We start from the raw sequence: 56,480 nt of genomic DNA, 5'->3' as shown, positions 1-56,480 counted from the left end.
ACGAGACGCGGCCGAAGGGCTGCAATCCGCCGACGGCGCGCAGTATGATCTTCGTGACGAGTGACGGAGAGCGGTCGATGAACACGCATCTCGGCGCCTGCGTCGAGTTTGGGCCCGAGGATGTCGAGGCAGACGTCGTCGCCTCGTCGAAGGTCACCTATTTCGAAGGATATCTGTGGGACCCGCCGCGTGCGAAGCAGGCCATCCTCGATTGCGCGCGCATCGCTCATGAGAACGGGCGCGAGATGTCGATGACGCTCTCGGATAGCTTCTGCGTTGATCGATACCGCGCGGAATTTCTCGATCTCATGCGCTCGGGAACGGTCGATGTCGTCTTTTCGAACACGCAGGAGGCACTCGCGCTGTACGAGACGGACGATTTCGACCTGGCGCTGGATCGGCTGGCCCGGGACAGCAAGCTGGCGGCGGTCACCATGAGCGAGAAGGGTGCCGTGATCGTGAAGGGTGCAGAGAGAATTCGGGTCGACGCGCTGCATATCGAGGAGCTTGTTGACACCACCGGTGCAGGCGATCTCTTCGCTGCCGGCTTCCTCTACGGCTACACGCAGGGACGCTCGCTGTACGATTGCGGACGTCTTGGGTGCTTTGCCGCCGGTGTCGTCATTCAGCAGATCGGCCCGCGGCCGCTGATTTCGCTTGAGCAGGCCGGCCGGGAACTCGCGCTCATTTGAAGGCTTCACCCGGATAGGCGCCCCAGATTTCCCCCTGCGAGACCCAGCCCTCGACGCCGTTTGCCTCGGCATGGCACCAGTTGCCATTGCACTCGTCCAGCGTCAGAACGACGCCTGGTTCCAGTTTTGCGACGACGGCTGCGGTCGGCAGCGAATCGCGCCGCAGGTTTACATAGACGTTGTCGCCACGCATCCATGGTGCGGCAATTGCCGTTCGCTCACCCGAAAGCAACGACTGGTTCACCCAGCCCTCGGTACCGTCGGCATCGCGTATGCGCCGCCAGTTGTCGTATTCCTGGATGATTTCGACGGGTAGCCCGGACTTGAGATACAGCCAGGAGACGGCGTAGTCGGTGCTCGGTCCGATACGCAAATTGACGCGCTTGGCCTTGAGGCTGACGAAACGTGGTAGGGGGAGTCCGCTCAAGCCTTTCGATACTTGGGCTCCGGCGGCGGCGGGCGCCCCGAAGGTTGCCGCGAGGACGAGACTTGTCGCGAGACCGATTCGAAGCACAAGTTCACGCATGATCGTTCCATAATCCAAAGAGGTCAGGATTTCTCCGGCGGGCTTGCGCCGCTGCGGCGGCTCTGCGACGAAAACCCGTGTCCGCCGTTGCGAGTTTTGTTTGTCTTCGCTGGCGGGTTTGGTAGAAATTGCCCTGAATGGTGGGATTATCATCGCACTTGGTTAATGACCTCTGAACAAGGTATCGAACGTTCCCATGACGAATAAGAAAAAACCGAAGGTCTACATAACCCGGAAACTGCCGGACGCCGTGGAAACCCGGATGCGTGAACTCTTCGATGCCGAGCTCAATATAGACGACAGGCCCCGCACCCAGCCCGAGCTGGTGGCCGCGATGCAGACGGCCGATGTCCTCGTGCCGACTGTCACCGATCGGATCGATGCCGCCCTCATCGAGCAGGCCGGCCCTCAGATGAAGCTGATTGCAAGTTTCTCGAACGGTACCGACCATATCGACGTCGATGCCGCGGCCCGAAGGGGCATCACGGTCACCAATACACCGAACGTGCTGACCGAAGACACCGCCGACATGACCATGGCCCTCATTCTGGCCGTGCCGCGCAGGCTCGTCGAAGGCGCGCGTATCCTGATCGAGAATCCCGGGGAGTGGGCGGGATGGTCGCCGACCTGGATGCTCGGACGCCGGATATGGGGCAAGCGGATCGGCATCATTGGCATGGGGCGTATCGGCACCGCTGTCGCCCGGCGCGCCAAGGCCTTCGGCCTGTCGATCCATTATCATAACCGCAAGCGCGTAAACCCGGCGACCGAGGAGGCTCTTGAGGCGACCTATTGGGACAGTCTCGACCAGATGCTCGCCCGGGTGGATATAGTTTCGGTCAATTGCCCCTCGACGCCTGCGACCTTCCATCTCCTGTCTGCGCGCCGGCTCGCGTTGATGCAGCCGACCAGCTACATCGTCAACACCGCTCGCGGGGACATCATAGACGAGTCGGCGCTGATCCAGTGCCTGCGCGAGGGCAAGATCGCTGGCGCAGGGCTCGACGTTTTCGAGAACGAACCGGCGATAAATCCAAAGCTGGTGAAGCTCGCATCCGAAGGCAAGGTCGTGCTTCTCCCGCATACGGGCTCCGCGACGATAGAGGGCCGCATCGACATGGGCGACAAGGTCATCATCAACATTCGCACCTTCTTCGACGGACACCGCCCACCGAACCGGGTGCTGCCAGGTCGCGCGTAGAGTTACGAGAGCATCTTGCGCATCTCGAAAGAGGTCGTTCGATCGAAGCCCGGATGTCGGTTCTCGGCAGTTTTCACAAAACCGGACGCTGCAAAATAGCTCTGGTTTCGGGTGAGTTCGACCCGTACCTCCAGCCGCAGGGTGTGCAGACCTTCCGCACGTGCGACCTCCTCCGCCAGGCGCAGAAGGTTAGCTCCAACACCCCTACCCTGCATGGAGGGCAGGACGGCGAGTTTCCCGACATAGAGCGTCTCCGGCGGCTCCGCCCGTAAGAAGATGCAGCCGACGATACGCTTGTCCTCGAACGCCACATAGGCCATTTCGCTCCCGCTCTTTTCCTGCAGAATCTGCGGCGTCAGGCGTGTCGCGGAGGAAGGCGGGTCAATAACGCCTTCCATGTAGGCAAAGGCCGAGAGGATGACCTTCAGCAGTTCGTCATACCGTTCGAAGCTGTCATCAACGCGCGCGATTTTGATTGCCATTGCCGCCCCTCTGCGAACAGGATCAGCCACCCGATGGCGCGCGCCGCCTGTAGCGAACCGTGTCAAAGCGCCCGGCAAGAGCATCGTACAGCAGGAGCCGGCCGACGAGCGGTTCGCCGATTCCGGTGATGAGCTTGATTGCTTCCATCGACATGAGCGTGCCGACGACGCCGGTGAGAGCGCCTATGATTCCGGCCTCCGCGCACGAAGGGATAAGGCCCGGCGGCGGCGCGGAGGGGAATAGATCGCGGTAGGTTGGATTGGCGCGACCGTTAGGGTCGGTTTCGTAGGGTTTCAGGACTGTCAGAGATCCGTCGAAGCGCCCGACAGCTCCGGTAATGAGCGGCACACGCGCGCGCTCGGCTGCGTCGGCGGCCGCATAGCGTGTGTCGAAATTGTCGGAGCCGTCGATCAGGAGGTCGAAGCGCCCAAGGTGATACTCCGCCATTTCAGCCGAAAATCGCTCCTCGTAGGAAAGGACCGTCACGTGTGGATTGAGCCGGGCAATTGCATCTGCGGCGCTCCGGGTCTTCATCTCGCCGAGGGTGCCGCTGTCGTGGATCACCTGCCGTTGCAGGTTGGAGAGCGAGACGCGGTCGTCGTCGACAATGCCGATCGTGCCGACACCGGCTGCCGCCAGATACTGGAGAACGGGTGAGCCGAGTCCACCGGCACCGATCACCATCACGCGTGCCCTTTTGAGCTTCTGCTGCCCAGCTCCGCCCACTTCGGAGAGCAGGATGTGGCGCTTGTAGCGGGATATCTCTTCGGAACTCAGTTCTTCCATGGGGGGATGATGGCACGCTTTACGTGACGGAGAAAGTGTCTGCATCAGCCGCTGAGATGGCCGTCGCTGACGGTGACGAACCGGGCCCGATCACCGAGTGCGGAAAACATCGACTTGTCCGTTCCCGTCATGAATGCCTGACCACCGAGCGCGTCGATACGGTCGAAAAGCGCGGCGCGTCGGCCCTCATCGAGATGGGCGGCGATCTCGTCGAGGAGGAGGACCGGTGCATGGCCGGTCATATTGGCCACGAGCAGTGCGTGGGCCAGCACCAGGCCGACCAGTAGCGCCTTCTGTTCTCCCGTCGAGCAGCGCTCGGCCTCCATGTCCTTCTCACGGTGGCGCACGAGAAGATCACTGCGGTGAGGACCTTCGAGCGTTCGTCCGGCCGCCGCGTCGCGGTAGCGCCCCTCCTCCAGCATTGCGGCATAGCGGTCTTCGAGATCGATCGCCGGAGCGACAAGTTCGCCGTCCAGGAAGCCGGAGAGCGCGAGGCTGGCGGAAGGAAAGGGCGAGGAGAGATCCTGGGCGTCAACGAGGGCGGTGAGCAAACCCAGCATCTCCTGGCGCGCGAGCGCCATGGCCACTCCGAGGGACGCCATTTGCTGCTCGACACCACCGAGCCAGGCAGGATCGAAGCGACCCTCGGCGAGAAGTCGGTTGCGCCCGCGCATCGCCCGCTCGAAGTCACTCGCGCGTCGGCCGTGGGCGGGATCGAGCGACAGGACCAGGCGGTCGAGAAAGCGCCGGCGATCGGCCGACGGCCCCGTGAAGAGGCCGTCCATCGCGGGTGTCAGCCAGAGCACGCGGAGATGATCGGTGAGTTCATCGACGGATTTCGCGGATGTGCCGTTGATGCGCAAGCGCCGCACCAGGCCTTCGTCCCCACCGTCCGTTCCTGTACCGATCTCGACATCGCCCTCCATTCCCTCGATGTCGGCGAAGACGGTAAAGCCGCCGGCGGCACCAACGCGCGCGACATCTGCCAAGGCAGCGCGACGAAGCCCCCTGCCGGGAGACAGAAAGGAGACCGCTTCCATGAGATTGGTTTTTCCGGCGCCGTTCTCGCCGGTGAGGACGACGTGGCGGCTATCGAGTGTCAGCGACGCCCGCCCATAGTTGCGGAAGTCGGTAAGCTTCAGCTCTCGGAGAAAGACTCGATGCGTCATCGTGACCGGATTCAGTGTTCTCCTCGACCTAGGCCGAATGCCCGGTGAAGGCAAGGACGCGCGTTGATTTTCTGCCCTGCACAAGCGGGGAGACGGCGCGACGATCTGCCGGTAGCGGCCCACGTCTCGTCCAGTATATTATGAAACGAAGATGAATATGCAGCCTGAAGACGTGGAAGCGTAGCCGATGATGCCGGATCGTGACGAACTGACACCCGAGGAGGCGCGCCAGGATCACTGGGAAATGCTGCGCTTCCTCGCATTCAATGCCGCCTTCGGCGCCCTTCTGGGGGTCGGCGTCACCGCTCTTCTGGTATGGCTCGATATCGGTGGGCTCGGTACACGGATCGTTCATGCGCAAAATCCGATTCTGCCGGCAGTTCTCATCGGCGCGCCTTTGGCGTTGACCTTCGCCGCAGCCGTGACCGCGTCCGCGATCATGCTGATGCCTTACAAGAAGAAGAAACAGCGTTAGTTCGAGCCGGAGGAATTGACTCGCGGCCCCGATTTTCCGCATGAACGCACGAGACCAGTCCGAGGTGGAGAGTGCTATGTCTGAGGAAGAAAACCGCGTTACTCGCCTCGAGGAAATGCTTGCCCATCAGGGACGGGTGATCGAGGAGCTTTCCGAGCAGCTTGCCAGCCAGTGGAAGGTCGTGGAGCAGACCCGTGCCAAGCTCGACAGGCTGACCGAGCGTTTTCTGGCGCTGGAAGAACAATCGCTCGACGCGCCGGCGATCACCAAGCCACCGCATTACTGATCGCGGACAGGTTATCCCCGACCCCGGATACCGTCCAGAATCGTCTTCACGACCTCTGCCGCCTCATCCTCGCGAATCTCGAGGTGGTTGGTCAGCAGCCTTGTCCAGGCAAAGCCCGAGAGCATCTCCGCCGCCACTTCCGGGTTCACCTCTGCTCTGATATTTTCGCGCGCCTGAGCCGCCCGGATTTGCGCTCCCAGATGCTTACGGCGCTCCGCGAGGTAGGCCGCCAGGGCCTCGCACGCGGCCTGGTCGGTCTGTGCTTCGGCGATCACGGAACGGAAAATGGCACCACTTCCGCCCCGGCGCCAGAAAGCCAGCAGTTCTGTCAGGAATCGGGTGAGGTCGCGTTGCAGGTCACCCGTATCAGTGTGCAGGTGGGGACTCTTCTGGCGGTGATAGGCGTCGAGGAGAAGTGCCGCCTTGTTCGGCCACCACCGATAGATCGTCGGCTTGCCCGCCTTTGCGCGCTTGGCGACCGCCTCGATGGAGAATGAGCCTGGTCCGTGTTCCGCGAGTATCTCTGTTGCGGCCTGGAGGATTGCCTCCTGGCTCGCCGGGTTGCGTTGTGCGCCGATTGAGGTGCGGCGTTGGCTGAGATCTTGATCGTCGTTCATCGCTGTCGCCATTTCCATGCCCGACGATAGCACAAAAAGGTACTTGAACGAAACGGCCCGTTTCTATATAGAACGAAACGTTCCGTTCATATGGAGTTCTCCCATGGCGCATATCGATTCCGTCCGGGCCGGCAGGATGCCGGTTCCCTCGAAGTTCCGCCTCGCAATGGTCATGTTGGCTGCCGTCTATCCGTTCGTAACGGCCTTGCTCTACATCGTGTTGCCACTGACGGAGAGCTGGCCTCTCTGGCAACGTACTCTGGTGATTGCCCCGGTGATGGTCTTCTCGATCATCTATGGTATCGCGCCCGCGATCCATCGGCATCTGGGGTGGTTTGTCGTCCGATCGCCACGTCCCTAGATGACCGGCCTACTTCGCGAATGAAAAGGCCGGGAGACGCATCCCCCGGCCTTTCCAATGTCTGCATACCTTTCGTGCTCAGTCGCTGAGCGTATCGAAGAAGTCCTTCATCCGCGCAAAGAAACCGCTGGACTGCGGATTGTTCTCCTTCGACGAGATTTGCTCAAACTCCTGCAACAGCTCGCGCTGGCGCTTGGTGAGCTTTTGCGGCGTCTCGATCTGGATCTGGATGTAGAGATCACCGGTCTGGGATGATCTCAGCACCGGCATTCCTTTCGCCTTCAGACGGAACTGCTTGCCGGCCTGCGTGCCTTCTGGAACCGTCACGCGCGATTTCGTTCCGTCGAGTGTCACCACGTCGAACGTGCCGCCGAGTGCAGCGGTAGTCATTGAGATTGGAACCGAGCAGTAGAGATCGGCACCGTCGCGCTGGAAGAATTCGTGCGGCTTGACCGAGAGGAAAATGTAGAGGTCTCCCGCAGGGCCGCCACGCAGTCCCGCTTCGCCCTCACCTTGCAGGCGAATACGCGTTCCGTCTTCGATGCCCGCAGGAATGTTGACGGAGAGCGAACGCTCTTCCGTGACCCGGCCTTGTCCGTGACATTTTGTGCAGGGGTCGGAAATCGTCTGACCGCGACCATGACAGGTCGGGCAGGTTCGTTCGATGGAGAAGAAGCCCTGGGCGGCCCGGATCCGGCCGCTGCCCTGACACGTCGCGCAGGTCGCCGGCTTCGTTCCCGGTTTGGCCCCGGTTCCCGTGCAGACGTCGCAAGTGATCGAGGTCGGCACGCGGATCTGCGCCGTTTTGCCGGTGAAGGCCTCCTCAAGCGTGATTTCCATGTTGTAGCGCAGATCTGCACCGCGTTCGCGGCCGCCACTGGAGCGGGCTCGTCCGCCACGGCCCCCGCCCATCATCTCTCCGAAGATGTCTTCGAAAATGTCGGAGAAGCCGCCGCCGGCAAAGCCGCCGCCCTGGAATCCGCCGCCACCCATGCCGCCCTGCTCGAAGGCGGCGTGGCCGAAGCGATCATAGGCCGCGCGCTTTTGCGGGTCCTTCAGCGTCTCGTAGGCTTCGTTGATCTCCTTGAACTTCCGCTCGGCATCCTGGTCGTCCGGATTCTTGTCCGGATGATACTTCATCGCCAGCTTGCGAAAGGCACTCTTCAGTTCCTTCTCATCTGCGGTGCGGCTGACCCCGAGGGTTTCGTAGTAATCTGCTTTTGCCATGGTCTTACAAAGCTCTCAAAGCCTTCTCCACACTCGTGTGGCTGCCGGTATTCCTTCGTATCAGCTTCTCGCAGGTCCGCATATCCTGACGGAAATCCGCCGCCGCGGACACGGCATCCTGCAAAAGAATACGTCGGCCTTCCCCCTGGTTGGCGAGGCCCTCGGCGGCCGAGACGGCCGCAAACGCCAGCGAGTGCGCAGCCATGTCGCAGGCGGTCGTCTCCTGCCCTTGCTCACGGCGTTGCAGGGCCGCTTCGATAAGCTGGCCCAGTTCACCGGCGGTTTGCGCCAGCGCATTGCTGTCGCGCCGGCCGAGCGCGCGCAAGACGCCGGCTTCCGCGGAACTCACCTTGCGGAAGACGTCCTCCGGGCGGGTGGCGGTTTCGGCGCTTGCGGTTGGGGCCGTCGCGCAGAGGATCAACGAAAATGCGGCTGGCCCGAAGGCCAGCCTCTGGAGTGTCCGACGCTTTTTCGGCCCGCGCATCAGGCGGACTTCTTCGCGTCTTCGTCCTTGACTTCTTCATAGTCGGCATCGACGACATCATCGTCGCCCTTGGCCGATGCTCCACCCTCGCCGGCTTCCGCCTGCTGGGCTTCGTAGATCGCCTGACCGAGCTTCATGGAAACCTCCATGAGCGACTGGGTCTTGGCCTGGATGTCGTCGGCGTTCGGCTCGGACGCCTCGACGGAGGTCTTGAGGGCGGCGACGGCATCCTCGATGGCCTTGCGATCACTCTCCGAGACCTTGTCACCATATTCCTTAAGCGACTTCTCCGTGGAGTGGATCAGGCTCTCGGCATGGTTCTTGGCTTCGACAGCTGCACGACGCTTCTTGTCTTCTTCGGCATGAGCCTCGGCATCCTTGACCATCTTCTCGATGTCGGTATCGGAAAGACCACCCGAAGCCTGGATACGGATCTGCTGTTCCTTGCCGGTACCCTTGTCCTTTGCAGAAACCTGCACGATGCCGTTGGCGTCGATGTCGAAGGTCACCTCGATCTGCGGAACGCCGCGCGGTGCCGGAGGCAGGCCGACGAGGTCGAACTGGCCGAGCAGCTTGTTGTCCGCCGCCATTTCGCGCTCGCCCTGCGAAACGCGGATGGTAACTGCCTGCTGATTGTCTTCAGCCGTCGAGAAGACCTGGCTCTTCTTGGTCGGGATCGTCGTGTTGCGGTCGATCAGACGGGTGAAGACGCCGCCGAGCGTTTCGATGCCGAGCGACAGCGGGGTCACGTCGAGCAGCAGCACGTCCTTGACGTCACCCTGCAGCACGCCGGCCTGGATGGCGGCACCCATGGCGACCACTTCATCCGGGTTCACACCCTTGTGCGGCTCCTTGCCGAACAGCTGCTTTACGGTTTCCTGAACCTTCGGCATACGGCTCATGCCGCCGACCAGAACCACTTCGTCGATTTCGCTGGCGGAAACGCCGGCGTCCTTCAATGCCGCCTTGCACGGCGCGACGGTGCGCTGGACGAGATCGTCGACCAGGCTTTCGAACTTGGCGCGCGTGAGCTTCATCGTCAGGTGCTTCGGACCGGACGCGTCCGCCGTGATGAACGGCAGGTTGATTTCGGTCTGCTGCGCCGAGGAAAGCTCGATCTTCGCCTTTTCGGCAGCTTCCTTCAGACGCTGCAGGGCAAGCTTGTCGTTCTTCAGGTCGATGCCGTTGTCCTTCTTGAACTCGTTGGCGAGATACTCGACCAGACGCATGTCAAAGTCTTCACCGCCGAGGAAGGTGTCGCCGTTGGTCGACTTCACTTCGAAGACGCCGTCGCCGATTTCCAGGATCGAAATATCGAAGGTACCGCCGCCAAGGTCGTAGACGGCAATCGTCTTGCCTTCCCTCTTGTCGAGGCCATAGGCCAATGCAGCTGCGGTCGGCTCGTTGATGATGCGCAGGACTTCGAGACCCGCGATTCGGCCGGCATCCTTGGTCGCCTGGCGCTGGGCGTCGTTGAAGTAGGCGGGAACGGTGATGACGGCCTTTTCGACCTTCTCGCCGAGATAGGATTCGGCGGTTTCCTTCATCTTCTGAAGGACCATGGCAGAGATCTGAGACGGGGAATAACCCTTGCCGTTCGCCTCGACCCACGCGTCGCCGTTATCGCCCTTGACGATATGGAACGGGACGAGACCCTTGTCCTTCTCGACGGTCGGATCCTCGTAGCGGCGGCCGATCAGGCGCTTCACTGCAAAAAGCGTGTTGGTCGGATTGGTCACGGCCTGGCGCTTTGCCGGCTGACCTACCAGACGCTCGCCATCATCGGTAAATGCCACCATCGACGGCGTGGTGCGCGCGCCTTCGGAATTCTCGATAACTTTGGCGTCCTTGCCGTCCATCACGGCGACGCAGGAATTGGTCGTTCCAAGGTCGATACCGATTACTTTTGCCATGTCATTCTCTCCTTGAAGCAAGCTGTCGGAACCCCGAACAGGCATTCCCCTGACAGCCCCTCGACGTGGATGGTCCTAAAATCGCAGTCTCGTCTGCGGTTATGTCGCGTATATAAGAAGCGGTTTTTCGGACTGCAAGGCTCCAAATCCGCTGTAATCCAGTAAAAAGAAGAGATTGGGCGTCACCGGGCAGGGTGCTTTCGCCGGCCTTCGACATGGCGGATGTCAGCCGCCGAGGGTCGGGATGCGGCTTGCCGATTACTGTCCCATGATGATGTCGAGAAGCGTCGTTCGTCGGGCGGCCTGCGGCGGCGTTGCCTCCCCGCTGCCTACTTCGCCGGGTGGAATCGGCGCCTGTGGTATCCCCGGGGCATCGCCATCCGCCGAGGCAGGCGAGACGGGGACTGCGGGATAGCGTTCCTCGGCGGGTGAGAAGACTTCCGAAATGATCGAGCCGATGGAAAGCCGTTCCGGCTGCTGTTGCATGTCTTGCGGATCGTAGGGTGCGCCGCCGAGGGGCATCGGCGTCAGGCCCGAATGAGCGGCCGTCATGAATTCGTGCCATGCTTTCGCCGGCAGACCGCCACCGGTCACCTTCTTCATCGACGTGCCGTCGTCGTTGCCAAACCAGACGCCCGTTGTCAGGTTGCTCGTGTAGCCGACAAAAAGCGCATCTCGGAACGATTGCGTCGTTCCGGTCTTGCCGGCGGCCGGCCAGCCTTTCAGGCGTGCGTTCTTGCCCGTGCCTTCCTCGATGACATGCGTCAGCATCATGTTCATTGCAGCGACGATCTGCTCGCTCAGAACCTGTGGAGGATTGGCATAGTCATTTTCATAGAGGACCTTGCCGTCGGGTTTCGTGATGCGGCGAACGACGTGCGGGGTTGCCTTGTAGCCACCGTTCATGAAGGGGGCATAGGCTGACGTAAGTTCGAGCAACGACACCTCCGAGGTCCCGAGCGCGATCGATGCGTTCGCCTGCAACTCGGATTCGATGCCGAGGCGGTGAGCGACCTTGACCACATGTTCGGGACCCACCTCCATGACGAGTTCGGCGGCGATGGTATTCAGGGAGTTGGCGAGCGCGCTCGTCAAGGTGACGGGGCCGCGATGCTTTTCGTCATAGTTTTCCGGTGTCCATTTGCCGATCCGGATCGGTGCGTCGTTACGGACAGACTCCGGCCGCAGTCCGATTTCAAGTGCGGAGACATAGACGAACGGCTTGAAAGCGGACCCCGGCTGACGCTTTGCCTTGACGGCGCGGTTGAACTGGCTCTCGGCGTAGTCCCTGCCACCGACGAGTGCGCGGATCGCTCCGGTGCCGTCGATCGAAACCAGGGCCGCCTGGGAAGCCTTCGACTTTTCGCCGTCTCGAGCGAGCGTGTCGACGAGCGCCGCTTCCGCCTTCTTCTCGAGCGACATGTCGATCGTCGTCTCGACCACCAGATCGTCCTCTACCGTTCCGACCAGCGTGCGCACGTCGTCCATCACCATGTCGGCCACGTACTGACCGGCACCGGACCAGTAACGCTTCGCGCGGGTAGGTGGCTGCGACATGGCCGTCTTGATCTCGTCGTCGTTGATGAAACCGGCCTCGCGCATTGCGCCGAGAACGACCTGGGCACGAGCCTCTGCGGCTTCTGGGTCGCGCGCGGGCGACAGCCGGGACGGAGCCTTCAGCAATCCTGCCAGCAGCGCAGCCTCGCCAAGGTTCACGTCGCGTGCCGACTTGTTGAAATAGCGCCGCGACGCGGCCTCGACGCCGTAGGCATTGGAACCGAAGTAGACGCGGTTCAGGTACATCGCGAGGATCTGGTCCTTGGTGTACGTGTGCTCGAGCCAGAAGGCGAGCAGCACTTCCTGCACCTTCCGCTCGATCGTCCGTTCCGGCGAGAGGAAAAGGTTCTTGGCAAGCTGCTGCGTCAGCGTGGACCCACCCTGTGTCCCGCGACCGGGCAGAGCGTTGTTGATGATCGCCCGGACGAGCCCGAAGGGGTCCACGCCGAAATGGGAGTAGAAGCGGCGGTCTTCGATCGCGATCACGGCCTGCGGAATGTAGGCAGACATATCCTCGAGCGCGAGCGCCTCGCCGCCGGTCATCCCGCGGTTGGCAATCACCTCACCTTCGACGGAGACGATCTTGATGTTCGGGGGCCGCTCCGGAATCGACCATGTGCTCGCGCTCGGCATCCGTGCACCGTAATAGGCGATAATCCCGGCCAAGCCGATGCCGCCCCATAGTCCGAGCACGATCGACCAGTAAACTATCCTGCGCAGAAGGCCGCTCAGCCCCCCTTGGCTTCGGCGCCTCTGACGAGACCGGGTCGGCCTGCGAGATTTCGGCTTGCTTTCGCCCTTCCCGGGAGAGGATCCGCGTGTGATACGATCGCCGGCGGACAGGCGAAAGTCATCGCCGCCGCGCCTTTCCTCAAAGGTCGGCTCAACGCGCTCGTTCGCTCTGCCTCGTCCTGCCATTTGCTGCTGGTGGTGCTCCCGATGTTGGCGCCGCCGTACGCCCGGCCGTCGTAGCGACCAAGCTGAAGTGAAATCGGCGCCTTCTGCAACCGCAGTCGCCTTGAACCATAAATGCGGCGATTTAAGAGGAAGTTAAAGGGTTACGACACGAATCACTATGTCTTTCAAAGGGCTAGTTGCTCCCGGAGGACGCGACGCTTACTGGCAGAGATCGGCCCATTCCGCTCCCGTCAGCGCAATCAGCCGCTGTGGGGCGATCCGCACGGCCGCGTTGGTCGCACCCGCTGCGGGGACGACTTCATCGAAGGCCTGAAGCGAAACGTCGCAAAAAATCTTGATCGGCGAGGGCAAGCCGAAGGGACAGACCCCGCCGACCGGATGGGAGGTGGTCACCAGGACCTCCTCGGCATCGAGCATCCGCGGCTTGACACCGAACCGGTCCTTGAACTTGCGATTGTCCAGCCGCCTCGTACCTGCAGCGACCACGAGCACGGGTTCGGTACCGATCCGCAGGCAGATCGTCTTGGCGATCTGGTCGGGTTCCACCCCGTGCGCCTCGGCGGCGAGCGCAACAGTCGCCGAGCTTGCTTCCGTTTCGATGACGGCGATCTCGGGGGCGTGGCGGCTGAAGAAGTCTTTGACGGATTGAAGGCTCATTGCAGTTTCCAGAACAATCGGCGTGACAGGAATAAGACGTAGATGCTGCCGAGCATTCGCGGTCGCCAACGTTAACTCCATGTTAACCTTGAGGCGGCAGCATCGACGTCATGAAGCCGGTCGGCGCAAGACGAATGCGCCGAGAAGCGAGGCATCACCCATTTCTGATCCTGACCACGGATGTACTGGCAGGACCGTGAAATGGAAGGAAAGGTCGGGTCATCCCCGGCCTTTTGCTTTTTTCGGCTACCTGGTACCCTTCGCGAGCGCGTCTAGAATGCGGATCCACGACCGGATGCCCTTGTGGAAGGACTTGAGGTCGTATTTCTCGTTGGGCGAGTGGATGCGGTCGTCGGTCAGCCCATAGCCGACCAGCAGCGAATCCATCCCGAGCATCTTCTGGAAATCGCCGACGATCGGGATCGAGCCGCCCATGCCGATGACCACGGCCGGCTTCGGCCATTCTTCCGAAAGCGCATTCTTTGCCTTCGTCAGCACCGGCGAATCATACGACAGCTGGATGGCCGGCGAACCGCCATGCTCATGGAATTCGACCGAGCAGTCCGCCGGAATCTTCGAGCGCACATAGGCACGGAAGCTTTCGCGGATCTTCGCCGGGTCCTGGTCTCCAACGAGTCGGAAGGAGACCTTGGCCGATGCTTTCGCAGCGATCACCGTTTTGAAGCCTTCACCGGTATAACCACCGGTGATTCCGTTGACCTCGGCGGTCGGACGCGCCCAGGTCAGCTCCAGCACCGAACGCCCTTTCTCGCCTGCCGGTACCGAAAGCCCGACCTGGCGGAGGAAGTTTTCGGCCGTGCGTCCGAGGGTTTCCCACGAGGCCTTGATGTTGGCGGGCGTTTCTTCGACGCCGTCGTAGAACCCGGGCAACGTCACCCGGCCCGTTTCGTCATGCAGACCCGCAAGCACGTCGACGAGAATGTGAATGGGGTTTGCCGCGGCACCCCCAAAGAGGCCGGAATGAAGGTCGCGGTCGGCGGCGGAAATGACGATCTCCTCTCCGACTAGCCCGCGAAGCGCCGCGGCAATCGCCGGCGTTTCACCGTCCCACATACTGGTGTCGCAGACGAGCGCGAAGTCGGCCTTCAGTTCGTCGGCATTCGCGGCGAGGAACGGCTTGAGCGACGGAGATCCCGATTCCTCTTCGCCTTCGAAAAGAATGGTGATGCGGACCGGGAGCGTCCCGTTGATCTCCTTATAGGCTCGGCATGCCTCCACAAAGGTCAGCAACTGCCCCTTGTCGTCCGAGGTGCCGCGACCGGTGATCACCTTGCGGCCGGCTTCGATCTCCTTGATCGCCGGTTCGAAAGGATCGTTTTCCCAAAGGTCGAGCGGGTCGACGGGCTGGACGTCGTAATGTCCGTAGAACAGGGCGTGCGGCGCATCCGGTGACCCCGCCGCGTGATGCGCCACCACCATCGGATGGCCGGGCGTGTCCCGGACCGAGGCGTCGAAGCCGAGCGCCGTCAGTTCGCGCACCAGCCATTCCGCCGCCTTGCGGCAATCCGCCTTGTAGGCAGGGTCGGTCGAAATCGATTTGATTCTGACGAGATCGAAAAGCCTGTCGAGGCTCTGGGGAAGCGCCTTGTCGGCGCAGTCGAGTACGGCGGAAATGTCGCTCATCATCCTGTCCTGTCGTTTGAATCGGGCGGACGATAGCCGAAACCTTGTCGGGTGACGAGGCTGCCGGATCACAAATTGACGTGTGGAACGATGATCATCGGAAAAAGCAAAGCCGCCGCGGCTTGGAGGAGGGGCCGCGGCGGCTTCGCCGAAAAGCTGGGACAAAGGCCCGGAGAGGGGGATAAGGCCTTTGCCCAAGTCTGAAGCGGCGGGGGACGGGCCTCTTTCAGACTACGGCGTGATCAGTCGCCGATGACCAAGAGATGAGATGCCGAATGCGGCTTTTCAAGGGAATGCTGGATTACAAATTTGTAAGATTCTCAGGAAGGCCGTTCGGGCTTGCGCCGCTTGTAGAGAAGGAACCCGATCTCGATCGTGGCCATCATGCCCATTGCGACTACAAAGCCACGCAAGGTGGCGTCCAGCGGCGCGTCCGGCCTGAAAGTGACGAGTGCAATCAGGGCCCCGAACAAGGCGGCGTTCAGGAGCTTGAATTCGATCCACGTCGCCAGGCTGCGTGTCGCGTCATGCCCTTCCGGAAAACGGACACGAAGTCCCTCCAGTGACAGCAGGTACATTCCACTGCCGAGAAACTTCAGGAAGATGAGCGACGCAGAGTCTTCCTGCATCCACGATGTGCCTGCCATCAGCAACATGAACAGGCCATAAAAGATGTAAGCCCTTATAATCTGGTTCATTGTCCTTCCCTCGGAATGTGGCGGCCTGCCGCCGATCCAGAATAGGCGAGGTTCAACAAACTGCAATGGACCTTTGCGGCCTTGCAGGCTATCCATGCGTCTATGAAAAAAGGCGATCATCTTTTCCTCGTTGACGGTTCCGGTTTCATCTTCAGGGCGTTCCACGCCCTGCCGCCGCTCACCCGAAAATCGGACGGCCTGCCGGTGGGTGCAGTCGCCGGCTTCTGCAATATGCTCTGGAAGCTGCTGACGGACGCGCGAGATACCTCCGTCGGCGTCACGCCGACCCATTTCGCCGTTGTCTTCGACTATTCCTCCAAGACGTTCCGCAAGGAGCTCTACGACGCATACAAGGCGAACCGCTCGGCGCCGCCGGAGGAACTGGTGCCGCAGTTCGGATTGATACGTGAGGCAACCCGCGCCTTTAATCTTCCCTGCATCGAGAAGGAAGGCTTCGAGGCCGACGACATCATCGCGACCTATTCGCGCCAGGCTGAGGCGGTCGGTGCCGACGTCACGATCATCTCTTCCGACAAGGATCTGATGCAGCTCGTGACGCCCAACGTCCACATGTATGACAGCATGAAGGACAAGCAGATCGGCATTCCGGACGTTATCGAGAAATGGGGCGTGCCACCGGAAAAGATGATCGATCTGCAGGCGCTGACGGGCGATTCTACGGATAACATTCCAGGCATCCCGGGAATCGGGCCAAAGACCGCCGCCCAGCTGCTCGAGGAGTATGGCGACCTCGACACGCTGCTTGCACGTGCGGATGAAATCAAGCAGGTCAAGCGGCGCGAGAACATTGTCGCAAATGCCGATCTGGCACGGCTTTCGCGCACGCTGGTCACCCTTCGCACCGACGTGCCTCTCGCTGTTCCGCTGAACCAGCTCGTGCTCGAGAACCAGAATGGGCCGCTGCTTATCGGCTTCCTGAAGACGATGGAATTCAATACGCTCACGCGTCGCGTGGCGGAGGCCTGCGGTTGCGATGCGAGCGCGATCGAGCCGGCGCCTGTCAAGATCGAGTGGGGCCCGGCTGCTCACGGCCCCGATCTCGACGCTGGCGACCGGCCGGCGGAGGGCGGCGCCGCGGCTGAGCTCCCCGTCACAGGTCCGGTAATCGCATCGGCCGCTGTTCCGAGCGGCCCGACGCCTGCCGATCTCGCCAAGGCCCGCGCGGACGCTTTCCACGGCAAGACGATCGATATCGGCGGCTACCAGACGATTCGTGATCTGCCGACGCTGGAGACATGGATTTCGGCTGCACGCGAGAGTGGCCTCGTTGCCTTCGACACAGAGACGACCTCGCTCGACCCCATGCTTGCCGAACTTGTCGGTTTCTCGCTGGCGATCACCGACAACGCGCAGTCCGCGGGGTCAACGGCGATCCGAGCGGCCTACGTACCGCTCGCCCACAAGACAGGTGTCGGCGATCTGCTGGGCGGAGGCTATGTCGACGGACAGATTCCGATGGCTGAGGCGCTTGCTGCCCTCAAGACGTTGTTGGAGGACCCCTCGGTCCTGAAGGTCGGCCAGAACCTCAAATACGACTACCTGTTGATGAAACGGCACGGAATTGCCATCGAGAGCTTCGACGATACGATGCTGATCTCCTATGTCCTCGAGGCGGGCCGCACCAACCACGGAATGGATGCGCTTTCCGAGCGTTGGCTCGGCCACACGCCGATTGCCTACAAGGATGTCGCCGGCTCCGGAAAATCGTCGGTGACCTTCGACCTGATCGACATCGACAGGGCGACTGCCTATGCGGCGGAGGATGCGGACGTCACCCTGCGGCTCTGGATAGTGCTGAAGCCACGGCTCGCGGCCGATGGCCTGACCAAGGTCTACGAACGGCTCGAACGGCCGCTCATCTCGGTCCTTGCCCGGATGGAAGAGCGCGGCATTACCGTCGATCGCCAGATCCTCTCTCGCCTCTCCGGGGAGCTTGCTCAGAAGGCGGCGGCTTTCGAATCGGAAATTTACGAACTTGCCGGCGAACGTTTCAACATCGGTTCGCCTAAGCAGCTAGGCGACATTTTGTTCGGCAAGATGGGTTTGCCCGGCGGGTCTAAGACCAAGACCGGCCAGTGGTCGACCTCCGCGCAGGTGCTGGAAGATCTGGCCGCAGCCGGCGTTGAGCTGCCGCGCAAGATCGTAGACTGGCGGCAGCTCACCAAGCTCAAGTCCACCTATACGGACGCGCTGCCGGGCTACGTGCATCCGCAGACGAAGCGTGTGCATACGTGCTATTCGCTCGCCTCGACCACCACGGGCCGGCTATCGTCTTCCGAGCCCAATCTGCAGAACATTCCCGTTCGGACCGCGGAAGGCCGCAAGATCCGGACGGCCTTCATCTCGACGCCCGGTCATCGGCTCCTTTCGGCCGACTACAGCCAGATCGAGCTTCGCGTGCTTGCCCACGTCGCAGACATTCCGCAATTGCGTCAGGCCTTTGCCGACGGTATCGACATCCACGCAATGACCGCTTCGGAAATGTTTGGCGTTCCCGTCGAAGGCATGCCATCCGAGGTGCGTCGTCGCGCGAAGGCGATCAACTTCGGGATCATCTACGGCATCTCCGCCTTCGGCCTCGCCAACCAACTCGGCATCGAGCGCTCGGAGGCGGGCGAGTACATCAAGAAGTATTTCGAGCGCTTCCCCGGCATCAGGGACTACATGGAATCGACAAAGGCCTATGCCCGCGAGAATGGTTATGTCGAGACCATCTTCGGTCGGCGCGCACATTACCCAGAGATCAAATCCTCCAATCCCCAGGTTCGCTCGTTCAACGAGCGCGCCGCGATCAACGCACCGATCCAAGGATCGGCTGCGGACATCATCCGCCGTGCCATGATCAAGATCGAGCCGGCGCTCGCGGCCGCAGGGTTTGCAGAGCGGGTGCGCATGCTGCTGCAGGTGCATGACGAACTGATCTTCGAGGTCGAAGAAGAAGCGGTCGCCGGCGCAATGCCGCTGATTGTCTCCGTGATGGAGCATGCGGCGATGCCGGCGGTCTCCATGAGGGTGCCGCTGAAGGTCGATGCCCGCGCCGCGACCAACTGGGACGAGGCGCACTGAGCAGTCTAGAAGTGTCCCTGCTGGGCTGACACGTGGTTGCGATCGCCTGCATCATCAACGAGAGCGATGCGCATCGGCTCGATGCCGTCGCGCGTGGTCAGCCCGACGGCGCCCCGTGTCAGTGCTCCTCTACGATTCCCGTGACCACGGGCTTGCTGGCCTCGGCGTAGCCGAATTTACAATGGAAGATCTCGTCGAAGACCTTGTCGGCATCCCTCCTCCACGGGAAGGCCTTGCTTTCGACGATCGAGCGGCTCGGAAAGCCGGCCTGAACGTCATGCGGCGCCAGTGCGCTCCGAAAGCAGATCCATGAGCACGTCCGTCAGTCGCTCTCCCGCATCGGCAAGAGCGCCACTGTTGTCGATTGTCACGGTTCGAAAACCCTCTGGAATTGCCAGCGAGCTTCGCTCCAGCCGCTTGCTGACATCGGCCTCTGTCTCCCTGCCGCGCTGCTGCAACCGGTGTGCGAGAATATCCGCTTTCGCGACGACGTTCACCACGAGCAATCGCGGGAAGACCTCCGCGAAGTCGTTGAGGGCCGAGCGGGAACCGTTGGCGACGACCACATGCCCCAGCGCCAGGTCACTCTTGACGGACGCCGGTATTCCGTAGCGAAGGCCGTGGGCGCTCCAGTAAACGGCAAAGCCGCCTTTCTCGCGCATATCCTCGAAGTCCCCCGTGGCGATCGCGAGGTGGTCTTCGCCGCCGGCCTTGCCGTCGCGCGTGATGAGGCGCCGCACGAAGTGGATGTCCGGCCGTGATACGAAACGCCTTTGAGCATATGAGATCAGGCTGTCCTTGCCGGCACCGCTCGGCCCGACGACCGCCACGAACGTGCCGGGAAGGTCACGAGCCGAAGGTATGAACGTCCCGCTCGTCATCAGGCGACCCGTCGTCCTTCGCGCCAGACCGCACGCACGACCGGCACTCCAGACTGCCGGCGCACGCGCACCAGATCAGCACGAAGTCCTTCGGCAAGACGGCCGCGGTCAGAAAGTCCGACCGCCTTGGCGGGTGTCGCCGTCACCATGGCGAGCGCCTTCGGCAGAGACATGTTCGGCAGAGCATCGGCGAGCACGAAGGGAGCGTGCAACAGGCTGAGCGGCACATAATCTGAGGAGAGGACGTCCAGAACGCCGCGCTCCGCGAGATCGCGGGCGGCGATATTGCCGGAATGAGATTTGCCGCGCACGATGTTGGGAGCGCCCATCAGCACACTCATTCCCGCCTTGTGGGAAGCTTCGGCCGCGTCGAAGCTCGTCGGGAACTCCGCAAGCCTGACGCCATAGCCGATCGCTTCGTCCACGTGGTCGAGCGTTGCGTCGTCGTGGCTTGCGATGGTGATGCCGCGTTCCGCACAGGTCCTGGCCAGAGCGTTGCGGTGCGGGGCCGCATAGCGCGCGGAGGATTCCTGACGGCGGGCGACGAATTGCGCGAATGCATCCTCCGAGAGGCCGCGCTTCTTCTTGTAGTAGAGCGTATACTGCTCCATCGTCTGGAACTGACGCTGCCCCGGCGCATGGTCCATCAACGAGACCAGGCGGACATGTGGGTCGCTCTCGAAGTCGGAGAAGTGATCCAGGACATCGGGAGCGGACACTTCGCAGCGCAGGTGCAGAAGGTGTTCGGCCCGCAGCCGGTCTTCACGCTCGGCCGTCTGTATGGCGTCCGCCATCTCGCGCATCTCGCCCTTGCTGAAGCCGCCGTCCTCGTCGGACCCCATGCGCAGGCAATCGAAAACCGTGGTGATACCGGACGTCACGACCTGAGCGTCGTGCGCCTGGATCGCCGAGATCTTGTCCCAGCGCACGCCCGGCCGCGGCGAATAGTGGGACTCCAAGTGGTCGGTGTGCAGTTCGACCAGGCCCGGCAGGATATAGTCTCCTTCCATATCTTCGCCGGATGCCGTCGAGCCTTCCGAAAACTCGGCAATACGGCCGTCGCGGACGACGAGCGTGCCGGAGATGATATCGTCCTCGAGGACAATGCGGGCATTGGTGAATACGGTTTCAGTGGTCATCGGTCGGTTGTCCTTTCGATCAGGCGCCGGACAGAGGCAGCCAGGAATGAATAGTGAAGGGTGTTCCGCGCTCTTTTTCGACGTAGAGCGCGAGGCCGGAAATGCTGAGCGGACGACCGACGAAGTCGGCAAAGCGACTGTTGAGAAGGTCGCGCATGGCCGCCGCCTGTTCTGTCTTGACGGGCCCGGTCAGTGTCATGTGGAAGCGGAATTCGTCCATGACGTAGGGGTAGCCCCAGCGAACCAGATTGGCGCGTTGGGTTTCGCTCAATGTTTCGGGTTTGCGTCGGGCCACATCCGCGTCGCTCAACGGTGCCCGATAAGGCTCGAAGGCCTCGACGATCTCGGCGGCAAATGCCTGCAGCCGCGTGAATGGATGCTCCGGAACGAGTGCGAAGAAGCGGCCGAGTTGCCCGATCACCACCGAGGGGATGGTGAAGGACGGCGTCTTCCCGCAGAAGCGCCCCAGTGCGTCGACGAGCTGGCCTTCGCGGCAGTCCGCAGCCAGAGAAAAAGGAGCCTTCATCGTCGCATGGAAACCGTAACGCTGCGGGTCTGCGGTGAGGTCGGCCAGTTCCCCGACGCTGAAACCCTCGGCAGGGGAGATCGGTAGAGTCGTCCCGCTGAATGGATCACGACCGAGCCAGTGCGCTGCTGCCCGCGACAGCGGGTCATGCTCGGGTGGCGTGAAATAGAGTGCGTAACGCAAAGACTGATTCCTTCGGATTGCTACGGCCGCGAGAGTAACGCGTGCGCCGTGGCGTTTGCCAGGCACCGATGCCGGATGCACTGCAATGGCGAGATGGCGAGCCTCATGGAGCCGATCGCCTGCCGATGAGACGGGAACGCACAGCATTCGAGATCGAATCGAAGACGAAGACGACGATCAGGATGAGCAGGACCATGTAGCCGACGTTTTCCCAGTCCTGATTGGTCCGCATAGCCTCCCAGAGTTTCAGGCCGATACCGCCGGCGCCGACCGCGCCGATGATCGTGGCTGACCGGGTGTTCGACTCCCAGAAGTAAAGCGCTTGCGAGGTGAAGACCGGAAGAACCTGCGGTAGGACGCCGAAACGCTGAACGGCCAATGGTGCCGCACCTACCGACTTCACGCCCTCGCGCTGCTTGTCATCGATGTTCTCGAGCGCTTCCGAATAGAGTTTTCCGAGCGTTCCGGTATCCGTGAAGAAGATGGCGGAAATCCCCGCAAGCGGTCCGGGACCGAAAGCGCGGGTGAAGAACAAGGCCCAGATGAACATGTCGACGGAGCGCTGGAAATCGAAGAAGCGCTTGACCAACTGATTGACGGGGCAGTTGTGCAGGATGTTTCGGGCGGCGAGGAACGACAGCGGGAAGGCGATCACCATGGCGAATAAGGTGCCGACAAAGGCCATCACGATGGTCTGGAGCAGTTTGGTCCAGACGTCCAGATGTTGCCAGGAGGGGTTGTAGAGCACATCGTTGACGGCGAGTGACAGATTGCTCTGTGCCGGGTCCAGCCGTTGATCGGAGACCAACAGGCCAAGCAGCTCGGACCACGACTTGCCGAAGTAGAGCGAACTCGTATCGAAGAAGAAGCCTTCCCAGCCCAGGAACCGCTTGTGGATCTTCACAACGTCGTCCCGGATTTCGGCCCAGCCGGAAAATCCGAAAGCCAGCACGATCTTCTCGCCGGGGCGGCGTTGCTCGGCCCAGCTCGGGAGCGGATCTTGGTTGATCGCACGACCGGCATCGAGGTTGACCGATATCATCTCGTTTCCGCGATGGACCTCCACCACGTCAGGCGTCACGATGATCCTGTCGCTGGCGTTCATCGCGATGGTCGCCTTGGTTACAACCTCTTCCGTGCGCACCTCCGTGCGGGCCTGGGTGGCCGTCTCGGTCGTCGCGTTGGGCGCCATGAAGGAGAAGGAAGAGACGGATTTCGGCGCGGCGCTTTGGGCCGATCCGGGAATCTCGATCGTGCGGGTCACGGTCGCGCGCTCGCTCGTCAGCCAGTCCGGATTGGGATTGGGGCCGATGGGGTCGAAGCGCGGATAGACGATCTTCATGCCGCCATCTGCCTCGATCTCGATGTCGGGGCGAATCTCATAGGACACCCAGTCGGCGAGATAGGTGCCGGCAATGGCCCAGTTGGCGCTTCCCAGAACTTGGCCGACCGCGAAGAACCACCAGCAGAACACGAAATATAGGAGCACCGACCCGCCGATCAGCAGGAAGCGGAACCGCATCCAGATCGACGGCTGCAACAGCGCGCCATGGCGGGCGGCGATCGCGTCCATATCGGCTTGGGCGAGCGTGGTCACGGACGGACTCCTCACACGACGGCCTGAAAGGCCTGGTCACCGACCAGCTTGCGCCTGAGCCAGGCAGACAACTGATCGACGGCAATGATGGTGATGAACAGCAAGAGTACGATCGCCAGTGTCTTGGCTTCGTGCCCTCGGCTGATCGACAGCCTGAGCTGTTCGCCGATGCCCCCGCCGCCGACCGCGCCGATGACGGTCGAGGCACGCACGTTGATTTCCAGGCGCAGCAGAAAATAGCTCATGAAATTGGGCATGACCTGCGGCACCATGCCGAACCAGGCGCGCTCGATCCATGAGGCGCCGACTGCCTTCAGCCCTTCGTCCGGCTTCATGTCCGCATTCTCGATCACTTCGAAGAAGAGCTTGCCGAGCGCCCCGATTGTGTGGATCGAAACCGCGATGATGGCCGGAATCGGACCGAGCGAGAGGATAGCCAGAAAGAAGCCCGCCAGGACGATTTCGGGAAAGGCGCGTAACAGTTCCATGAAACGACGCACGGGAACGCGCACCCAAGAATTGGGCGTCATGTTCTTCGCCGCCAGAAACGATAACAGGAACCCGACCCCAAACCCGATGATCGTCGACAGCAACGCGATGTTCAGCGTTTCCGCCATCTTGTAGGCGTACTCGGGTATGTAGAGGCCGTCGGTGAGGTAGTAACGGCCTTCAGGATAGTCGTATTTCAGGCTCCCGTCGAAATAGGGAGAGGGCAGGTCGAGGAGTGCGCGCCAGACTTCGACGCCGTCGCGAGGCATAAGGTCACCGACGAAATCAAATAGATGCGGCAGGCGTTCCAAGAACTTGCCCGAATTGGTTTCGTTGGCAAACCAAAGCGAACCCGTAAGCGCCAGGGCGAGCACCGCGAGCGAGAGGATCGTGTACAAACGACGGCCTCTGGCAAGATCTCGCCAATGGCTCTCGATGAGCGCCCCCGTCTCGCTGAGCTCGGGTTTGTAGGTGAAGGAACTCATGGCAGGCAGTCCGCTTTTTGATCACGTCGTCGCGGCGGCGACGTGCATTCGCCAAGAGCCGCCGGTGCCTTACGCACCCGGCGGCCTTTTTCGGCATCAGGATATCAGCCGCCGATGGTGGCCCTGCGGGCGTCGATGATCGGCTTGTAGAAGTCGGCATTGACTTCGGTAAAGCCGGTGAAGTCACCGCCCTGGATGGCCGAGAAGCAGGCAGCGTCGGTCTTCGGCAGATCCATCATGAAGGTCTTGAACTTCGACTTCATGTCGTCGTTCATCGAGGTGCGGACAACGATCGGGCCATTCGGGATCAGCGGGGACTTCCAGAGCTCGACCAGGTCATCCATGTTGAGGATGCCCTTGTCGACCATCTTGCGCAGGTTGCCGGAGGTGTAGCCGTCCTTGAAGTCGCCAACGCCGGAGCCGAAGGTCGTGCCGGCATCGAAGGTACCCTTCAGCACTTCGAGGACGAGGTTTTCGTGGCCGCCGCCGAAGCCGGTTTCAGCAACGAATTCCTTGAGGGGACCGCCGATGGCCTCCGGCAGGGTGACGGTCGGGATCAGGTAGCCCGAGGTCGAGTCAGGGTCTGCGAAGCCGAGCTTCTTGCCCTTGATGTCGGTGACCTTGGTCATGCCGGAGTCCTTGCGGGCGACCATGATCGAGTAGTAGCCCATCGAGCCGTCGGTCTGCACGGTCGTCAGGATCGGTTCGACGGCCTTGGCATCGGCGAGGTAGATCTTGGCAAAGCCGGAAGCACCGAGTTCGGCGTAGTCGAGCGTACCGCCAAGCAGGCCCTGGATAACGCCGTCGTAATCGGCGGCCGGGAACAGCGAGACCTTTTCAACGCCGAGAACGGCGGGAAGCTTGTCGACCATGCACTGGTAGCTGCGCAGACGGTCGGCTTCGTTTTCGCCGCCGAGAATGCCGATGCGGAATTCCTTGAGGTCTTCGGCGGCGGCGACGCCGGCGAGCGCCACGAGCGCCACGGCGGCAAGAAGGGTCTTCTTCAGCATGAGTTTCTCTCCTGTTGTCCGGGCGGACCGGGACTTTTTCTGATCAATGAAGTGCCCTTCACGCGGGCGGACGATCGTCGTGGTTTCAGGCTTCGGCGACGGCCAGGGTCCTGAAACCGGGGGATGCGGGGGCGCCGGCTGCGGTTGCGGCCGCGGCGCTCGGGATACGAATGCTCGTCGAGGTCATGCTTTCGTCGATCCCGGCGCCATGGCTGTCGGCGCCGTAGATTTCCTGCACCGTCTCGGCGGTCAGCCGGTCCGGTGTGCCGTCGAACACGACGCGACCCTGCGCCATGCCGATGATCCGCGAGCAGTAGTTGCGCGCCGTGTCGAGCGTATGCAGGTTGGTGACGACGGTGATGCCGTCGCGCTCGTTGATGTCGCGCAGCGCATCCATGACGATCTTGGCATTGAGGGGATCCAGCGAGGCGATCGGCTCGTCGGCAAGCACCACCTTCGGCCCCTGCATCAGGGCGCGAGCGATGGCGACACGCTGCTGCTGGCCGCCGGACAGCGTGCCGGCCGGCTGAAGCGCCGTCTGCTCGATGCCAAGGCGCTCGAGCGCGGCGATCGCCATGATACGTTCCTCGCGCGAGAAGACGTTGAGGATGCTGAGCGCCGTCGGGCGGTGGTTGAGGCGGCCGAGCAGCACATTGGTCAGAACGTCGAGGCGCGGCACGAGGTTGAACTGCTGGAAGATCATCGCGCAATCGCGCTGCCAGTTGCGCAGGCTCGCGCCCTTGAGGGCAGAGACTTCGACATCGCCGAAATGGATCGATCCGGACGAGGGATCGACCAGCCGGTTGATCATGCGAAGCAGCGTCGACTTGCCGGCGCCGGAGCGGCCGATGACGCCGACCATCTCGCCGCGTTCGATCTCCACGTTGACGCCGTCGACGGCGACATGCTGGCCGAACTTGCGAGTGACATTCTTCAGCTGGAATTTCATGTCTGTTCTTTCGACGTCATGTCCATGGGGTCGAACAGGCTTTAGCGGGCACCCATGAAGCGCGAATGTCAGATTTGTGTAGGAAATGTAAAATCGTGTAAGCTATTGAAGATGAACAACGATCAGGCGTACTTCTCAACGAAGTCCTCGGCGCTGAGGGCACGGAAATCGCCAAGCGCGGCAAACAGCCGGTCATGGTCCCAGTCCCACCAGCAGAGCTTTTCCATGCGCTCGGCGATGCCCGGGGAAAAACGCTCGCGGATCAGCCGGGCCGGCACGCCACCGACGATCGTGTAAGGGGCGACATCCCTGGAAACCACCGCTCCCGCACCGATCACCGCGCCATTGCCGACGGTGACGCCGGGCAGGATCGTCGCGCCGTGGCCGATCCACACGTCATGGCCGATCACCACGCGGTTCTCGCGCCGCCATTCGAAGAAGTCGTGATCGTTCTCGGCGCCGTCGAAGTAGTCCGCGGCGCGATAGGTGAAGTGGTGCAGGGTCGCGCGCCAGGTCGGGTGATTGGTGGCATTGATGCGCACGGCGGCCGCGATATTGGCGAACTTGCCGATCGTCGCGCACCACACGGCACCGTCCTGCATGATGTAGGAATAGTCCCCCATCACGACCTCATCCAGGCGGCAGCGCTCGGACACCTCGGTATAGCGGCCGAGCGTCGAGTTCGACACGCGGGCGCTTTCGTGGATGAAGGGTTCGAGCCCGAGCTTCCGGCTCATGCCGCGGCCTTTCGCGGCGAGAACTGCGAGACGTCGAGAATGCGGTCGGCTACCGCCTCGCGTACTTCCTCGTCGTGGAAGATGCCGAGAAGAGCGACACCCGCCGTCTTCTTGGCGCGGATCATCTCGACGACGACCTGACGGTTGGCCGCATCGAGCGAGGCCGTCGGCTCATCGAGCAGGAGGATGCGATGATCGGTGATGAAACCGCGGGCGATGTTGACGCGCTGCTGTTCACCGCCGGAGAAGGTGGCGGGCGGCAACTGCCACAGATCACGCGGCAGGTTGAGCTTTTCCAACAGTTCTGCGGCACGTTCGCGCGCCTGCTCCGCGGCCACGCCGCGGGCGACCAGCGGCTCGGCAACCACGTCGATGGTGGCGACGCGCGGCACGGTGCGCAGGAACTGGCTGACATAACCGAGCGTGGCGCGGCGGACTTCCAGCACGGAGCGCGGATCGGCGCTGGCGATGTCGATGATGCGGTCCTTGTGCTCGATCAGGATCTGGCCTGCGTCCACGGCATAATTGCCGTAGAGCATCTTGAGGATCGAGCTCTTGCCGATGCCGGACGGTCCGCCGAGCACGACGCACTCGCCGGAAGCGACCGAGAAGGAGACATTGGCGACGACGGGCAGGCGCAGTCCGTCGCGCAGGTGCATGGTGAAGCTCTTGGAGACTTCCGAGACGACGAGGGGCGTGGCCATGGGGTTTTTCTCCTAAAGGCTTCAGACTTGCAGGATCGAAGAGACGAGCAGCTGGGTATAGGGCTCGCGCGGATCATCGAGGACACGGTCGGTCAGTCCCTGCTCGATCACATGCCCATCCTTCATCACCATCATCCGGTGCGACAGGAGGCGGGCGACGGCGAGGTCGTGGGTGACGACGATGGCCGAAAGGCCGAGATCGTTGACGAGGCCGCGGACCAGGTCGAGCAGGCGCGCCTGCACCGAGACGTCGAGACCGCCGGTTGGCTCATCCATGAAGACGAGGCGCGGGCCGGTCACCAGGTTGCGGGCGATCTGCAGGCGCTGGCGCATGCCGCCGGAAAAGGCGCGCGGCTGGTCGTCGATGCGGTCGGTGCTGATCTCCACGCGTTCCAGCCAGTCGCTGGCCGTGCGGCGGATATTGCCGTAGTGGCGGTTGCCGATGGCCATCAGCCGCTCGCCGACATTGGCGCCGGCCGAGACCGTCATGCGCAGGCCGTCCGCCGGGTTCTGGTGAACGAAGCCCCAGTCGGTGCGCATCAGGAAGCGCCGTTCGGCCTCGCTCATGTGGTAGAGGTCGCGGTAACCGCCGTCGCGCATGTGGTATTCGACGCTGCCCGTGGTCGGCATCAGCCGTGTCGACAGGCAGTTGAGCAGCGTCGTCTTGCCGGAGCCGGATTCGCCGACGATCGCCAGCACCTCGCCGGGCCAGAGCTCGAAGGCGACATTGGCGCAGCCGATGCGCTTGCCGTAGAATTTCGAAAGGTCGCGGACCTTGAGAAGCGGCGTATCGCTCATTCGGCGGCCTCCTTCGCCACGCCGAGATGGCCGACATGGCCCTGTTCGCGGCGTTCTTCACAGTGATCGGTGTCGGAGCAGACGAACATGCGCCCGCCCTTGTCGTCGAGGATGACCTCGTCGAGATAGACCTGCTCGGCGCCGCAGAGCGCGCAGGGCTTGTCGAAGGTCTGGATCTCGAAAGGATGGTCCTCGAAATCGAGGCTTACCACCTCGGTGAAAGGCGGAACGGCATAGAGGCGCTTTTCGCGGCCCGCGCCGAACAGCTGCAGGGCCTCCGACATGTGCATCTTCGGATTGTCGAATTTCGGCGTCGGCGAGGGGTCCATGACATAGCGGCCGGCGACCTTGACCGGATAGGCATAGGTCGTGGCGATGCGGCCGTTCTTGGCGATGTCTTCGTAGAGCTTGACGTGCATCAGGCCGTATTCTTCGAGCGCGTGCATCTTGCGCGTCTCGGTCTCGCGCGGTTCGAGGAAGCGCAGGGGTTCCGGGATCGGCACCTGGTAGACCAGCACCTGGTTCTCCCGGAGCTTTTCTTCGGGGATGCGGTGGCGCGTCTGGATAATCGTCGCGTCCCGGGTGTGGGTGGTGACGGCGACGTTGGCGACCTTTTGGAAGAAGGCGCGGATGGAGACGGCGTTGGTCGTGTCGTCGGCACCCTGGTCGATCACTTTCAGCACGTCTTGCTGGCCGATAATCGAGGCTGTCACCTGCACGCCACCCGTACCCCAGCCATAGGGCATGGGCATTTCACGGGAGGCGAAAGGCACCTGGTAGCCGGGAACGGCGATCGCCTTCAGGATCGCGCGGCGGATCATCCGCTTGGTCTGTTCGTCCAGATAGGCGAAATTATAACTGGCCAGACCTGAATATTGCGAAACTTCCTGCGTCATCGGGCGTTGTCCTGGATCAGAAGGAGGTACTGGGTATGGAAATCAGTGTCATGCTCACGATCATCATTACGGTCATGATCGCGTCGACCGTCGGCAGCGCTTACTGGTTCAGCGAGCAGAACCGCGATTGAGTGAAGCCTGGTCATTCCGCAGCCTCGGCTTGGTTGGTCTGGCCGTTGCGACGCGAGGCCTCGAATTCGCCGCGCATGCGGCGCACGAGATCGAGTTCGGCCTGGAAGTCGACGTAGTGCGGCAGCTTCAGGTGCTCGACGAAACCCGTCGCCTGCACGTTGTCGGAATGTGAAATAACGAACTCCTCGTCCTGCGCCGGGGCGACGATGTCCTCGCCGAATTCGGTAGCGCGAAGCGCCCTATCGACCAGTGACATGGCCATCGCCTTGCGCTCGCTCTGGCCGAACACCAGGCCGTAGCCGCGCGTGAACTGCGGCGGCGCCTTGGCCGATCCCTTGAACTGGTTGACCATCTGGCATTCGGTGACGCGGATCTCGCCGAGCGAAACGGCAAAACCAAGTTCCGCGACGTCCAACTCCACTTCGACTTCGCCGATGCGAATTTCGCCGACGAAGGGATGGGTGCGGCCGTAGCCGCGCTGGGTCGAATAGGCGAGCGCCAGCAGAAAACCTTCATCGCCGCGGGCGAGCGCCTGCAGGCGCGTGTCGCGCTCCATCGGGAACTCGATCGGTTCGCGGGTGATGTCGCCGGCGAGGTGATCCTCGGGCAGGTCGCCATCCGCCTCGATCAGTCCTTCTTCCGCCAGGATTTCGGAGACGCGCATCACCGCCTCGCCGAGCGGTTCCTTATGAGCAGGTGGTGCGACCTCGCCGTCTTGAAGCAGCGAAGTGTCGAGCAGGCGATGGGTGTAGTCGAAGGTCGGTCCGAGCAGCTGCCCGCCGGGCAGGTCCTTGTAGGTTGCCGAAACGCGGCGTTCGACCTGCATGTAGCCGGTTTCGATCGGCACCGAATAGCCGAACCGCGGCAACGTGGTGCGGTAGGCGCGCAGCAGAAAGATCGCCTCGATCATGTCGCCGCGGGCCTGCTTGACGGCGAGTGCTGCCAGCGCCCGGTCGTGCAGTGAGGCTTCCGCCATCACGCGATCAACGGCGAGGCCGAGCTGTTCGACGATCTGGTCGATGGTCAGCGCCGGAAGCGATCGGTCGCCGCGCCGCCGGTCGGCCAGCAGTCGATGGGCATTGTCGATGGCGGCTTCCCCGCCCTTGACGGCAACATACATGGTCTCAAACCTCCGTAGGCGTGATCTTGCAGGTGCGCGGCAGGCCGAGCATCTGCTGCCCGGCCGTCAGCACGACATCGACCCCGCGCGGGAAAAGCGCACGGTTGTCGGCCCATTGGCGAAGGAACATGTCCGGCAGGCCCTGCGGGGCGATAGAGGCGGTATGGCGGATGCCGGGGCCCGAAAGGGTGAGCGGGGCACCCTTGTCGAGGCTTGCCACCTCCAGCACGATGGTCGTCGAACGGTCCGGATATTCCTGCGTGCCGGTGGCAAACAAGCCGAGGGACGACAAGGGGGCGCCGGCCTCGGCAAAGGCGAAGCGGGCTTCCGATTTTTCGCGGGTGAGGGGGGCTCCGGTGTGGAAGCCGATCCATTCCGCCACGGCCGACTTGGCAAGGCCCGGTGTCAGCCAGACCGGCGTGTCGTGGTCGAGAAGCGTCAGAGCAATCGCCCCGGCGGCAACACCGAGCGGCTTCGGCGGTTCGATCTCGGGCAGGATGGACTGGACGGTGCCGGGCCGCGACAGGCAATCCATCAGCACGCGGAACACGCTCTGGGCGTGATGGACCGGTTCGGCAAAGCCGCCGGTCAGGGCTTCGATCTTCGGGCTCATCAGTCCTCTCCCCGCACCATGGTGAAGAAGTCGACGCGTGTTGCGGCCACTTCTTCCGATTTCGTCTGTTTCCGTTCGGCGATCCGCGCTGCGACCGGCTCCAGCAGTTGCGTCTCGACCAGCAAGCGATGCTCCGGATCCTGCCAGAGGGCATCGAAGACGGCCGCGAGGCGCGCGCGTTTCAGATTGGCGCCGAGCACATGGCCATGCCCGACCAGGCCGTTGCCCAGCCGCACGGTGGCACGGCTGACCGTCGCCTCTCCGAGATTGAAGGGCGCGCCGCCGCCGCCGATCCGCCCCCGCACCATGACGAGTCCGATCTCCGGCCCGCGCAGCATCTGCGTCTCCGGTTGTTCGGACAGCCCGTCCCAGACACGCGCCAGGTCATCGAGTTCGGCGCGCGCCAGGAGGTCCACGACGCGCTTGCGCCCGAGGTCCCGGCCTGCGTTTTCCTGTCTAGCTTCCATTGTCAGGCCCCTAAATGTCTAGTAATATAGACAACCATACAAGTTACTGTATGGCTAGCAATCGGGCGTGACAAGCGTGTGACATGACGCAGCAGAAATCGATGGAAAGACTAAAGGGCGTGGCGCTGTGGCGTCAGATCGCCGACCGCATCCGAGCCTCCATTGCGCAAGGGGATTACGACGCGACCGGCATGGTGCCGCCCGAAACGCAGCTTGCCGAGCAGTTCGGCGTCAATCGCCATACCGTGCGAAACGCCCTTGCGGCGCTCGGGCAGGAGGGGATCGTGCGCGCCGTCCAGGGACGCGGCACGATGATCGACCGCAAGGACAAGTTCACTTTCCCGATCGCCCGGCGTACCCGCTTCACCGAGGGCATCGGCGATCAGGCCAGGGGGCTTGAGGGCTTGCTGCTATCGTCGGCCGTCGAGGCGGCCGGCGCCGAGGTTGCGAAATGGCTGAAGCTGGAGCCGCAGGCCGTGGTGATCCGGCTCGAGGTGCTGCGCAAGGCCGACGGACGCGCGCTTTCGCGCTCCACCAGCTGGTTTCCCGCCGAAAGGTTCGAGCGGATCGACGAGGCGTTTCGCCGGACGGGATCCGTCACGCGGGCACTGATCGACTATGGCGTGGACGACTATCTGAGGACGGTTACGGAAGTCTCGGCGACCCATGCCGAGCCCGACGACGTCGCGCAGCTGGCACTGACGCCGGGCGCGATCGTACTGGTCACGCGGGCGCTGAATACCGACATGCAGGGCCTGCCGATACAATACGCGGTCACACGGTTTCCCGCGGACCGCGTCGAGTTCACCATCACGAACTGATGGGGTGGCGCCTCAGTGGGCGCCGGACATGTCGCCGAGCACTTCCTTCGACTTGACCGTCGAATCCGCGTTCAGCTTGTAGACCATGGGCACGCCGGTCGCGAGGTTGAGCTTGAGGATTTCTTCCTTGGACAGGCGATCAAGCACCATCACCAGCGCGCGCAGCGAATTGCCGTGAGCGGCGACCAGAACGGTTTCGCCCCTGAGCACGCGCGGCAGGATCTCGGTCATGTAATAGGGCCAGACGCGGGCGCCGGTGTCGCGCAGGCTTTCCCCGCCCGGCGGCGGGACGTCGTAGGAGCGGCGCCAGATATGCACCTGCTCCTCGCCCCACTTGGCGCGCGCATCGTCCTTGTTGAGGCCGGAGAGATCGCCGTAGTCGCGCTCGTTGAGCGCTTCGTCGCGGATCGTCTCGAGGGTCGGCTGGCCGACATTGTCGAGCACGATCTGACAGGTCTTCTGCGCCCGCGACAGGGCGGAGGTAAAGGCGATGTCGAACTTGATGCCGTAGTCGGCAAGCGCCTTGCCGCCGGCATTGGCCTCTTCGACCCCGAGTTCGGTGAGGCCAGGGTCCTTCCAGCCGGTGAACAGGTTCTTGAGATTCCATTCGCTCTGGCCGTGACGAACCAGCACGAGAGTACCGCTCATGGGAAAATCCTCCGCAAGGAATTATCTAGATGGATGAAGAAAGCCCGAGGACATCGAGCATGGAATAGAGGCCGGGCTTCTTGTCCCGTGCCCAGAGGGCCGCGCGGAGTGCACCGCGCGCAAAGAGCGAACGGTCCCCGGCGCTATGGGAAAGAGTAATCGTTTCGCCCTCACCGGCGAAGAGGACGGAGTGCTCGCCGATCACGGAGCCGCCGCGCAGCGTGGCAAAGCCGATACTGCCCTCCTCGCGTGGTCCCGTATGCCCGTCACGCACCCGTACGGAATGGTTGGCAAGACCGATGCCGCGCCCTTCAGCGGCAGCTTGCCCGAGGAGCAATGCGGTCCCTGAGGGCGCGTCCACCTTGCGCTTGTGGTGCATTTCCAGCACCTCGATGTCCCAGCCCGCGGCATCGAGCACCTGCGCGGCCTGCTTGACCAGGACGGAAAGCAGGTTGACTCCGAGGCTCATATTGCCGGATTTGACGACCCGCGCGTGGCGTGCTGCCGCGGCGATTTTCGCATCGTCATCCGCAGTGCAGCCGGTGGTGCCGATGACATGAGCGATCCGCGCCTGCGCGGCAAGACCGGCATATTCGACGCTTGCCGCAGGCGATGTGAAATCAATGACCCCATCGGCATGAACGAATGCTGCAAGCGGGTCGTCGGTCACCGGTACGCCGATGGAGCCGAGCCCGGCCAACTCGCCCGCATCCCTGCCGATCAACGGCGAACCGGATCGCTCGACCGCGGCGTGAACCACGGCACCTTCAGTCGCCTGGATGAGACGTAGCACCGTCTGGCCCATCCGGCCACCGGCTCCGACGACGACGAGTTTCATGGCATCGCTCATGGCGCTCCAACCTCAGAAGAATTCGCTATTGCCGCTGCCCGGCTGCAGCTGGTTCAGCCGAGCGTAGAGGCCGTTGGGACGCTGTGCAAGTGACTGGTGGGTGCCTTCCTCGGCGATCGTCCCGCCCTGCATCACGATGATCTTGTCCGCCTTGATGATCGTCGACAGCCGATGGGCAATGACGATCACAGTGCGTCCGGTCATCGCCTCGTCCAGAGCTTTCTGAACGGCGGCTTCCGACTCCGTGTCGAGCGCGGAGGTTGCCTCGTCGAGCAGCAGAATCGGTGCGTTGCGGACAAGCGCGCGGGCGATCGACAGCCGCTGCCGCTGGCCGCCGGAGAGCGTGACGCCGTTTTCGCCGACAGGGGTGTCATACCCCATCGGCTGAGCGAGGATGAAATCGTGCGCGTAGGCGAGGCGGGCCGCTTCCTCGATCTCGGCATTGGTCGCATCAGGACGGCCGTAGCGGATATTGTCGCGGATCGTCCCTTCAAAGAGATAGGGCTGTTGCGAAACGTAGGCGATGTGTCTGCGCAACGACGCCTTTGTGACCGAGGCGATGTTCTGGCCATCGATCAGGATCTCACCCTCTGCGGGATCGTAGAACCGCGGGACGAGCGTGATCACCGTCGACTTGCCGGCGCCGGAGGGGCCGACAAGTGCTGTGGTCTTCCCCCCCTCCGCGACAAAGTCGATACCCTTCAGCACCGGCTCGTTGTTGCCGTAGGCGAACTTGACGCCGCGAAATTCGATGCGAGCCTCGCCGACCTGGAGCTCGGTTGCTCCACGCCTGTCGCGCTGCGGGCTGTCCATGTCGAGGATTTCGTAGATCATCCGCGCGTTGACGGCGGCACGTTCCATCTGCACCTGCAGCTTGGCGAGCCGCTTCGCCGGTTCGTAGGCCATCAGCAGCGCCGCGATGAACGAGAAGAAGGCGCCGGGCAGCACGCCGCCATAGATCGAGCGGAACGCAGCGTAGGCGATCACGCTGGAGATGGCGACGCCCGCGAAGGTCTCCGTGAGCGGTGAGGTACGTTCACTGAGCCGGGCGATGCGGTTCGCGCGGCGTTCCGCCGCCGCGATCGTGCTCTGGACTTTGCGGTCCAGCTCTTCTTCCATCGTGAAGGCCTTGACGATCGCGATGCCCTGGATCGTCTCCTGCATCGCGCCCAGCACGTGGCTGTTGAAGATGATCGACTCGCGCGTCGCGGCCCGGAGCCGCTTCGAGAGGTAACGCAACGCATACAGGAGGGGTGGCGCGACAATGAAGACGATCAGCGTCAGCAGCCAGTCCTTCGAGAACATGACGCCGATGAGCGCAATCAGCGTCAGCAGGTCGCGCGCGGTAGAGGTAACGGTTAGATTGAGAACATCGCGGATGCCGTTGATGTTCTGGCTGATCTGCGCGGCAAGGTGAGCCGAGCGGGACTCGCTGAAGAAGCCGAGCGAAAGCGTCATCAAATGCGAGAAGAGCCGGCGCTGATATCGCGCGACGATGTTGTTTCCAATCTTTGAAAGGGTGACCGCCTGTCCGTAGCTTGCAAGGCCGCGCAGCATGAAGGCGCCGAGAATGGCGCCACAGATGAGCCAGACAATGTCCGCTCTCTGGTTGGCGAAGGCCTCGTTCACCACCGTTTCCATGATCCATGCGGTGAAGGCGGTCGTGAGCGCCACCACGGCGAGGCAGAGGACGGCGAAGATGTAGCCCTTGACGTGATCGCGACCGTTCTCGGCGATGATACGCTTCAGAACGGCTGTGATGCTGCTCGAGCTGACGGGCGTCTTGTGTGTCCTGCTGGCTTCCAAATAAAGGCATTCCCCGTGGAACTGGGCGTCCGGACCCGCGGACGCTGTGGCCTAGGCGCTCTATAACCAGTCGCAACCCCCTTGGCCACAAAAAAGCGGACGCCCCGCTCTGATCGTCAGCAGCGCCAGCGCCTGCCATCGGTCGCCAGGCCAAAATTTGCAGGCGTGCGTGCAAAATTCGCGAGTCCCGAGAGTGCTGCGAGTGGATGAGTGACCACGAAGGTCGGGATCGTGTGCATCAGCCCGGTATGCGGTGCCTTGTCCTCGAAGGCGGCGCGGAACTCCGGGCCCTTCAGCGCGGGCAGTATCTTCTGGGGAATGCCGCCGGCAAGGAATACGCCGCCCCGCGCCATGAAGATGAGAGCGAGATCCCCGGCAAGCCGCCCGAGATAAGTGACGAAGAGCGAGAGAGTCTCGGCAGCTTGTTTGTCGTTGCCGGAAAGTCCGTGCGTCGAAACTTCGGCTGGGTCACTCCATTGCGGTTCGACGCCGTCGGCCGCGCAAATCGCATCATAGATGTTGACGACGCCACGACCGCAGAGGAGCTGTTCGCCGGATATGCGACCGTCAATCCGCGCCAGATGTGGGAATATTTCGAAATCGCGGTCGCTGCGCGGTCCCATGTCGACATGTCCGCCTTCGCCGGGTATCGGAAACCAGGTGTGCTGCGCATGCAGCAGACCTGCGACGCCGAGACCGGTGCCGGGACCCAGCACGACGCGCGATGCGATCGGACTCTCGGAAAGCGGACCGATCGGTTCGCGATTCTCGTCTGAAAGCGAAGCGATGGCGAGGGCCTGCGCTTCGAAGTCGTTGACGATCAGCACATCCTCGAACCCCATCTCTTCGATCATCGCCTTCGGACGCACGACCCAGTCGCAATTGGTTAGCGGGATCTCGTCGTCGTTGATCGGACCGGCGATCGCAAGGATCGCCGAGCGAGGCTGGATGGACGTCTTGTCGAGCACGCCCTGCTGGATCGCGTCCTCGATCGTCGAAAAGGCGGCCGTGTGGACGATCGGAAACTGCCGGGGCTCCGCGTAGGTGTCGATCAGGATCGAAAAGCGTGCATTGGTCCCCCCGATGTCGCCGATCAGGATGGGAAAGGTAAGCTGCTCGTTTTCTACGATCTTGGGCATTGGCCGGCTCCTGCGATCCAAATCGGGCGTTGCGTCAGTTCTTCTTCGCAGTCATCAATATCTCGGCGGTCGCGAGATTCAACGCCATGGGGATGTCGTAAACGGTGGCAAGCCGCATCAGCGCTTTCACGTCCACGTCATGGGGCATGGCGGTCAAGGGGTCGACGAAGAAGATAAGCATCTGCACCTCGCCCGTGGCGATCATCGCCCCGATCTGCTGATCGCCGCCGAGGGGGCCGCTCTTCATGCGCACGACATCCAGACCCGGGCACGCTTCCGCCACCCTTCCGCCCGTGGTGCCCGTGGCAACGATGCGGCACCGCGCAAGGACTTCCGCATGGCGGCCGGCGAACTCTGCGAGTTCATCCTTCTTCTGGTCGTGGGCGATCAGGGCGATGCATTGGCGCTCGGGCATTGGGTCGATCCGGTCGGGATTTAAATCGATTTGAAAGCCTTCTACAGCACGACCGTTGCCTTGAAAAGATAGCCCAACCGAAAGGCTGCGAACGCGCTGTCAGCGATCGAGAGGACGGGGCAACGGAATCGGGATCTCCTGCAGAGTCACGTCGATCGGCTGGCCGGCCATCGTAGTCGACGGCGCAGCGGCAGGTGGCGCATAGGCGGCGACCGGAGTGGCACCGCCGCCCAGTGTCACCTCGCTTTCACTTGCCACCGAAGGCGCATTGAGCACCGCCAGGCAGGATTTCGGCAGGTCGGAGACGCCGATCTCCCGCGGTTTCGGCGCGGGCTTCTTGGGATCCGTCTTCGGTTTCGCCCAAGGTTCGGGGGTAAACCACCAGGCGAGGGACTTGTCGCAGCCGTCTCCGGGAGGGGGGGCGGCCTGGGACTTGCATCCGCCAGCCCCTATCGGACACTTGATGCGCACGTGGAAATGCGCGTCGTGACCGTAGATCGGCCGCACCTTGCCAAGCAGCGAGCGATCGCCGGTCCACGTATCGCAAAGCTTCTTCTTGATCGCCGGATTGACGAAGACGCGTTCGACCTGCGGGTAGCTTGCTGCCAGCATGATGAGGCGCGCATGAGTCGGCGTCCACAGGCGGGAGTCGACGGTCAGGAATTTGTCCTTGCGCAACATGGACGTGAAGGGGAGGTCTTCCCGCTCCTGTGTGCTGAGCCGCCTGTCCGGCATCGGTGTGAGCCAGATGTCCGCATCGAGCCCGATCTGGTGCGAAGCGTGGCCGTTCATCATCGGACCACCGCGCGGCTGCGAGACGTCCCCGACGAGCAGCCCCGGCCAGCCGACCTTGGGAGCATCGTGGGCGAGCTGTTCGAGCAACGAAATCATTTGCGGGTGTCCCCAGCGACGGTTTCGCGAGAGCCGCATGGCCTGCCATGTGGGGCCGTCCGTCGGAAGCGCAACAGCGCCGGAGATGCATCCCTTCGAGTAGAATCCGTAGGGCGACGGTGCTGCGCGGCTGGGAAGCTCGATGCCGCCGAATATCTTCTTGGCCGGCACCTGCTCGGCCGCCTTTCCGCCTTCCGTGAGCATCAGAAACGGTGCGGTCATGGCAATCACCACCAGCCGGCTCAGCCTCGTTTTCGTCTTTAATCTCATGTCCTCGTTCCGCCGAATGCCCGTGTACGCTGCCGCAGGTGATTTGCTTTCAAATGTAGCGTGGATTTGCAGTTTGGTGAATCCGTGGCCGTGCGCACCCTCGTCCGCCGCATTTGCCCGAGGCCTGTTTTTTGCCGCTGTTTTGCTTATGTTGATAAAACTCTGACGAAAATAAGGGGTGATTTGGTATGAGGCTGGCGCTGGCCGGGATCGGCATTTTCGCTTTTGTGACGACGTTGTCTGTCGCCCCGGACAATTTGCCTGCCGAGGAGCTTCAGTGGCATCACGCGATTTCAGTGATTGAACCTCCAAGATACCCGAAGGACTTTCCGCACTTCGACTATGTCAACACCGATGCCCCGAAGGGCGGCAACCTCAATCTTTCCGCATCGGGGACGTTCGATAGTCTCAATCCGGTGCTCGACAAGGGTGAGCTGGCCGCGGGGCTGACGCCGCGCCTCTCGCTCGTGACGGAAACCCTGCTCAAGCCTTCGATGGACGAAGTCGACGCGGTCTACGGGCTTCTTGCGGAGGCGGTTGCCTTCCCCGACGACTACTCCTTCGTGAAGTTCCGATTGCGCCCGGAGGCGAAATGGGCGGATGGCAAGCCCGTTACCCCCGAAGATGTCGTCTTCAGTTTCGACAAGTTCAAGGAACTCAATCCGCTCTACACAAATTACTATCGCCACGTGCTCAAGGCGGAGAAAACGGGCGAACGGGAAGTCACCTTTACCTTCGATGAGAAAAACAACCGTGAACTGCCAGTCATCATCGGTGAACTCGACATCGTCCCGAAGCACTGGTGGGAGGCGAAAGGAGCCGACGGCAAGCCTCGAGACATAGCCAAGACCACGCTCGAGCCGATCATGGGATCGGGCCCTTACCGCATCGCTTCTTTTTCGCCCGGTGCAAAGATCCGCTACGAACTTCGCGACGACTATTGGGGCAAGGACCTCAACGTCAACATCGGCTACAACAATTTCCGCAGCCAGACCTACACCTACTTCGCTGATCTCGATGTCGAGTTCGAAGCCTTCCGTTCGGGCAACGTGGACTTCTGGGCTGAGAATTCAGCGATGCGGTGGGCAAGATCCTACGATTTCCCGGCCGTCAACGAGGGACGCGTCAAGCGCGAGGTGCTGGACAACGAATACAAGACCTCCGGCATTCTGGTGGGCTTCATACCGAACATGCGACGGGACAAGTTCAAGGACATTCGAGTTCGCAAGGCGCTTAACTATGCCTTCGATTTCGAGGAACTGAACCGGACGGTCTTCTTCGACCAGTATCAGCGGATCGATAGTTACTTCTACGGTTCGGAGCTCGCGTCGAAAGGGTTGCCGGAAGGCAAGGAACTGGAGATTCTGCAGTCGCTCAAGGACGAGGTGCCGCCCGAGGTGTTTTCGGAGGAATATCGCAATCCCGTCGGGGGAGATCCGGCGAAGCTGAGAGAAAACCTGCGCAAGGCGATCGGCCTTCTGAAGGAGGCGGGTTACGAGCTGCGCAACGGGCGGATGGTCCTCGCTTCTACTGGTGTGCCCCTCTCGTTCGAGATCCTGCTGAACGGACCGACGATTGAAAAGGTGGCCCTGCCTTTCGCGGATGATCTTAAGAAGATGGGCGTGGAGGTGTCTGTTCGAACCGTCGACGCCTCGCAATACACCAATCGTGTCCGCAGCTTCGACTACGACATGATCTACCTGGGTTGGGCGCAAAGCCTCAATCCCGGCAACGAGCAGAGCGACTACTGGGGGTCGAAGTCCGTCGACGCGCCCGGTTCCCGCAATTATGCGGGCATCAGCAATCCTGCAATCGACAAGCTCGTCGACCAGATCGCGTTCGTGAAGGACCGCGAGACCCTGATTGCGACGGTCAAGGCACTCGACCGGCTTTTGCTGGCGGGAAGCTACACCGTGCCCTCCTACACCATGCGATCGTCGCGTATCGCCTACTGGGACAAGTTCGGGCGTCCGGAACCACTCCCGACCTATGGCATCGGCTTTCCCCAGATCTGGTGGGCGAAAGATACGACGCAATGAAGGGCAGGGGGTTGCGTCGTTCCCCTGACGGGCTAGGAATGGACAATGCGAATCGCCGCTCGCCGAGCGAGGCCGCGGCTGGAAAGGACGAACCAGTTGATCGCAGGGCATGAGACGGACATTGGCGTGACAAGCATCCGGCTTGTCGGAGCAATGATACGATGAGCGGCTATATCCTGCGGCGCCTGCTTCTGATGATCCCGACCATCGTCGGCATCATGGGCATTTCCTTTCTGGTGATTCAGTTCGCACCCGGCGGCCCGGTCGAGCAGGTGATCGCGCAGTTGACCGGTCAGGGCGACAGCGCCGACCAGCGGCTGACGGGTGGTGGGGATCTCGTCGCCCAGCAGCAGTTCGGGGCCGACGAGACGAGTTCGAAGTACCGCGGGGCTCAGGGTCTCGACCCCGAGCTCATCGCTAAGCTCGAAAAACAGTTCGGCTTCGACAAGCCGCCGCTCACGCGCTTTGCCGAGATGATGTGGAACTATATTCGCTTCGATTTCGGCGAGAGTTTCTTCCGCAATACCAGCGTCATCGACCTCATCGTCGAGAAGATGCCGGTATCGATTTCTCTCGGTGTATGGATCCTGCTTATTTCCTACGCGATCTCGATCCCGCTCGGCATCAAGAAGGCGGTGGAAGACGGTTCGCCATTCGACGTGTGGACCTCCGGGGTTATCGTCATCGGATATGCGGTTCCGAGCTTTCTCTTCGGTATCCTGCTTATCGTGCTTTTCGCCGGCGGCTCCTTCTTCGACTGGTTTCCTTTGCGCGGGCTCGTCTCGGATAATTTTGCCGAACTCTCCTGGTCGGAGAAGATCGTTGACTATTTCTGGCACCTGACGCTGCCGCTGATCGCGCTCTCGCTTTCGGCCTTTGCCACGACGACTCTGCTTACCAAGAACTCGTTCATCGACGAGATCAAGAAGCAATATGTCATCACGGCGCGCGCCAAGGGACTCTCCGAGCGTCAGGTGCTGTACGGCCACGTCTTCCGCAACGCGATGCTGATCGTGATCGCTGGCATTCCCGGCGCCTTCATCTCGGCCTTTTTCACCGGCTCGCTGCTCATCGAGAACATCTTCTCGCTCGATGGCCTCGGTCGCCTCGGGTACCTGTCGGTGGTCAATCGTGACTATCCAATCGTCTTTGCGACGCTGTACATCTTCTCGCTGATGGGTCTCTTCGTCGGCCTCGTTTCGGATCTGATCTACACCTGGATCGATCCGCGCATCGATTTCGAACGGAGGGATGTCTGAGATGTCCGTTTCCGAACCGATCGCCGCCAGCGGGGCTAAGGCGCCGGGCAGAAAGCCCTGGCTGTCGCCGACCAATCGTCGGCGCCTCGAAAACTTCAAGGCCAACCGGCGGGGCTTCTGGTCCTTCTGGATCTTCATGATCCTTTTCGTGCTCAGCCTGTTTGCGGAGTTGATCGCCAATGATCGGCCGCTCGTTGCGTCCTACAAGGGCGAACTCCTGTTTCCGGTTCTGGTGGACTACCCGGAGGAGAAGTTCGGCGGCTTCCTGGCGGTGACCGATTATCGTTCACCGTTTATCGCCGACGAGATCAATGCCAACGGCTGGATGGTCTGGCCGCCGATCCGCTATTCCTATCGCACGGTCAACTCGGAGATTCCCCATTCGGCTCCGACGTCGCCCTTCTGGCTGATGAGCAAGGAGGAGCGCTGCAAGGGCTATCCGCTGGACGCCGACGATCCGGGCTGCGTACTCGGAAACTTCAATTGGCTCGGCACCGACGATCAGGCACGGGACGTGACCGCCCGCATGATCTACGGGTTCCGCATTTCGGTGCTGTTCGGTCTCGCGCTCACCCTCTGTTCGGCAGTCATCGGCGTCACCGCCGGTGCCATACAAGGATATTTCGGCGGCTGGACGGACCTCCTGATGCAGCGCTTCATCGAGATCTGGTCGTCCATGCCGGTGCTCTACATCCTGCTCATCATCGCGGCGATCCTGCCGCCCGGCTTTTTCGTCCTGCTCGGTATCATGCTGCTCTTCTCGTGGGTGAGCTTCGTCGGCATCGTCCGTGCCGAGTTTCTGCGAGCCCGCAACTTTGAATATGTGAACGCCGCCCGCGCGCTCGGGGTGGGCAACTGGACGATCATGTTCCGCCACCTGCTTCCCAATGCGATGGTTGCGACACTGACTTTCCTCCCGTTCATTCTGTCGGGCTCCATCACCACGCTCACCTCGCTCGACTTCCTCGGCTTCGGCATGCCGCCGGGCTCGCCTTCGCTCGGCGAGCTCATCGCCCAGGGCAAGCGCAATCTGCAGGCGCCGTGGCTCGGTCTCACCGCCTTCTTCACCATGTCAATCATGCTCTCGCTGCTGATCTTCGTGGGCGAGGCGGTGCGTGACGCCTTTGATCCCAGAAAGGCCTTCAAATGACGGAGGCGCTTCTTTCTGTCCGGGACCTTTCGGTCGCCTTTCGCCAGGGTGAGCGGGAAACGCTCGCCGTCGATCACGTGAGCTTCGACGTCCGGCCGGGCGAGGTCGTCGCCTTGGTCGGCGAGTCGGGATCCGGCAAATCCGTATCGGCGAATTCTGTCCTGCGACTTTTGCCCTACCCCGCGGCAAGCCACCCTTCGGGGGAGATCCGCTTCGAGGGTCGCGACCTGCTGAAGCTGCCCGAGACGGATCTCCGCCGTGTGCGTGGCAACGACATCACGATGATCTTCCAGGAGCCGATGACTTCGCTCAATCCGCTCCACACGATCGAGAAGCAGATCGGCGAGATTCTCGCCCTGCATCAGGCGACGAGCGGATCGGCGGCGCGTGAGCGGACGCTGGAGCTGTTGCGTCAGGTCGGCATTCGCGATCCGGAGAAGCGGCTTGCCGCCTATCCGCACGAGCTTTCGGGCGGGCAGCGTCAGCGCGTCATGATCGCCATGGCACTCGCAAACCGTCCGAAGCTGCTGATCGCCGACGAACCGACGACCGCGCTCGACGTGACCGTTCAGGCACAGATCCTCGAGCTGCTGCGTTCGCTGAAGGCGACTCACGGCATGTCGATGCTGTTCATCACCCATGACCTCGGCATCGTCCGCAAGTTCGCCGATCGCGTCTGCGTCATGACCGGGGGGCGTATTGTCGAAAGCGGCCCCGTTGAAGAAATCTTCTCGAACCCGCAGCATGCGTATACGCGTCATCTCCTCGCCTCCGAGCCGCGCGGCGAGCCGCCGCCGACCGATCCCGGCAAGTCGATCGTGATGGAAGGCAAGGACATTCGTGTCTGGTTTCCGATAAAGGCGGGTTTCCTGCGCAAGATCGTCGATCACGTGAAGGCGGTAGATGGCGTCGACCTGGTGCTTCGGGCCGGGCAGACGCTCGGTGTGGTCGGCGAATCCGGTTCGGGCAAGACCACACTTGGTCTGGCGCTCGCGCGCATGATTTCCTCGGCAGGGCACATCGGCTTCATTGGCCAGGAGATAGACGGCTATTCGTACAAGGACATGCGTCCGCTGCGAAACCGCCTGCAGATCGTCTTCCAGGATCCCTATGGTTCCCTGAGCCCGCGCATGTCGGTCGGCGAGATCATTGCCGAGGGACTGAAGGTTCACGAACGCGGTCTTTCTGCGGACGAACGCGACGCAAGGGTTTGCTGGGCGCTTGAGGAAGTGGGGCTCGATACCGCGACCCGATGGCGTTATCCGCACGAGTTCTCCGGTGGTCAGCGGCAGCGTATCGCGATCGCACGTGCCATGGTGCTGAAGCCGCGTTTCGTCATGCTCGACGAACCGACCTCGGCGCTCGACATGAGCGTGCAGGCGCAGGTGGTCGATTTGCTGCGTGACCTGCAGAAGCGCCACGACCTGGCTTACCTCTTCATCAGCCACGATTTGCGCGTCGTGAAGGCGCTTGCAAACGACGTCATCGTCATGCGCATGGGGCAGGTGGTGGAGCAGGGCCCCGCCAGCGAAGTCTTCGGGAATCCGAAGACCGAATACACCCGCGCTCTGCTGGCCGCGGCCTTCAACCTCGAGGCGGTTCGAACCGCTGCAATCAGTCAGTAGCAGGATAGAGGTATCCCATGGCCGAGAAGAGCCCTGTCGTCATCGATCTCAAGTTCGGCCGCGCAAGCGTGACGGACGCGCTCAGGAACGCCTTCGTCGGCCGGGACGTAGTCGACATGGCCCTGCCCGAAAACGCGGGTCGCGATCTGAGTGGCATCCCCTATGCGGTCGTCTGGAAGCCCGACCCGCAGCTCTTTGCTCGCGCACGCGATCTGAAGGTGATCTTCTCCGGCGGAGCCGGCGTGGATCACATTCTCTCGGCTTATGAACTGCCGGACCTGCCTGTCGTGCGCTTCGTGGATCGCAGCCTGACCGACCGCATGAGCGAATGGGTCGTGTTGCAGGCGCTCGCCCATCTGCGCCGCGTTCCGGCCTATGCGGTGCAGCAGCGCGCACGGGTCTGGCATGAGATTGATCCGCAGCCGGAGGCGCGCGATGTCACCGTCGGCATCATGGGGCTCGGCGTTCTCGGCCAGGACGCGGCCCGAAAGCTCAAGGTCATGGGCTTCAACGTCATCGGCTGGTCTCGAACCGCGAAGACGATCGACGGCATCGAAACCTTTGATGCCGCCGGCCTCGATGCATTCCTCGGCCGGACCGACATCCTTGTCGGCCTGTTGCCGCTTACTCCCGATACGCGCGGCATCTATGACGCGCGGCTGTTTGCCCGACTACGTCAGGGTGGTGCGCTCGGCAAGCCGGTTTTCATCAACGCGGGACGGGGCGGCAGTCAGGTCGAGGCCGATGTCGTTGCCGCGCTGGAAAAAGGTGTCCTCGGCGGAGCTTCGCTCGACGTTTTCGGACGAGAACCGCTTTCTCCGGAAAGCCCGCTATGGGGCATGGAAAACGTGATCGTGACCCCGCACGCCGCCGCCGCCTCGGATGTCAGGGCATTGTTTGCTCATGCCGAAGAGCAGATCGAACGGTTCGAATCGGGCATGTCGCTCCAGCACGTCGTAGACCGGAAGGCGGGCTACTGACCTCGGCCGTGTGTTTGCCGGGAACATTGGTCCTGGCCGTCCGTTCCTCCTTCGATCGCTCGAAAGCCGGAAGCAACTCGGTGAGGAGAAAGCCATGGCCAGCCGCTCGGACAAGCAGGAAAACAACATCGAGAACAGCCATGCCGACGGGCGCCCGCAGCCCGCGCCCGCCGTTCAGGCGCGGCAGGGCTCTCTCGGCCGGCCGGTGCTGGTCGTCCTGCTCGTGGGGCTGATCCTTGCAATGCTGTTCTGGGTGCCCGTGGAGTGGTGGGGCAATGCGATTGCCCCGGAGCGGGAGTCGAATGACACCCGGATCGAACAGCCGGCGTCGCCAACCGCGCCAAACGACGCCACCGGCGGAACGAGCAGCGGCGGCGGCTGAGCATAGTCTCCGTTCTGCTATGGACTTTGGGAGAGGTTTTTTCGATAAGGTTGCGTCGGAAGCAGTCGACCCTCAGGCCGGCTCATGAACTGGCGGCCTGACCCGGCCGTATCTGGCAGGGCGGACATCCGATGACGAAGACCGATATTGCAACCCGTGTGTACAATCACACCTGGAAGCTCGACCCCATCGTCCGCAGCCTGATCGATACGGACTTCTACAAGCTGCTGATGCTGCAGATGATCTGGAAACGGTATCCGGATGTCGATGCCACCTTCAGCCTGATCAACCGGGCAACCACCGTGCGCCTCGCCGACGAGATTGACGAGGGGGAGCTGCGCGAGCAGCTCGACTACGCCCGTTCGCTGCGTCTTTCCAAAAAGGAAGCGATCTGGCTCGCCGGCAACACGTTCTACGGCAAATCGCAGATCTTCGAGCCGGAGTTCCTGAGCTGGTTTGCCGACTTTCAGCTCCCGGAATACGAACTGTCCAAGAAGGACGGCCAGTATGTCCTTCACTTTCACGGGCGTTGGAAAGAAACCACGATGTGGGAAATTCCGGCGCTCTCCATTATCAACGAGCTGCGATCGCGCGCGGTCATGAAGTCGCTGGGTCTCTTCACGCTGGATGTTCTCTATGCCCGCGCCAAAGCCAAGATGTGGGCCAAGGTGGAGCGGCTGCGCGATCTGCCGGGGCTCAGGATTTCCGATTTCGGCACGCGCCGCCGGCACAGTTTCCTCTGGCAACGCTGGTGTGTCGAGGCGCTGAAGGAGGGGATCGGCCCCGCTTTCACCGGCACCAGCAACGTCCTGCTGGCGATGGACTCCGACCTCGAGGCGGTCGGCACCAACGCTCATGAATTGCCCATGGTCCTGGCGGCGCTTGCGCGAAACGACGCTGAACTCGCTGCTGCACCCTATCGGGTGCTGCGCGACTGGAAGCAGCTCTACGGCGGCAACCTGCTGATCGTGCTGCCGGATACGTTCGGTACCGCGGCCTTCCTGCGCGATGCGCCCGACTGGGTTGCCGACTGGACCGGGTTCCGGCCCGACAGCGCTCCGCCTATAGAGGGCGGGGAGGAAATCATCGAGTGGTGGCGCAAGATGGGCCGCGATCCGCGTCAGAAGCTCTTGATCTTCTCCGATGCGCTCGACGTCGACGCGATCATCGACACGTACCGGCACTTCGAGGGCAGGGTCCGGATGAGCTTCGGCTGGGGGACCAACCTCACCAATGACTTTGCAGGCTGCGCTCCGCGTGAGATCGAAAGCCTGAAGCCCATCTCGCTGGTCTGCAAGGTGAGTGAAGCCAATGGCCGGCCGGCTGTCAAACTCTCCGACAATCCCCGCAAGGCGACGGGAGATCCGGTCGAAATCGAGCGCTACCTGAGATTTTTCGGCGGTTCCGGCCGCGTCGAGCAGCCCGTCGTCGTCTGATCGCAGCCTTGCCAAGCAGATCGGGGCGCTTGTAAGCTGCCGGCGAGGAGCCTGCGGAACGGGAGGATCGACAATGGACATGAGCGGAACCGAACGCATAGAGGCGCCGATCGACGCCGTCTGGCAGGCGTTGAACGACCCGGAAATCCTGCGGCAAGCCATCCCGGGCTGCGAGAGCCTCGACAAGACGAGCGATACCGACATGACTGCGAAGGTCGTCTTGAAGATCGGCCCCATCAAGGCGAAGTTCGAGGGGGCCGTTGCGCTTTCGAACCTAGACCCGCCGCGCTCCTACACAATCAGTGGCGAGGGCAAGGGCGGGATGGCCGGCTTTGCCAAAGGAGGCGCCGACGTCGCGCTGGAAGCCGACGGTGAGGCGGCGACCGTACTCAGTTACAGTGTCAAAGCGGAGGTCGGCGGCAAGATCGCGCAACTCGGCAGCCGGCTCATCGACTCGACCGCGAAGAAGCTGGCGGGAGAGTTCTTTTCCCGCTTCGCGGCGCTCGTCGCTGGCCCGGCACAAGGCGAGGCCTTGCCGTCTATCTGAAGCGTCGAGGGTGGCGAGGAGAGACATCCATTCGGGACGCCAGCGTGGAAGCCTTCGAGGCGCGAGGCGTCATCGATAATGGCAACGATCCGCTTCAGACGTTCGATAAATTGGAGTCTCCTGACTTCCAATGACAACCGCTGCACACCGACGGCAAATCGAGCCTCGGTGCGCGGGCCCTCCGCACACCCCTACCGGACGAATCCGAGGGGACGCGTGTCACCTGGCCGTTTCGTCGGTTCCGTGCCGTCAGTTCTGAAACGCAAAAGTCTGCCTGAGGTGCGCGACCATCTGCGCGCTGAGCGGCTTCACCAGTTCCGCGTTGCACGACGCATGATACGGGACCGGCACCTTGGCCGTCGATAGGTCTTCGTAGCGGATCGACGGATCGAGAGCAGCTGGATCATCACTTTGCGGACGGGTCGGGTCTATGCTCGGTATCGGAATCGTTCCGCGCCCGCCGGCCGTGGCGAAATTGGGGTTGTTGAGCTTAAGGTTGTTTTGAATGATCTGCTGTGTCGCGATGGCATATTTGCGCGACTGTGCGGCGGGTGTCCCCTCGGCCACGGCGACATCCACGTTCAGGGTCTCGATCGACACAGTGTAGTCGCTGTTGAGATAGATCTCGAACGACCGGAACTGTTGCGGAAAATCACGAAGCGAGGCAGTCTCGACCTGCCAGAAGCCCTGCTCTGGACGGCTTTCATCGGCGGATGGGAATGCCTTGACGACGTTCATGTGGCGATGCCCGGCAATCCACATCAGCAGATTGGGCGCGTTCTGCAACATGCCCACTAGTCCTGCGAGGTCGACAGCATTTTCATAGCCGGGTTTGGTGTTCTTGTCCCCCATCCACCATTCCATGTGCGATCCGATCGCCGAGACACCGATCGGAATATGGCTGGCGATAATCATGAGCTGGTTGTCGGCCTGCCCGCTGGCAAGTTCCGCTCTTAACCAGTCGAGGCGCCGCGCATCCAGATAGCCGTGGCCGTGGATGTCGAACGAGCCATCATCATTCGACTGGGTGACATCCAGAACGATGACCTTCAGCGGGATCTCGGACTTTGGAACGAAGCTGTAGCAGGCGAATGCCGCGTCGGCGGGATCGCCGGTGTCGCGGTTGATCAGGTGGAAGCCATGACCGACGGGATGTGATGTCGTCTTGAAGAACTCGTCAATCCATTCCGACCGGACGAGCGGGCGCCGGTCAGGATCGGGCACAACTCGCGGTGCCTTGCCGCCGAATGCAGGATCGTCGGTGCTGCCGGCATGGATGATATCACCGTTCGGGCTCGCACCGTCCAGGATGCCCGGATAATAGGTCGGGGCTGCCCGCAGGTTGCGGTAGTCAAACAGGGGCGGGAAGCTGGAAAAGTCCTCTTGTCTGATCGGACTGCCAATCGCCCAGACGCTATCTGCCGTATACGATTCTCTGAAGCCCAGCGACTGTTCCGCGTCAATCGGGAATGACCCGATGAGCAGATGGTCGTGATTTCCCATTACCATGTACCAGGGAATATTACCGTCCAGCCCCGCCGCCTGAAACGGCATCTGATAGTCGATGCTGTCGGCACCGACATGCGCGCCGGAACTGGGCGTGATCACCTTTCCATCCAGCACATCGATGAACCATCTCATTTCATTGTATGCAGAATTATTGCAGGCGTCGCCCAAGGTGATGCCGAAATCGAAAGCTTCGCGGCGGTGCAGGTCGTTCACCGTCTGCACGGCGGCGTCGAGAACCTGCGTCGAGTACAACATGACGCCTGAATAGATGGACGTATTTCTGAACGAATAGGGATCAATCTGCTGGAACAGAATCAACTGATTGGGCGCTTCCTTGTCAGTGATATGAACATCTGCAAAGGAGAAGAATCTGAGAAGCCGTGTTTTTTCAGCATTCTCGGGCCGCACATAGCCGGCCGGCATCAGGTCCAGACGCTCCATGACCGGCAGACCGGAGCCGAAAGACCATTCCCCGTAGCCGAACTCTCCATATCTTGAAACATCACGAAGTTGGTACTTCTCGAGGCCGGGTGTCAGCGTCTGCGGAAAGGAAAGCATCCGCTCGCGTGTAGTGACGGCAGGGGTGTCGATTGGATAGCGCCTCGCCACGTCTGCCCATGCCTTTGGCGCCCCCAAAGCTCCCAGCGAAGTCGCGCCCAGAAAAGCTGCCGAGGATTTCAGAAAAGTCCGCCGACTTGAAAACCCGGCGCCTCCGACAAACGACCGGCCAGATGTATTGGATTGAGACATGATGCAAAACCTCCTGAGCCGCGGGCGCGCCAGAGCGCGGTGATCGCTGCCCGACCTGCGTTGGCGCTAGTAACAATTGAACGCCATGAGCGAGCCCACGGTCAAGCAGAGCAAGCAACATGTCTTCGCCAGTTCATAGCTTGCGGGCACTGCCGCCAGCCCGATTGATTTCGTCGGCTGCCGCTCTCGCGGCGCGAGACAGGACCGTTGCTGAACAGCGAAAGGCACAGGGAATGATGGCCCGCGACCGGGCGGAGGCCGTGCTCGTCCGGAAAGCGGCGTCAAGGATTCAGAACCTTCCCGATTTTCTCCGGACGCTGTTGGACGTGTTTCTGCCCGTGCGGGTTCGACGCTGGATCCTCGTTCCGGGGGATTAATAGAGAAAGGCGCGCCGTGATCGGGCGCGCCTCCCGTGTCCCAGTCTGTGACGATCCGGGGGTTATGCAGCTTCTTCCCACTCGTCAGGTTCTGCATCCGTGAAGATGGCTTCGAGGTTGAGGAAGCAGATCATCGCCTTGTCGCGAGCGATGATGCCTGACGCATAGGAGGTATCCATCCCCGCGGCGGCCGGGACAGGTTGACGCTCGGCAGTGGTGACGGAAAGAATGTCCGACACCCGTCAACCATCAGGCCGACCGTCTTGCCTTTGACGCTGGTGACGACGATGGCGCTGCGCTCGCTGGCTTCCAATTTCGCCATGCCGAGCTTGACGGCAAGATCGACGATCGGAATGACCGTGCCGCGCAGGTTCATCACGCCGAGAACCTCGGCAGGCGCACGAGGCAGCGGCGTGATTGGTCCCCACCCGCGAATCTCGCGGATGGAGGTGGTTTTCACGCAATATTGCTGGTCATGCAGCGTGAAGGCGATGATTTCCAGAACCTCGCCAGCGGCGGTGTGCTGAATGTTCATCAGAAGTCCTGCCACTCTTCCGGCTTGACGGCGGCATTGCCGGAGAAGGCATTGGCGATCTTGCGGCCGAGCGCCTTGACTGGAGACGTTACGGACTTCTCCGTTCCCGTCGCCGTGCGAGCCGTGGCTTTGGCCGGAGCCGATGCTTGCCGCGCTCCACCAGACAGGTTGAACATGATCAGCAACTCGTTCAACGAAGCCACTTCACGCGACAGGTTGTAGGTTGCTGCGGTGGTTTCTTCTACCATCGCGGCGTTCTTCTGCGTGTCCTGATCCATCTGGTTCACAGCCGTGTTGATCTGCTGCAACCCGGAAGATTGTTCCTGCGCGGCTTCCACGATGGCGGTGACGTGGCGGTTGATCTCCTGCACTTCGGCCACGATGGTTTCAAGAGCCTTGCCCGTGTCGCCGACAAGCTGGACACCTTGCTGAACCTGCGCGCTGGACGTGCCGATGAGAGCCTTGATTTCCTTGGCCGCGTTGGCCGAACGCTGGGCCAGTTCGCGCACTTCCTGAGCCACCACCGCGAAGCCCTTGCCAGCCTCCCCGGCGCGGGCCGCCTCGACGCCTGCATTGAGGGCAAGCAGGTTGGTCTGGAAGGCGATCTCATCAATCACACCGATGATGTTGTTGATCTCCGAGGACGACTTTTCTATGGCTTCCATCGCCGCAACGGCGCGGCGGACGACCTCGCCGGAATGTTCGGCGCCCGCCTTGGTGCGGCCGACCAATTCCCCGGCTTCCCGTGCGCGGGCGGTCGAGTTCTTTACCGTCGCAGTGATCTCTTCCAGCGCCGCGGCTGTCTCCTCGACGGCGGCCGCCTGCTGCTCGGTGCGCTTGGCAAGGTCGTCGGCGGCAGAACGGATTTCGTTCGAACCTGCCTCGATACCACGAGCGTTCTCGGCCACGTGCCTCAAGGCTGTGTCGAGCTTTTCGGCCGTATGGTTGAAGTTGATGCGTGGTTCTTCGAGATGGGCGGCAAAGGGCTGAGTGATGCGGTAGGAGATATTACCTTCGGCAAGCTGGGCGAGGCCGATGCCGAGGTTGCTCGATGCGAATTCCAGCTCGGCGGCCTCCTGCTCCCTCTGTTTCTCGCGCTCGATCCGCTCCTTTTCCGACAGGCTGCGGTTGGCTTCTGTCTCTTGTGTGAGACGGATGCGCTCCAGCGCGTTTTGGCGGAAAACTTCCAGGGCTCCGGCCATTTCGCCGATTTCATCCTTGCGGTCGCGGCCAACGATGTTCGTCTCCAGCCTATCGTCGGCAATCTCTCCCATCGCATAGGTCAGGCCTGTGATGCTCCGGATGACGCGGGTAAATGTGACGTAGCCGAAGGCACAAAGAACGAGGAGCAGAGTGCCCGCTGCGACCATCATCATCGACCAGTAAAATCCGGCCGTGGCGTTGGCTCGTTCGATGTTGCCTGTCAGGCGCTCATCCAGCATCACGAAGAAGTCGTCGATCGGCTTCATGATGTTGGCTTTAAAATTATGATAGTCACGTGAATTGACCAGTTCGATCGCTTTTTGGCGATTGGCGGGATCTCCGGAGTCGACCAGATTCATCGCCTCAACTTCAAGCTCAATGAGGCCATTGGAGCGCTTGTTGGCCTCATCAAGCAGTGCGAACTCCTGATCGGTGAAGCCAGCGTGCTTCATCTCATCCGTGAGCGAGATTGCCTGGCCCAGTGGACGCGGATTGGGTTCGCCCCCGGCCACGAAGTCCCAATAAATACGATAGTAGTCGACTGGCTGCGGCTTCTTGCCGTTCCGGATGTCGATAACCGCATTATACTGGTCCTTGTACTGTGTATCGCCTGTCGCCGCATAGGTGCGAACGAGGCGGGTCAGATCATCTGAAGACTGGCGAAGGGTATCAGCGAGAATATACGATTTGTTCTGCGCACTATAGGCATCGACAACTTCATTGAAGGCCGACCGATAAAGCCAGAGAGACGAAAAGAAACCGATCAAGGCAACGCCGGTTATCGAGGCTAGAACGGTGAAAAGATTACGTATTTTCATTATATCGTCCTTGAAAAAATGGATCCGCGTCCCCCCGTGGCGGAAGGCATCGGACATGACACACAGACATTCACGGTATGCGCCCAGTCATTGAGCGGTGGCGAAAGGAACATCCATGCCCCCTTGATCGGGTTGGTAAACCGAGCATATCGGTCCCATGGACTTCTATTTCCGGAGGACCTGGACATACGTCCACGGCTCTCCGATCCCCGAAAGGCCAAAGAATCAGGTGCTCTCTGGCGGTGATCACCAACCCGGTATACTAGGGGTTACTACGCCCCAGAGCCGCATACGGCCCCGATGTTTTCTACAACACAATAAGTTAAAGATTTATTCGGAAACTGTACAAGTTCCGTGCAGTCGCCATTGCGATTTAGATTCCCGTTGTGCCGTGAACTTGCGCCGGTCGGTGGCTTCATCCTTTCCAAGGACGGGAGGAAGCGCATGGACAAGGATTCGAAAGAGCGGAGACTTTAACGGCGCACCTGCGCGGATCGGCTGCTGCGGGACGTAGGGAGACGACGCCGAAGCGATCCAGCGGGCAAGGCCATGTTGAAGCTGCTGGCGCTCATTGCGGCGCTGCTTGCATTGGCTGCGGCCAAGCCGGAAATTATTTCCGCCTCCGGGCGGGATCGGCGGGCTGGCACATACGGTGTTGATTTCCATTGAGAGTTGACCCTGCGGTCTCCACCGAGAAGCCAGAAACCAAGGCCATGGCCTGAGAAGACTGCTTACATTAGCCCACCGCTGCCCATTTGCATTCGATGTGATTATGGCGTGCTCGCGACCCGCATGACGCGGCCGCCGGCGAAGATTCACGGTGAGCAAAAGCCGCCTGTCATGGCGGCTGGGAAAAATCTCGCGGCGGGCCAACTGGCGGGCTGGATAGAGCGCGACTAAAATATGCTCTTAAAATCAATATCTTGTGGGATAACATGGCGGACAGGGAGGGATTCGAACCCTCGGTACGCTTTCACGTACACACGCGTTCCAGGCGTGCGCCTTAAACCACTCGGCCACCTGTCCGTTTGATAGCCAGTATGCCGAGGAAGGCAATGCGGCCGGTCGGGCGCGATATATACCGAGGATTCGTCCGGGATCAACCGGAATCTGACAGAATTTTGACTTGCCCTTCCGAAACCTTATGTAATCATTGCCACGCGCCGTTTGAACATCGCGGTACGGGCACGCGCGGCGGCGGAGAAGACAATGCTAGGTTTTTTGTTCCGCTTCCTGAGTCTGGTCGCGCTCTGCATCGCCGTTGCAACAGGTGTCTTGGATTCGATTGCTTCCGTGTCCGCGTCCGGAACCGTGGTTACCCCGCTTGGTATCGCGTGGATCGAGTTGAGCCCCGATACCTTGAGTGTCGTAAGCGACGCAGTGCAACGGACCTGGGGGCCGAAGGCCTGGGGTTTTGCGATCCGCTGGCTTCTGCCTCTTCCGGCCTTCGCGGTCTTTCTCGCCCTTTCGCTGCTGTTGTGGATGATCGGCTACAAGAGGCGACCGGCCGCCGGGCGTTTTGCCGCTTGAGTAACAACGCCGTTTCCGGCGCAGGATGGAGATCCAGATGTTCCTGATCGACATGTTCAACAAGAAGATGACGATGCCGACGCCGGAGACTGCTTTGCCCGGCCGGACGTCTCCCATTCCGACGGCAACGACCCATTTCGTCAATGGTCGACCTCTGAAGGGCCCCTATCCGGACGGTATGAAGGTGGTCTACCTCGGTATGGGCTGTTTCTGGGGTGCGGAACGTCTCTTCTGGCAGACACCGGGCGTGTGGGTAACGGCCGCGGGCTATCAAGGCGGTTTCACGCCCAACCCGACCTATCAGGAGACTGTAACGGGGCTGACCGGCCATGCCGAGGTGGTGAAGGTTGTCTACGATCCCGACGCGGTTCCATTCGAAGATCTGCTGAAGATCTTCTTCGAAAATCACGACCCGACCCAGGGTATGCGCCAGGGGAACGACGTCGGAACCACCTATCGTTCGGTGGTCTTTGTTGAAGGGGTCGAGGACTTCGAGCGCGCGCAGAGCATGCGCGACGGGTTTCAGCAGGCGCTGATCGCAGCCGGTCGCAAGAACACCGTTACTACGGAGGTCGCGCTCGCTCCCGAATTTTACTATGCCGAAGACTACCATCAGCAGTATCTTGCCAAGAACCCTGGCGGCTATTGTGGCCTGAAGGGGACCGGCGTGACGTGCCCTGCCGGCTAGAGGTGCTGCCACCGCTTTGATCTGATTTAATTTTCGGCATCGGTAAACATGCCGACCGGGGCGGCGACGAATATTTACCAACTGAAAAAAACCGGGTGAATTTTTCCAAAAGCCATGCAAGGATGCTGGCCAGCCGGGACCCATTGGGCGGGGCGGTGGTTCCGCAGTGATGCGTGTCAAAGCGCTTGCGGGAGGACCCAATACGTTGATTAGAAAGAAAGAATAGGGCTGAACAATGAAGAAAACCCTTTTGAGTCTGATGTCCTTGGCGGCTATGTCGGCAACAGCGCTCGCAGCGGACGTCAAACCGGCGCTGGTCTACGGCACGGGTGGCAAGTTCGACAAGTCCTTCAACGAGGCCGCTTACGCCGGCGCGGAAAAGTTCAAGGCCGAGACCGGCATTGACTATCGCGATTTCGAGCCGACCGGTGATACTCAGGGCGAACAGGCGATCCGCAACTTCGCCTCCAAGGGCTACAACCCCGTCGTTGCGGTCTCCTTCGCCTGGACTTCGGCGATCGAAAAGGTTGCCGCCGAATTTCCCGACACCAAGTTCGTAATCGTCGATTCCGTCGTGGACCTGCCGAACGTTCGCTCGGTCGTCTATAAGGAAGAAGAAGGGTCTTATCTCGTCGGTATTCTGGCCGGCATGGCCTCCAAGACTGGCACGGTGGGTTTCGTCGGCGGCATGGATATCCCGCTGATCCGCAAGTTCGAGTGCGGCTATGAACAGGGCGCCCGTGCGGCTAACCCGTCCATTGAGGTCCTGCAGAACATGACCGGCACGACCGGTGCTGCGTGGAACGATCCGGTGCGCGGCGGTGAACTGACCAAGAACCAGATCGACCAGGGTGCGGACGTCATCTACGCGGCTGCGGGCGCCACGGGTCTCGGCGTGCTGCAGACGGCGGCGGACAATGGCAAGCTGTCGATTGGCGTCGATTCGAACCAGAACTACCTGCATCCGGGTTCGGTCCTCACCTCGATGGTGAAGCGCGTCGATCTCGCCGTCTACAACGCCTACTCCGACGCCAAGGGCGACAAGTTCTCGGCCGGTGTCCAGGCACTCGGCGTGAAGGAAGACGGGGTCGCCTATGCACTTGACGAGCACAACGCGAAGCTTGTTACCGATGAAATGAAGGCTGCTGTCGAGAAGGCGAAGGCCGATATCATTGCCGGAACCGTCAAGGTTCATGATTACATGTCGGACAATTCCTGCCCGAAGTGATTTGAGCCGCGGGCGCAGGGTGGTCTTTCCGGCCGTGCTGCGCCCTTACTATGTCTAGGGGACCCGGAATGAACGCA

At 61.7% G+C, this 56,480-nt stretch carries 53 protein-coding genes, 1 tRNA gene and 1 pseudogene (2 of these 55 running past the window's edge); 19 read left to right on the top strand and 36 right to left on the bottom strand.

Features of this window, described 5'->3' with window-relative positions:
- Window positions 1-692, top strand: the 3' portion of a protein-coding gene (locus tag ACM6UT_RS07075; RefSeq protein ID WP_416796633.1) for an adenosine kinase. The gene continues 301 nt to the left of window position 1, outside the view; the window shows 692 of its 993 coding nt (coding positions 302-993); its start codon lies beyond the left edge, outside the window; the stop codon is at window positions 690-692.
- On the opposite strand, the gene ACM6UT_RS07070 is transcribed toward ACM6UT_RS07075, so the two are convergent.
- Window positions 685-1,218, bottom strand: coding sequence for an SH3 domain-containing protein (locus ACM6UT_RS07070; protein ID WP_129333098.1), 534 nt, complete (start codon window positions 1,216-1,218; stop codon window positions 685-687). The two genes, ACM6UT_RS07075 and ACM6UT_RS07070, sit on opposite strands and share 8 nt — an antisense overlap.
- Before the next feature lie 196 nt (window positions 1,219-1,414).
- Between ACM6UT_RS07070 and ACM6UT_RS07065 the strand changes: the two genes are divergently transcribed.
- Window positions 1,415-2,419 (top strand): 2-hydroxyacid dehydrogenase, encoded by a 1,005-nt coding sequence (locus ACM6UT_RS07065; RefSeq protein ID WP_416796632.1) that lies wholly within the window; start codon window positions 1,415-1,417, stop codon window positions 2,417-2,419.
- A gap of 2 nt (window positions 2,420-2,421) precedes the next feature.
- Here ACM6UT_RS07065 and ACM6UT_RS07060 read toward each other — a convergent pair whose 3' ends face one another.
- From ACM6UT_RS07060 to recF, 3 genes are read right to left on the bottom strand one after another with little or no spacing between them, the layout of a single operon-like run.
- Window positions 2,422-2,901, bottom strand: a complete 480-nt coding sequence (locus ACM6UT_RS07060) for a GNAT family N-acetyltransferase (RefSeq protein ID WP_416796631.1) — start codon at window positions 2,899-2,901, stop codon at window positions 2,422-2,424.
- A gap of 22 nt (window positions 2,902-2,923) precedes the next feature.
- Window positions 2,924-3,688, bottom strand: a complete 765-nt coding sequence (moeB, locus tag ACM6UT_RS07055; protein ID WP_416796630.1) for a molybdopterin-synthase adenylyltransferase MoeB — start codon at window positions 3,686-3,688, stop codon at window positions 2,924-2,926.
- 44 nt (window positions 3,689-3,732) lie between these two features.
- The gene (gene recF / locus ACM6UT_RS07050) at window positions 3,733-4,857 is read right to left on the bottom strand and encodes a DNA replication/repair protein RecF (RefSeq protein WP_416796629.1); all 1,125 of its coding nucleotides are present in this window, start codon (window positions 4,855-4,857) and stop codon (window positions 3,733-3,735) included.
- Window positions 4,858-5,044: 187 nt separating this feature from the next.
- Here recF and ACM6UT_RS07045 point away from each other — a divergent pair, with 187 nt between their 5' ends.
- Window positions 5,045-5,332 (top strand): hypothetical protein, encoded by a 288-nt coding sequence (locus tag ACM6UT_RS07045; RefSeq protein ID WP_416796628.1) that lies wholly within the window; start codon window positions 5,045-5,047, stop codon window positions 5,330-5,332.
- Between the two features lie 76 nt (window positions 5,333-5,408).
- On the top strand, window positions 5,409-5,618 hold the full coding sequence (locus ACM6UT_RS07040; protein ID WP_416796627.1) for a SlyX family protein: 210 nt from the start codon (window positions 5,409-5,411) through the stop codon (window positions 5,616-5,618).
- Between the two features lie 11 nt (window positions 5,619-5,629).
- On the opposite strand, the gene ACM6UT_RS07035 is transcribed toward ACM6UT_RS07040, so the two are convergent.
- Window positions 5,630-6,235 (bottom strand): TetR/AcrR family transcriptional regulator, encoded by a 606-nt coding sequence (locus tag ACM6UT_RS07035; RefSeq protein WP_416796626.1) that lies wholly within the window; start codon window positions 6,233-6,235, stop codon window positions 5,630-5,632.
- Between the two features lie 103 nt (window positions 6,236-6,338).
- Between ACM6UT_RS07035 and ACM6UT_RS07030 the strand changes: the two genes are divergently transcribed.
- Entirely contained in the window at window positions 6,339-6,596 is a 258-nt protein-coding gene (locus ACM6UT_RS07030; protein WP_416796625.1) for a putative antibiotic biosynthesis monooxygenase, read from the top strand.
- Window positions 6,597-6,674: 78 nt separating this feature from the next.
- Here ACM6UT_RS07030 and dnaJ read toward each other — a convergent pair whose 3' ends face one another.
- The 7 genes from dnaJ to ACM6UT_RS06995 form a co-directional block, all read right to left on the bottom strand.
- Window positions 6,675-7,823, bottom strand: a complete 1,149-nt coding sequence (gene dnaJ, locus ACM6UT_RS07025) for a molecular chaperone DnaJ (protein WP_416796624.1) — start codon at window positions 7,821-7,823, stop codon at window positions 6,675-6,677.
- 4 nt (window positions 7,824-7,827) lie between these two features.
- Window positions 7,828-8,148 carry a hypothetical protein gene (locus ACM6UT_RS07020; RefSeq protein ID WP_416796623.1) on the bottom strand — a complete coding sequence of 107 codons (321 nt, stop codon included), beginning with the start codon at window positions 8,146-8,148 and terminating at the stop codon, window positions 7,828-7,830.
- A 158-nt stretch (window positions 8,149-8,306) separates the two neighbouring features.
- A complete protein-coding gene (dnaK, locus tag ACM6UT_RS07015) occupies window positions 8,307-10,220 on the bottom strand; it encodes a molecular chaperone DnaK (protein WP_416796622.1) in 1,914 nt (637 codons plus the stop codon).
- Between the two features lie 258 nt (window positions 10,221-10,478).
- The gene (locus ACM6UT_RS07010) at window positions 10,479-12,695 is read right to left on the bottom strand and encodes a transglycosylase domain-containing protein (RefSeq protein WP_416796621.1); all 2,217 of its coding nucleotides are present in this window, start codon (window positions 12,693-12,695) and stop codon (window positions 10,479-10,481) included.
- Between the two features lie 198 nt (window positions 12,696-12,893).
- A complete protein-coding gene (locus tag ACM6UT_RS07005; protein WP_416796620.1) occupies window positions 12,894-13,352 on the bottom strand; it encodes a YbaK/EbsC family protein in 459 nt (152 codons plus the stop codon).
- A 246-nt stretch (window positions 13,353-13,598) separates the two neighbouring features.
- Complete coding sequence (locus tag ACM6UT_RS07000) at window positions 13,599-14,996, bottom strand: dipeptidase (RefSeq protein ID WP_416796619.1); 1,398 nt, start codon at window positions 14,994-14,996, stop codon at window positions 13,599-13,601.
- Window positions 14,997-15,316: 320 nt separating this feature from the next.
- Window positions 15,317-15,859 (bottom strand): hypothetical protein, encoded by a 543-nt coding sequence (locus ACM6UT_RS06995; protein ID WP_416796697.1) that lies wholly within the window; start codon window positions 15,857-15,859, stop codon window positions 15,317-15,319.
- Between ACM6UT_RS06995 and polA the strand changes: the two genes are divergently transcribed.
- Window positions 15,797-18,781 (top strand): DNA polymerase I, encoded by a 2,985-nt coding sequence (polA, locus tag ACM6UT_RS06990; protein WP_416796618.1) that lies wholly within the window; start codon window positions 15,797-15,799, stop codon window positions 18,779-18,781. The two genes, ACM6UT_RS06995 and polA, sit on opposite strands and share 63 nt — an antisense overlap.
- 275 nt (window positions 18,782-19,056) lie before the next feature.
- On the opposite strand, the gene phnN is transcribed toward polA, so the two are convergent.
- From phnN to phnG, 14 genes are all read right to left on the bottom strand, one after another.
- Entirely contained in the window at window positions 19,057-19,662 is a 606-nt protein-coding gene (gene phnN / locus ACM6UT_RS06985) for a phosphonate metabolism protein/1,5-bisphosphokinase (PRPP-forming) PhnN (RefSeq protein WP_416796617.1), read from the bottom strand.
- A complete protein-coding gene (locus ACM6UT_RS06980; RefSeq protein ID WP_416796616.1) occupies window positions 19,662-20,801 on the bottom strand; it encodes an alpha-D-ribose 1-methylphosphonate 5-triphosphate diphosphatase in 1,140 nt (379 codons plus the stop codon). The genes phnN and ACM6UT_RS06980 overlap by 1 nt, the downstream gene beginning before the upstream one ends.
- Window positions 20,802-20,820: 19 nt before the next feature.
- Window positions 20,821-21,510, bottom strand: a complete 690-nt coding sequence (locus ACM6UT_RS06975; RefSeq protein WP_416796615.1) for a DUF1045 domain-containing protein — start codon at window positions 21,508-21,510, stop codon at window positions 20,821-20,823.
- A 103-nt stretch (window positions 21,511-21,613) separates the two neighbouring features.
- Entirely contained in the window at window positions 21,614-23,083 is a 1,470-nt protein-coding gene (gene phnE, locus ACM6UT_RS06970) for a phosphonate ABC transporter, permease protein PhnE (protein ID WP_416796696.1), read from the bottom strand.
- Window positions 23,084-23,118: 35 nt separating this feature from the next.
- Window positions 23,119-24,081 (bottom strand): phosphonate ABC transporter, permease protein PhnE, encoded by a 963-nt coding sequence (gene phnE, locus ACM6UT_RS06965; protein ID WP_416796614.1) that lies wholly within the window; start codon window positions 24,079-24,081, stop codon window positions 23,119-23,121.
- A gap of 104 nt (window positions 24,082-24,185) precedes the next feature.
- Entirely contained in the window at window positions 24,186-25,091 is a 906-nt protein-coding gene (phnD, locus tag ACM6UT_RS06960) for a phosphonate ABC transporter substrate-binding protein (protein ID WP_416796613.1), read from the bottom strand.
- Window positions 25,092-25,176: 85 nt separating this feature from the next.
- The gene (gene phnC / locus ACM6UT_RS06955; protein ID WP_416796612.1) at window positions 25,177-26,040 is read right to left on the bottom strand and encodes a phosphonate ABC transporter ATP-binding protein; all 864 of its coding nucleotides are present in this window, start codon (window positions 26,038-26,040) and stop codon (window positions 25,177-25,179) included.
- 122 nt (window positions 26,041-26,162) lie between these two features.
- Window positions 26,163-26,777 (bottom strand): DapH/DapD/GlmU-related protein, encoded by a 615-nt coding sequence (locus ACM6UT_RS06950; protein ID WP_416796611.1) that lies wholly within the window; start codon window positions 26,775-26,777, stop codon window positions 26,163-26,165.
- The gene (gene phnL, locus ACM6UT_RS06945) at window positions 26,774-27,481 is read right to left on the bottom strand and encodes a phosphonate C-P lyase system protein PhnL (RefSeq protein ID WP_416796610.1); all 708 of its coding nucleotides are present in this window, start codon (window positions 27,479-27,481) and stop codon (window positions 26,774-26,776) included. Before phnL ends, ACM6UT_RS06950 begins: the two co-directional genes overlap by 4 nt.
- Before the next feature lie 21 nt (window positions 27,482-27,502).
- Entirely contained in the window at window positions 27,503-28,279 is a 777-nt protein-coding gene (gene phnK / locus ACM6UT_RS06940) for a phosphonate C-P lyase system protein PhnK (RefSeq protein WP_416796609.1), read from the bottom strand.
- On the bottom strand, window positions 28,276-29,175 hold the full coding sequence (locus ACM6UT_RS06935) for an alpha-D-ribose 1-methylphosphonate 5-phosphate C-P-lyase PhnJ (protein WP_416796608.1): 900 nt from the start codon (window positions 29,173-29,175) through the stop codon (window positions 28,276-28,278). The genes phnK and ACM6UT_RS06935 overlap by 4 nt, the downstream gene beginning before the upstream one ends.
- Before the next feature lie 142 nt (window positions 29,176-29,317).
- Window positions 29,318-30,427 carry a carbon-phosphorus lyase complex subunit gene (locus ACM6UT_RS06930; RefSeq protein WP_416796607.1) on the bottom strand — a complete coding sequence of 370 codons (1,110 nt, stop codon included), beginning with the start codon at window positions 30,425-30,427 and terminating at the stop codon, window positions 29,318-29,320.
- Between the two features lie 4 nt (window positions 30,428-30,431).
- Window positions 30,432-31,040: a phosphonate C-P lyase system protein PhnH gene (gene phnH / locus ACM6UT_RS06925; RefSeq protein WP_416796606.1), complete on the bottom strand. Its 609-nt coding sequence runs from the start codon at window positions 31,038-31,040 to the stop codon at window positions 30,432-30,434.
- The gene (gene phnG / locus ACM6UT_RS06920; RefSeq protein WP_416796605.1) at window positions 31,040-31,507 is read right to left on the bottom strand and encodes a phosphonate C-P lyase system protein PhnG; all 468 of its coding nucleotides are present in this window, start codon (window positions 31,505-31,507) and stop codon (window positions 31,040-31,042) included. Before phnG ends, phnH begins: the two co-directional genes overlap by 1 nt.
- An 83-nt stretch (window positions 31,508-31,590) precedes the next feature.
- Between phnG and phnF the strand changes: the two genes are divergently transcribed.
- Window positions 31,591-32,328 carry a phosphonate metabolism transcriptional regulator PhnF gene (phnF, locus tag ACM6UT_RS06915; protein ID WP_416796604.1) on the top strand — a complete coding sequence of 246 codons (738 nt, stop codon included), beginning with the start codon at window positions 31,591-31,593 and terminating at the stop codon, window positions 32,326-32,328.
- A 12-nt stretch (window positions 32,329-32,340) separates the two neighbouring features.
- On the opposite strand, the gene ACM6UT_RS06910 is transcribed toward phnF, so the two are convergent.
- The 6 genes from ACM6UT_RS06910 to mepA all read right to left on the bottom strand — a co-directional run bounded on the left by ACM6UT_RS06910 (window position 32,341) and on the right by mepA (window position 38,347).
- Window positions 32,341-32,976 (bottom strand): 2,3-bisphosphoglycerate-dependent phosphoglycerate mutase, encoded by a 636-nt coding sequence (locus ACM6UT_RS06910; protein ID WP_416796603.1) that lies wholly within the window; start codon window positions 32,974-32,976, stop codon window positions 32,341-32,343.
- A gap of 25 nt (window positions 32,977-33,001) precedes the next feature.
- Entirely contained in the window at window positions 33,002-33,826 is an 825-nt protein-coding gene (gene dapB / locus ACM6UT_RS06905) for a 4-hydroxy-tetrahydrodipicolinate reductase (protein ID WP_416796602.1), read from the bottom strand.
- Between the two features lie 12 nt (window positions 33,827-33,838).
- Window positions 33,839-35,632, bottom strand: a complete 1,794-nt coding sequence (locus tag ACM6UT_RS06900) for an ABC transporter ATP-binding protein (RefSeq protein WP_416796601.1) — start codon at window positions 35,630-35,632, stop codon at window positions 33,839-33,841.
- Between the two features lie 116 nt (window positions 35,633-35,748).
- On the bottom strand, window positions 35,749-36,771 hold the full coding sequence (locus ACM6UT_RS06895) for a glucokinase (RefSeq protein ID WP_416796600.1): 1,023 nt from the start codon (window positions 36,769-36,771) through the stop codon (window positions 35,749-35,751).
- A 34-nt stretch (window positions 36,772-36,805) separates the two neighbouring features.
- Window positions 36,806-37,186, bottom strand: a complete 381-nt coding sequence (locus ACM6UT_RS06890) for a methylglyoxal synthase (protein ID WP_416796599.1) — start codon at window positions 37,184-37,186, stop codon at window positions 36,806-36,808.
- Between the two features lie 99 nt (window positions 37,187-37,285).
- Window positions 37,286-38,347 carry a penicillin-insensitive murein endopeptidase gene (mepA, locus tag ACM6UT_RS06885; RefSeq protein ID WP_416796598.1) on the bottom strand — a complete coding sequence of 354 codons (1,062 nt, stop codon included), beginning with the start codon at window positions 38,345-38,347 and terminating at the stop codon, window positions 37,286-37,288.
- 188 nt (window positions 38,348-38,535) lie between these two features.
- Here mepA and ACM6UT_RS06880 point away from each other — a divergent pair, with 188 nt between their 5' ends.
- From ACM6UT_RS06880 to ACM6UT_RS06845, 8 genes are all read left to right on the top strand, one after another.
- The gene (locus ACM6UT_RS06880) at window positions 38,536-40,386 is read left to right on the top strand and encodes an extracellular solute-binding protein (RefSeq protein WP_416796597.1); all 1,851 of its coding nucleotides are present in this window, start codon (window positions 38,536-38,538) and stop codon (window positions 40,384-40,386) included.
- Window positions 40,387-40,547: 161 nt separating this feature from the next.
- On the top strand, window positions 40,548-41,645 hold the full coding sequence (locus ACM6UT_RS06875; protein ID WP_416796596.1) for a microcin C ABC transporter permease YejB: 1,098 nt from the start codon (window positions 40,548-40,550) through the stop codon (window positions 41,643-41,645).
- Window position 41,646: 1 nt separating this feature from the next.
- Window positions 41,647-42,795, top strand: coding sequence for an ABC transporter permease (locus ACM6UT_RS06870; RefSeq protein WP_416796595.1), 1,149 nt, complete (start codon window positions 41,647-41,649; stop codon window positions 42,793-42,795).
- Window positions 42,792-44,420 carry an ABC transporter ATP-binding protein gene (locus ACM6UT_RS06865; protein WP_416796594.1) on the top strand — a complete coding sequence of 543 codons (1,629 nt, stop codon included), beginning with the start codon at window positions 42,792-42,794 and terminating at the stop codon, window positions 44,418-44,420. The genes ACM6UT_RS06870 and ACM6UT_RS06865 overlap by 4 nt, the downstream gene beginning before the upstream one ends.
- A 17-nt stretch (window positions 44,421-44,437) precedes the next feature.
- The gene (locus ACM6UT_RS06860; RefSeq protein WP_416796593.1) at window positions 44,438-45,400 is read left to right on the top strand and encodes a 2-hydroxyacid dehydrogenase; all 963 of its coding nucleotides are present in this window, start codon (window positions 44,438-44,440) and stop codon (window positions 45,398-45,400) included.
- Between the two features lie 94 nt (window positions 45,401-45,494).
- Entirely contained in the window at window positions 45,495-45,782 is a 288-nt protein-coding gene (locus tag ACM6UT_RS06855) for a hypothetical protein (RefSeq protein WP_416796592.1), read from the top strand.
- A gap of 131 nt (window positions 45,783-45,913) precedes the next feature.
- A complete protein-coding gene (pncB, locus tag ACM6UT_RS06850) occupies window positions 45,914-47,218 on the top strand; it encodes a nicotinate phosphoribosyltransferase (protein WP_416796591.1) in 1,305 nt (434 codons plus the stop codon).
- 73 nt (window positions 47,219-47,291) lie between these two features.
- Complete coding sequence (locus tag ACM6UT_RS06845) at window positions 47,292-47,765, top strand: SRPBCC family protein (RefSeq protein WP_416796590.1); 474 nt, start codon at window positions 47,292-47,294, stop codon at window positions 47,763-47,765.
- 249 nt (window positions 47,766-48,014) lie between these two features.
- On the opposite strand, the gene ACM6UT_RS06840 is transcribed toward ACM6UT_RS06845, so the two are convergent.
- The 4 genes and pseudogenes from ACM6UT_RS06840 to ACM6UT_RS06825 all read right to left on the bottom strand — a co-directional run bounded on the left by ACM6UT_RS06840 (window position 48,015) and on the right by ACM6UT_RS06825 (window position 53,983).
- Window positions 48,015-50,024 (bottom strand): TIGR03768 family metallophosphoesterase, encoded by a 2,010-nt coding sequence (locus tag ACM6UT_RS06840; protein ID WP_416796589.1) that lies wholly within the window; start codon window positions 50,022-50,024, stop codon window positions 48,015-48,017.
- A gap of 439 nt (window positions 50,025-50,463) precedes the next feature.
- Window positions 50,464-50,936 (bottom strand): annotated as a pseudogene (locus ACM6UT_RS06835) (chemotaxis protein CheW).
- Entirely contained in the window at window positions 50,936-52,957 is a 2,022-nt protein-coding gene (locus ACM6UT_RS06830; protein ID WP_416796588.1) for a methyl-accepting chemotaxis protein, read from the bottom strand. Before ACM6UT_RS06830 ends, ACM6UT_RS06835 begins: the two are co-directional and overlap by 1 nt.
- Before the next feature lie 936 nt (window positions 52,958-53,893).
- Window positions 53,894-53,983 (bottom strand) — tRNA-Ser (locus tag ACM6UT_RS06825).
- 183 nt (window positions 53,984-54,166) lie between these two features.
- On the opposite strand from ACM6UT_RS06825, the gene ACM6UT_RS06820 reads away from it, so the two are divergent.
- From ACM6UT_RS06820 to ACM6UT_RS06805, 4 genes are all read left to right on the top strand, one after another.
- Window positions 54,167-54,487, top strand: coding sequence for a hypothetical protein (locus ACM6UT_RS06820; RefSeq protein ID WP_416796587.1), 321 nt, complete (start codon window positions 54,167-54,169; stop codon window positions 54,485-54,487).
- A gap of 37 nt (window positions 54,488-54,524) precedes the next feature.
- Window positions 54,525-55,175: a peptide-methionine (S)-S-oxide reductase MsrA gene (gene msrA / locus ACM6UT_RS06815; protein ID WP_416796586.1), complete on the top strand. Its 651-nt coding sequence runs from the start codon at window positions 54,525-54,527 to the stop codon at window positions 55,173-55,175.
- 235 nt (window positions 55,176-55,410) lie between these two features.
- Window positions 55,411-56,403 carry a BMP family lipoprotein gene (locus ACM6UT_RS06810; protein WP_416796585.1) on the top strand — a complete coding sequence of 331 codons (993 nt, stop codon included), beginning with the start codon at window positions 55,411-55,413 and terminating at the stop codon, window positions 56,401-56,403.
- Window positions 56,404-56,471: 68 nt separating this feature from the next.
- Window positions 56,472-56,480, top strand: partial view of an ABC transporter ATP-binding protein gene (locus tag ACM6UT_RS06805; protein WP_416796584.1) — the start only. It continues 1,512 nt past the right edge of the window; the window shows 9 of its 1,521 coding nt (coding positions 1-9); it begins with the start codon at window positions 56,472-56,474; its stop codon lies off the right edge, out of view.

This window comes from Ciceribacter azotifigens (assembly GCF_048159625.1).
Lineage (GTDB): Bacteria > Pseudomonadota > Alphaproteobacteria > Rhizobiales > Rhizobiaceae > Allorhizobium > Allorhizobium azotifigens.
The sequence above is the reverse complement of the archived record's forward strand: the minus strand, read 5'-3'. Positions and strand labels throughout refer to the sequence as shown.

Coding starts and splice junctions, on each gene's coding strand:
- ACM6UT_RS07070 (WP_129333098.1), bottom strand. CDS start 1,218: ATGCGTGAACTTGTGCTTCGAATCGGTCTCGCGACAAGTCTCGTCCTC.
- ACM6UT_RS07065 (WP_416796632.1), top strand. CDS start 1,415: ATGACGAATAAGAAAAAACCGAAGGTCTACATAACCCGGAAACTGCCG.
- ACM6UT_RS07060 (WP_416796631.1), bottom strand. CDS start 2,901: ATGGCAATCAAAATCGCGCGCGTTGATGACAGCTTCGAACGGTATGAC.
- moeB (WP_416796630.1), bottom strand. CDS start 3,688: ATGGAAGAACTGAGTTCCGAAGAGATATCCCGCTACAAGCGCCACATC.
- recF (WP_416796629.1), bottom strand. CDS start 4,857: ATGACGCATCGAGTCTTTCTCCGAGAGCTGAAGCTTACCGACTTCCGC.
- ACM6UT_RS07045 (WP_416796628.1), top strand. CDS start 5,045: ATGATGCCGGATCGTGACGAACTGACACCCGAGGAGGCGCGCCAGGAT.
- ACM6UT_RS07040 (WP_416796627.1), top strand. CDS start 5,409: ATGTCTGAGGAAGAAAACCGCGTTACTCGCCTCGAGGAAATGCTTGCC.
- ACM6UT_RS07035 (WP_416796626.1), bottom strand. CDS start 6,235: ATGAACGACGATCAAGATCTCAGCCAACGCCGCACCTCAATCGGCGCA.
- ACM6UT_RS07030 (WP_416796625.1), top strand. CDS start 6,339: ATGGCGCATATCGATTCCGTCCGGGCCGGCAGGATGCCGGTTCCCTCG.
- dnaJ (WP_416796624.1), bottom strand. CDS start 7,823: ATGGCAAAAGCAGATTACTACGAAACCCTCGGGGTCAGCCGCACCGCA.
- dnaK (WP_416796622.1), bottom strand. CDS start 10,220: ATGGCAAAAGTAATCGGTATCGACCTTGGAACGACCAATTCCTGCGTC.
- ACM6UT_RS07010 (WP_416796621.1), bottom strand. CDS start 12,695: ATGGCAGGACGAGGCAGAGCGAACGAGCGCGTTGAGCCGACCTTTGAG.
- ACM6UT_RS07005 (WP_416796620.1), bottom strand. CDS start 13,352: ATGAGCCTTCAATCCGTCAAAGACTTCTTCAGCCGCCACGCCCCCGAG.
- ACM6UT_RS07000 (WP_416796619.1), bottom strand. CDS start 14,996: ATGAGCGACATTTCCGCCGTACTCGACTGCGCCGACAAGGCGCTTCCC.
- polA (WP_416796618.1), top strand. CDS start 15,797: ATGAAAAAAGGCGATCATCTTTTCCTCGTTGACGGTTCCGGTTTCATC.
- phnN (WP_416796617.1), bottom strand. CDS start 19,662: ATGACGAGCGGGACGTTCATACCTTCGGCTCGTGACCTTCCCGGCACG.
- ACM6UT_RS06980 (WP_416796616.1), bottom strand. CDS start 20,801: ATGACCACTGAAACCGTATTCACCAATGCCCGCATTGTCCTCGAGGAC.
- phnE (WP_416796696.1), bottom strand. CDS start 23,083: ATGGACGCGATCGCCGCCCGCCATGGCGCGCTGTTGCAGCCGTCGATC.
- phnE (WP_416796614.1), bottom strand. CDS start 24,081: ATGAGTTCCTTCACCTACAAACCCGAGCTCAGCGAGACGGGGGCGCTC.
- phnD (WP_416796613.1), bottom strand. CDS start 25,091: ATGCTGAAGAAGACCCTTCTTGCCGCCGTGGCGCTCGTGGCGCTCGCC.
- phnC (WP_416796612.1), bottom strand. CDS start 26,040: ATGAAATTCCAGCTGAAGAATGTCACTCGCAAGTTCGGCCAGCATGTC.
- ACM6UT_RS06950 (WP_416796611.1), bottom strand. CDS start 26,777: ATGAGCCGGAAGCTCGGGCTCGAACCCTTCATCCACGAAAGCGCCCGC.
- phnL (WP_416796610.1), bottom strand. CDS start 27,481: ATGGCCACGCCCCTCGTCGTCTCGGAAGTCTCCAAGAGCTTCACCATG.
- phnK (WP_416796609.1), bottom strand. CDS start 28,279: ATGAGCGATACGCCGCTTCTCAAGGTCCGCGACCTTTCGAAATTCTAC.
- ACM6UT_RS06935 (WP_416796608.1), bottom strand. CDS start 29,175: ATGACGCAGGAAGTTTCGCAATATTCAGGTCTGGCCAGTTATAATTTC.
- ACM6UT_RS06930 (WP_416796607.1), bottom strand. CDS start 30,427: ATGTATGTTGCCGTCAAGGGCGGGGAAGCCGCCATCGACAATGCCCAT.
- phnH (WP_416796606.1), bottom strand. CDS start 31,040: ATGAGCCCGAAGATCGAAGCCCTGACCGGCGGCTTTGCCGAACCGGTC.
- phnG (WP_416796605.1), bottom strand. CDS start 31,507: ATGGAAGCTAGACAGGAAAACGCAGGCCGGGACCTCGGGCGCAAGCGC.
- phnF (WP_416796604.1), top strand. CDS start 31,591: ATGACGCAGCAGAAATCGATGGAAAGACTAAAGGGCGTGGCGCTGTGG.
- ACM6UT_RS06910 (WP_416796603.1), bottom strand. CDS start 32,976: ATGAGCGGTACTCTCGTGCTGGTTCGTCACGGCCAGAGCGAATGGAAT.
- dapB (WP_416796602.1), bottom strand. CDS start 33,826: ATGAGCGATGCCATGAAACTCGTCGTCGTCGGAGCCGGTGGCCGGATG.
- ACM6UT_RS06895 (WP_416796600.1), bottom strand. CDS start 36,771: ATGCCCAAGATCGTAGAAAACGAGCAGCTTACCTTTCCCATCCTGATC.
- ACM6UT_RS06890 (WP_416796599.1), bottom strand. CDS start 37,186: ATGCCCGAGCGCCAATGCATCGCCCTGATCGCCCACGACCAGAAGAAG.
- mepA (WP_416796598.1), bottom strand. CDS start 38,347: ATGAGATTAAAGACGAAAACGAGGCTGAGCCGGCTGGTGGTGATTGCC.
- ACM6UT_RS06880 (WP_416796597.1), top strand. CDS start 38,536: ATGAGGCTGGCGCTGGCCGGGATCGGCATTTTCGCTTTTGTGACGACG.
- ACM6UT_RS06875 (WP_416796596.1), top strand. CDS start 40,548: ATGAGCGGCTATATCCTGCGGCGCCTGCTTCTGATGATCCCGACCATC.
- ACM6UT_RS06870 (WP_416796595.1), top strand. CDS start 41,647: ATGTCCGTTTCCGAACCGATCGCCGCCAGCGGGGCTAAGGCGCCGGGC.
- ACM6UT_RS06865 (WP_416796594.1), top strand. CDS start 42,792: ATGACGGAGGCGCTTCTTTCTGTCCGGGACCTTTCGGTCGCCTTTCGC.
- ACM6UT_RS06860 (WP_416796593.1), top strand. CDS start 44,438: ATGGCCGAGAAGAGCCCTGTCGTCATCGATCTCAAGTTCGGCCGCGCA.
- ACM6UT_RS06855 (WP_416796592.1), top strand. CDS start 45,495: ATGGCCAGCCGCTCGGACAAGCAGGAAAACAACATCGAGAACAGCCAT.
- pncB (WP_416796591.1), top strand. CDS start 45,914: ATGACGAAGACCGATATTGCAACCCGTGTGTACAATCACACCTGGAAG.
- ACM6UT_RS06845 (WP_416796590.1), top strand. CDS start 47,292: ATGGACATGAGCGGAACCGAACGCATAGAGGCGCCGATCGACGCCGTC.
- ACM6UT_RS06840 (WP_416796589.1), bottom strand. CDS start 50,024: ATGTCTCAATCCAATACATCTGGCCGGTCGTTTGTCGGAGGCGCCGGG.
- ACM6UT_RS06830 (WP_416796588.1), bottom strand. CDS start 52,957: ATGAAAATACGTAATCTTTTCACCGTTCTAGCCTCGATAACCGGCGTT.
- ACM6UT_RS06820 (WP_416796587.1), top strand. CDS start 54,167: ATGCTAGGTTTTTTGTTCCGCTTCCTGAGTCTGGTCGCGCTCTGCATC.
- msrA (WP_416796586.1), top strand. CDS start 54,525: ATGTTCCTGATCGACATGTTCAACAAGAAGATGACGATGCCGACGCCG.
- ACM6UT_RS06810 (WP_416796585.1), top strand. CDS start 55,411: ATGAAGAAAACCCTTTTGAGTCTGATGTCCTTGGCGGCTATGTCGGCA.